Genomic DNA, 56,232 nt, shown 5'->3' on the forward strand with positions numbered 1-56,232 from the left:
CGAGCATCAGCGCGCGTCCGGCGCCGGCGGCGATGCGGGTCATGCGCACCGAAGCAACGATGATGTCGCCATTCATGGCGACAAAGGATAGCGAGCGCTCGTGGCCGCCGGTCTCGCGAATCTTGTAGGCGGCCAGCACGAAACGGCCGGGGCCAAAGGCTTCGTCGTTGATGGCTTCGATTTCGGGATCATGCGCCGGAGTTTCCGGCAGGTATTTCACGTCGGCAAGGCTCATGGTCTTCGCGGTCCGATAAAGAGGAAAGGTTGCTGCAAGCGGCAGCGTTCGCCAGTCAGCGCTTTCTAAGCGCGGGCGCCCTTTCGTCGTCGGTCAAACCGGATCAAGCCAAGATCGAACATGCGGAGTGTCCGCTAGCATCAATTTCCGGCGGCTGCAATCGGCTGTTTTCATCCGGCGTTTCATACGAGTGACGCTCTGTTCAGCAGATGACGGCTTCGACATTGCCGCCTTGCGACTACATTGGCCAAGGCACGCAAGGAGATTTCGTATGGGATTGCTGGTCGAAGGCAAATGGCAGGACCGTCCGGCCAATGTCGATAGCAGCGGCAGGTTCATCCGCGCCGAGACGCAGTGGCGTGACTGGATCACGCGCGACGGCGCGTCGGCGCAAGGTCGTACGCGCGGCTTCAAGGCCGAGCCCGGACGCTACCATCTTTATGTCTCGCTCGCCTGTCCGTGGGCGCACCGCACGCTGATCTTTCGCGCGCTGAAGAAGCTAGAAGACATCATCCCGGTTTCAGTCGTGCATCATTTCCTCGGTGCTGAGGGCTGGACGTTTTTGGCCGAGGATGGCGCCACCGGCGACACGCTCTACGGCCTCGACTTCCTGCACCAAATCTACACCAAGGCCGATCCAGCCTATTCGGGCCGGGTTTCGGTGCCGGTGCTGTGGGACAAGAAGGAAGAGACCATCGTCTCCAACGAATCCGCCGAAATCATCCGCATGCTCAATTCGGCCTTCGACGAGTGGGGCGATGCCGCTCTCGATTCCTATCCGCCAGGCCTGCGCGGCGAGATCGACAAGGTCAATGCGCTGGTCTTTCCCGCCGTCAACAACGGCGTCTACCGCGCCGGCTTTGCCACCACGCAAGCGGCCTATGAAGAGGCGTTCGGCGAGCTGTTCGCGGCGCTCGACACGCTGGAGGGCCGACTGTCAAAACAGCGCTATCTCACTGGCGAGCGTGTCACCGAGGCCGATTGGCGGCTGTTCACCACGCTGGTGCGTTTCGACCCGGTCTATTTCAGCCATTTCAAATGCAATCTGCGCCGTATAGCCGACTATCCGAACCTTTCGAACTATCTGCGTGACCTCTACCAGGTGCCTGGTATCGCCGGCACGGTGAACCTGCACCACATCAAAATGCACTATTACGGCAGCCACGAGAGCATCAACCCGACGCGCATCGTGCCGGTCGGGCCTGGGCTCGACTATGGCGCGCCGCACGACCGGGCGCGGTTCAGGCAGGCGGCGTGAGCATCGGATTGACAGCCTACCAGTACGGCGATACCGGCTGGCCTTCAAAAACCTCGGCAAGCCGCCGCAGCGTCGCCGGCGTCGTGCCATGCGGCAAGCGGTCGAGCGGAAAGAAGCCTGCTTCGGCGATCTCGTGGTCCGGCAGTTTCGGCGCGGTCTGGTTGAAGGTTTCGATGAGATAGAGGCCGACATGGTCGCGGCGGCTGGAGCGGCGGTTGAAATGCATCGATTTCAGCACCGGCTGGGCTGTCAGCGCGATGTTGCCTTCCTCGGCCAGTTCGCGCACCAGCGCCTCACCGAGCGTCTCGCCGACTTCGACGCCCCCGCCCGGCAATTGCCAGCCGGGAACGTAGGTGTGGCGGATGAGGAAGACGGTGTTCGAGGCGTGATCGTGGATCAGGCCGCGCACGCCCAGCGTCATCGGCCGCCGCAGAAGGAAATAGAGATGGAACAGCCTTGCCCTGAGGCCTGCCCAGCCGGTCTGGCGAAACGCCTGCTCCGGGTCCGATATAGCCATGACTAGCGAAACCGTGGATGGGCAGGAAACAGTGAGTGGAAAGCGGGGAGCGCGTCGCCTATGAAGGAAGGATGTTCAGGCTCGCGCATATTTCCGATGTCCATCTGGGGCCGCTTCCCGGTGTAACCTATCGCGAACTCGCGTCCAAGCGCGTCGTCGGCTACGTCAACTGGCAGCGCAACCGCCGCCGCCATATGCACGATGCCGTCATCGACACCATCGTCGCCGACATGAAGGCGAGTACACCCGACCACCTCACCGTTACCGGCGATCTGGTCAATCTGGCGCTCGACGGCGAGATCGAGATGGCCAAGCACTGGCTTGAGACGCTGGGTTCGCCGGAGGATGTCTCGGTGGTGCCGGGCAACCACGACGCCTATGTGCCGGGCGCCTTCGACAAGGTCTGCCGCTCCTGGGCGGCGTGGATGAGCGGCGACGGCGTGACTGCGCCGATCGACCGCAACGCTTTTCCCTATCTGCGCGTACGCGGCAATGTCGCGCTGATCGGCGTTTCGACGGCGCGCGCCACGGCGCCGTTCATGGCCAACGGCTTCTTCCTCGAAGGTCAGGCGCAAAGGCTGGCGACAGTGCTCGACGCAACGAACAAACGCGGCCTGTTGCGGGTGATCATGATCCATCATCCGCCGGTGCGCGGCGCCGTCGCCCAGCAAAAGCGCCTGTTCGGCATCTCCCGCTTCCACAAGACCGTTCATAGGCATGGCGCCGAACTCGTGCTGCACGGCCATTCGCATCTGCCGTCGCTGTTCTTCATCGGCGGGCGCGGCGCCAGGATTCCGGTCGTCGGCGTCGCCGCCGCCGGGCAGTCGCCAGGCAGCAAGAACCCGGCGGCGCAGTACAATCTGCTCGATATTGACGGGGAGAAGGGCAATTGGCTGATTCGCCTGACGCGGCGCGGCCTGACCGGGCCGGCCTTGCCGCCATCGGACCTGCAGGTCATTGAACTCGGCGCGCAGACACCGAGGCCTCCAGATCGTTGATCAGAAGCTGATCTTCATCGCCATCAGGCGATCCCAAAACAGCGCGGCCGCCACCGCCAGGCCAACAAGCGCGCCGGCGGCGACCAAGCCGAGACCGGAAAGGAACGTCGACCACCCCCTGCGGGGCACGGCTGCTTGCAAGGGCGGCTCAGCTTCCGGCACGGCGGCGCGTTTCAGGTCGGCGACGGCCGGCTCGACACCGCCCTCCATCATGCGCTGGCGCTCGACGATACGCTCAGCCACATAGCGCGTGACCTGATCGGCGACCGGTTTCATATCGGTCGATTCGGCGAGCACGACGCGGCCGATGCGGGTATCCCTGAGAAAGCGGTAGGTGCGGCGGTCGCGCCCCATGGCGACATGGCTGACGGCGTCGATCCACAGGCGGGGCTGCAGGCCGGAGGAGACGACGAAGTCGAAATTGTCCATGTCGGCGGGCACGTCGGCAAAGACCGGGGCGAGCTCGGCGGCGAGCAGATCAAGCCGCATCCGGTGTGCCTCGCGCATATCGACCACGACATCGTCGCGATCGGCGAAGGCATTTTTCACATCGCGAACGGCGTCGGACAGTTTGCGGGAGGTGTCGATGGGGGTGATGTTTTCGCCAGTGTCCTTCATCGGCGTCGCCTCGCTGATATGGTTAATTGCGAGTTAACACAGGCGGCGGCAAAATGCACTGGCGAGATGCGGGGCGCAAGTAAGTTAGCTCGCCGCGGCCTCGAATGCCGGACGCAGGCGCCTGCCGCGGCGTGCCATGTTTCGGCGCACGGCCTGGGCGACCACATCAGGCACTTCCTCGACCAGCATATGGCCGGCATCGAGCACGTGATGAATATGAAAATGCGCCGGCAGACAATCAGCCTGGGTAAAGGGCAGCACCGGATCGTCCGTTCCCCAAACCACCATCACCGGCATGTCGAGCGTGTCCAGCTGTTCGCGGGGGATGACGCCCTGCCGCTCGTTCCTGGTCATGACGGCTGATATCTCAACCAGCTTGCGCAACTGGCCGGGGCGACGGCGTACGTCCGCCAGGACGCCGACGATGCGTTCGGGCGGCGGGCTTTGCGGTCCCGACATGGCGGCAAGGCAGGCGCGGATTTCCCGTCTGTCGGCGGCCGCGGCGTAGCGGCGCAACAGCGGTCCGTTGATCTCGGGGCCAACACCGCCCGGCGCCAGAAGCATCAGCGAGCCTATCCTTTCAGGCTCGGCAAGCGCCATCAGGGAGGCGACCGCGCCGCCCAGCGAATGACCGGCGACATGCACCCTTGCTATCCCGCGTGCGGCGATATCGGCGAGAACCGCTCGCGCCGCTGTTTTGGCCGGGCCGCTGCCAGGAAATTCGAGAGACAGTCCGTGTCCCGGAAGATCGTAGGCCAAGGTCCTGACATCGGGCCCTAGCGACGCGGTCACCTCGCGCCAGATATCATGGCAACCACCGAAGCCATGCAGCAGGACGACCGTCTTCGGCCCGGCGCCACGCTCGGCAACATAGAGGGATGAGACCATGAAAATGTGCGATTATTGCAAGACCGGAGAGGAAATTCGAATCGAGGCTGGATTGCTCCCAGTCCTGACCGATGGCCAGTAAAGTTTTCGCGATCCGGAAAGACTAGCTGGCGTTGCCGAGGCCCGCGGCGCGCAGCGCCTCAACCAGCCGGTCGGTCAGATCGGCGGGATATTTGCGCTCGGCGAAGGCCGCGCGCGGATCGGCGGCGAATTTCGGGAATTTGGTGGTCAGCTCATCCAGAAGCTTGGCTGCCAGCTGTTCGCGGCCGGCAGCCTTGGCGCCGATCAGCCGCGCCGCCAGATAATGCGATTTCATCGCCGTCGTGCGCAGCGACTCGCTGGCTATCGCGGCCTTGTTCATGTCGCCCAGCATGAATTGCCCGGCGAAGAGCCCAAAATCCCACCATGTCGGATGGCCGCTGAACGTCTCGACGGCATGGGTCAGGATGGGTGTTCCCTCGGCATATTTGCCGGCAAAGATCAGGCCATAGCCGTAAGCGGCAGCCATGCCGAGGTCGTAGGGGTTGAGCTCATAGGCCTTGCGCATCCAGCGGATCGATTCCTCGGTGTTGCCGAGGCGCGAATTGAGGTAGCCATAGGCGCGGTGCGCATAGGGGCTGGTCGGTCCCATCTGGATGGCGCGATGGGCGAAAGACATTGCCTGTTCGACCGTCGCGCCAGGCGGATAGGCGTAATGATCGGTGGCGGCCTCAAGGGTCAGGGAGGCCAGTTCCGAATAGACCAAGGACGATTTCGCACCCTGGCCGGCGAGCTTGTCCAGGCAGCGATAGGCAGCCTCGTGCGTCCTGGTGCTCTGGTCGAGATAGTATCTGTCGTTGAGGATCAGGCAGCTCGTCAGCCCGGTCTGAATGCCGTTCTGTTCGATGTAGCTGTAGAGCGGGCCGGAGGCGGGAATGGTCGAGCTGAGGATGGCGGCGATACGATCCTCGACGGTGCCAGGTGCGCTGTCGGCGGCCGTCAGACTGCGGGACAAAAGCACGCGGCCGGTCGCCACGCTCTGCAGTTCGAGCGTCACGTCACCTGCCATTGGTCCCGGCAGGACATCGAAAACGAAGCTGGTCGGGTCGGTGCTTGGGTCGCGCTTGCTGTCGGCGTCGCGGCCGATGAAGTCGATGGTGTCGAAACCGGCAAGGCCGGCGCGCAGCGAAGCGGCGACGCGGCCGGCCTCGGGGCCGGTGGCCTTCACGGCGATGTAGACGAGGGGCAGGGCCTCCATCGACGGCGATGCGATGCTGCTCGTTACGCCAGCGGTCTCGACCACCGAGGTCGGATCACTGCTGGCAAGCAATGCGCCGCTGCCCTGGCGCAGGATGAGCACGCCCAGCATGAGGATGACCAGCGTCATGGCGACCCAGAAGAACTGGAGATGGCGCGCCAGCGAAGGCCCAGGTTCTGTAACCCCCGCGGCCGTCGCGCCAGCGGGAACGGCGTCAAGAGCCGTCTGGTCGGGCGATCCGGGCAAGGCGGCTACCGCCGCCGCAAGCGGCTCCTGCCCAACCGGCAGGCGTATGGCGTTGAGCTCATAGGACGGCACGTAGCCGCCGCGCGGAATGGCAATGCGAACCGGTTCGGCTATGCCTTCATTGGCGAAATAATGCTGGAGAAGTTCGCGTAGCCGGCCTGCCTGCACCCGGACAACGGCGTCGGTCGACGAATCGAAATCGCCGTCCTTGCCGAAGACGTCCATGGCGATGGAGAAACCCTTGAGCCTGTCGGCTTCGCCGGCCTGCTCGCGCTCAACAAGATAGCGCAGCAACTTGCGCGCGCGCTCGGAACGTCCGAACGTTTCGCTGGCGAGCAGTCGCTCCAGTGTCTCGCGCACTGCGGGGGCGGCAGGCGTGGCATGCTGCAAGTGTCGATCCTCTCGAAGTCGGCACAGGTTGAGGCGCAATCATATAGAGCCTGCACTTCCATACAAGCATGCTTATGTTATGCGATCGCGTAACACACCGGATAGTTGCCGGTGGTTGACACAAAAGACCGGAATTTCCCTCGGCAAATGGGGGATTTCCGGGCGCCGCGGACATTCGGCGCCCGGGAAAATATCAGCCGGCCTTGCGGCCGATTATCCGGTTGGCGGCCGAAACAACGGCTTCCAGCGAGGCGGCGACGATGTTGGTGTTGATGCCGGCGCCGAACAGCTTGCCGCCGGGATATTCCATCTCGACATAGGAAATCGCCGAGGCGTTCGAGCCGCGCTGGAGCGAATGTTCGGAATAATCAAGCACCGACATGTCGACGCCAACATGACGCGACAGCGCATCGACGAAGCCGTCGATCGGGCCGGTGCCGGAGCCGGCGATTGTCGTCTCCTTGCCGTTGTCGAGGATCACCGCCTCGACCACGCGCCGGCCCTTTTTCTCGGTATCGGGATAGGTGTGATGGTCGAGGAACTTCAGTCGTGCGCCGGGCTGGTCGACATAGGTTTCGATAAAGCGGTCATGGATGCGTTTTGCCGGCACTTCCTTGCCTTCGGCGTCGGTGATCGCCTGGATCTCCTGGCTGAACTCGATCTGCAGGTTGCGCGGCAGATTGAGGCCGTAATCGGCCTGCAGCACATAGGCGATGCCGCCTTTGCCCGACTGCGAGTTGATGCGGATGATCGCCTCGTAGCTGCGTCCGACATCGGCCGGATCGATCGGCAGATAGGGCACTTCCCAGACCGGCGTGTTGGCCTTCTTCAAGGCCTTCATGCCCTTGTTGATGGCGTCCTGGTGCGAGCCGGAAAAGGCGGTGTAGACGAGTTCGCCGACATAGGGATGGCGCTCGGAGATCTTCAGCTGGTTGGAATATTCGTAGACGTCCTTCATCCGGTTGATGTCGGAGCAATCCAGATGGGGATCGACGCCTTGCGTGTACATGTTGAGCGCCAGCGTCACGATGTCGACATTTCCGGTGCGCTCGCCATTGCCGAACAGCGTGCCTTCGACGCGGTCCGCACCCGCCATCAGGCCGAGCTCGGTGGTGGCGATGCCGGTGCCGCGATCGTTGTGGGGGTGCAGCGAGATCAGCAGGTTCTCGCGGTCGTCCAGGTTGCGGCACATCCATTCGATCCGGTCGGCATAGATGTTGGGCGTCGACATCTCGACCGTCGACGGCAGGTTGATGATCAGTCTGTTGTCGGCTGTCGGCTTCACGATCTCGGTGACGGCGTTGCATATCTCCAGCGCGACTTCGAGCTCGGTGCCGGTAAAGCTTTCGGGCGAATATTCGAAGCGATAACCGCCGCCGGCCTTGGCCGCCATGTCGGTGATCATCTTGGCCGCGTCGGTGGCGATGCGCTTGATACCGCCGACATCCTTCTCGAAGACGACGCGACGCTGCAACTCGCTGGTCGAATTGTAGAAATGCACGATCGGGTTGGTGGCGCCCTTCAGAGATTCGAAGGTGCGGGTGATGAGTTCGGGACGGCACTGCACCAGCACCTGTAGCGAAACATCAGCCGGCACATTGCCTTCCTCGATGCACCAGCGGGCGAAATCGAAATCGGTCTGCGAGGCCGAGGGGAAACCGATCTCGATCTCCTTGAAACCCATGTCGAGCAGCAGGGCGAACATGCGCGCCTTGCGCTCGTGACCCATCGGATCGATCAGCGCCTGGTTGCCGTCGCGCAAATCGACCGAGCACCAGACCGGTGCCTTGTCGATGACCTTGTTGGGCCAGGTGCGGTCGGTGAGACCGACCGTCGGATAGGGCTGGTATTTTCGGGCCGCGCCCGGCATGTGGCCGGCCGCGCGTTTTACGCTTTCGGCTTCGCCGGCGCGGATGTCTTCTCGTGCGTCCATCGTCTTGTTCTCCCGGCGGCTCGCGGATCGGTCTTCGGACGGATTCCAGGGCGAGCAGCGCCTTATCAGATTTTCGTTCGCTTGATGTGAATTGCCAATTTCTGAACTGGCCAAGGAGCGTGCGCGTAAGCGGCGGTTCGACCGCCGGGCGCTCCTTCAGCGAACCCGGCGATCGCCGATAAGGCCGAGAAGAAGCAGGGTCGATGCCAGCGCGCGCACCGTCTCGCCGGCAAAGCCGGTCGGACGGGAAGCGACGGAGGAGACGCGCGTGTTCATGGCGGGTTCATACAGGAGCCGCCATGGACAGGCAAGTGGGCTGCCATTCCACCACTCGCGAGCACTCTTCCCCATGCGCGGCAAATGCGCCAGACTTGCGTGTAGCCGAGGCCGCAATGCTTCGCCGTCGGAGGGGTCATCCGTGAATTTTGTTTTCTTCTCGCCGCATTTTCCCGCCAACGGCGCCGATTTCTGCGACCGGCTGAAGAAGGCCGGCGCCACGGTGCTGGGCATTGGCGATGCGCCTTATGAGGCGCTGGACGGCAAGCTGAAGGTGGCCCTGTCGGAATATTACCGCATCGCCGACATGGAGGACTACGATCCTGTGTTCCGGGCGATGGGTCATTTCATCCACAAATGGGGCCGGATCGAGCGCTTCGAGTCGCTCAACGAGCATTGGCTGGAGTTGGAAGCCAACATCCGCACCGACTTCAACATCTACGGAACCAAGCTCGATTTCGTGAAGAATTTGAAGCGCAAGAGCCGCATGCGTGCATTCTTTCGCAAGAGCGGCGTCGACACCATCGCCCAGCGCAAATGCTCCGACCGGGCCGGTGCCATGACCTTCATCCGCCGCGTCGGCTATCCCGTGGTGGTGAAGCCCGATTCCGGTTCCGGCGCCTCGAACACCTTCAAGATTTCCAACGCCAGGGAACTTGACCAGTTCTTCAGAGACAAGCCCGAGGACGTGACCTTCGTCATGGAGCAGTTCATCGAGGGGCTGGTGGTGACCTTCGATGGGCTGGTCAACCGTGACGGCGAGGTGGTGCTGGCGGCCAGCCACCGCTACGACCAGAGCATCATGGAAGTGGTCAACAAGGACCGCCACATGAGCTACACCTGCTTTCCCAAGGTCCGACCGGCGATCGAAGAGGCCGGCCGCAAGATCCTCAAGGCGTTCGACGTGCGCGAGCGCTTCTTCCACATCGAGCTGTTCGAAACCAAGGACGACCGCGTCATCGCGCTTGAGGTCAACATGCGGCCGCCCGGCGCCTGGATGACCGATGCGATCAACTACACGTTCGACATCGACGTCTACGCGGCCTGGGCCGACATGGTGGTGAAGGATGCCGCCGGTGGTCCTTATGAGGGCAAGTATTTCACCGTCTACGCGAGCCGCAAGCAGCACCTGCACTATTTGCACAGCCATGAGGACGTGCTAGCCGCGCATCGCGACAAGATCGTCCATCATCAGCCGATAGAAAAGGTTTTCAGCCGCGCTATGGGAAATTACGCCTACCAGATGCGCTCGAAGGACGAGAGAGAGCTGCGCGCGGCCGTCGCCTACATCCACGCGGAAAAGGCTTAGACGCGATGGACATCTCCTATCACAAGGGTTTCTCCGGCAATCTCGGCCGCGACATGGAATACAAGCGCTACGGCCATGCCGGCCGGCCGGTGGTGGTGTTCCCGACGTCGCAGGGGCGGTTCTACCAGTTCGAGGATTCCGGGGGGGTTGGAGCGCTGGCCGAATTCATCGATACCGGCCGCATCCAGCTGTTTGCGGCCGACGGCATCGATTCGGAATCGTTCTTCAACAAGCATGCCGGCGCCGCGCACCGCATCGGCCGCCATGAGGCTTATTTCCGATATGTGCGCGAGGAGGCGCTGCCGGAGTTTCTGGCGACCGCTGAGCAAGCCAATGGCGGGCGCAAATTAAAGCCGCTGTTCACCGGCTGTTCGATGGGCGGTTATCATTCCACGAATTTCGTCTTTCGCTTTCCCGAACTCGCCAGCGGCGTCATCGCGCTGTCGGGCGTCTATTCGGCGGGCGACTTCTTCGGCAAGGCGCTGGAAGGCGATATCTTCTACAATTCGCCGCTCGACTATCTGCCCGGCATCGTAGACCCAAAACTGCTTGCCCGGCTGAAGGCGCTGAGGATGATCTTCTGCTGCGGGCAGGGCGCCTGGGAAGAGCGGATGCTGGTCGAGACGCGCAGGCTGGAACAGATCCTGCGCGACAAATCCATTCCCGCCTGGGTCGACTATTGGGGCGGCGATGTCAGTCATGACTGGCCATGGTGGCACAAGCAACTGGTCTATTTCTTCGGCCGCTGGCTGGATGACGATCTGATGCACCGGCTCGATTGATGACCACACCCGAGCCCATCCGCCGCTTTATCGAGGCCACAAATGCGGGTGATAGCGAAGCCTTTCTCGACACGTTCACAGCCGACGCGTCCCTGACCGACTGGGGGCGGTCCTTCCAAGGCCGCCAGCAGATCGCGCGCTGGAACCAGTCGGACAATATCGGCGTGAAGTCCAATCTTCGCATTGTCCGCATCGCCGAGGTCGAGGGCAGCTACCGCGTCCACATTGCGGTGAAAGGCAATGGCTTCAACGGCGAGGGTGACATGACCTTCGTGCTGGACGGCCACCGCATAGCGAGCCTCGTCATCTCCTGACGCGGCTCAGCTACCCTTCCTGGCAAACCGGCAGAGCAATGGTCTCGTGTTCCACCGCCGATCCACGGCGCAAGCCGAGAAAGACGACAAGGGCGGTGACGATGGTGATTGCCGCCAGCACGATCAGCAGCCTGTCGAACGCGATCTCATAGGCCTGGACCAGGACCGTGGCTCCGGCACCCGGCAAGCGGGCTGCCGCTTCGCCGATGTTGCCGGTCACCAGCAGCTGCGCGGCGGCGGTTGCATCCAGGGAAGACGCCGTTCCCTGAGCCGCCAGTTGGGCTGCCGTGAAACCCGACAGGACTGCCATGACGATCGCCAGCGCCACGCCTTCGCAAGCGACGCGGGTGGTGTTGAAGATGCCGACCGCCATGCCGGCACGCTCTTTCGGCACGACGCCGACGGCAAGTCCGTCCATCAGCCCCCAGGGCAAGGCGATGCCGACGCCGATGAGGATCAGCGGCGCCACCAGCGCTGCGACGACAGGCGGTGTCAGGCTCAGCCAGACAAGGCCGCCGGCGGCCACAAGCAGGCCGACACCGCAGATCGTTGCCGGAGCGATCCAGCGCGCTACCTGGCCGGCGAGCAGTGGCAGGATCAACAGCGGTCCCGACAGGCAGATCATCAACTGCCCCGCCTTGATCTCGCTCATCCCCTCGATGCCGATGAAGCGGATAGGCAACAGCACCAGCAGGACGACGAAGCCATAGGCGGGAGCGGCCGCCAGGAACTGGACGCCGACGAAGCGGGGAAAGCGGAACAGCGAGAGATCGAGCATCGGCCGGCGCACGCGCCGCTCGACGACGACGAAAGCGGCAAAGCAAAGGGCGGCCGCCACGAGAAGCCCGATCACCAGGGGATCGGTCCAGCCGCTCTGCGGCGCTTGCAGCACGCCGTAGGTCAGCGATGCCAGCGCGATCGTAAAGGTGCCGGCTCCCGCCCAGTCGAGGCCGGTCGCATCCGGATCGCGCGATTCCCTGATGGTGCGCAGGCCGAGCAAAGCGGCTGCAATCGCGAGCACTGCCACCAAGACGAAGATCGATCGCCAGCCGAAAGCATCTATGAGCAGGCCCGACGCGATCGGCCCAAAAGCGAGGCCGATGCCGAAACTGGTGCCGAGGAAGGAGAAGGCGCGCAGCCGCAATGGCCCATCGAATTCCTGGGCAAGAGCGGAGGCGCCGCCGGCAAAGGCGGCGGCACTGCCGAGCCCTTGCGCAGCCCTGAGCACATCGAACCAGACGATATCAGGGGCAAACATCGATCCCAGCGATGCCAGCACATAGGTGGCGAGGCCAACAAGGAAGAGCCGCTTGCGGCCATGATTGTCGGCCAGCGCGCCTGATGCCATCAAGGTGGCGGCGAAGGTCAGCATGAAGGCGTTGGTCACCCAGTTGAGCGCGATCGGGCTGCCGCCGAGGTCGGCCGCAATGCGGGAAAGCGCGACGGCCGGGCCGGTGAAGGTCAAGGGCATTGTCATGGCGGCAAGGCATACCGACAACAGGACAAGCCATGGCGCGACCGCGCCGTTTGTGGTCTTCGAGGTCATGGATTTCCTATCTGAACCAGGATCCGCCGGCCTGCCGCAAGCTTGCTGCGCCGGTCGTAACGGGAAGATAGGCTCGCGACACTTCGAGAAAAATAGTGTTAAATCTCCAGATATACCGGACTGAAACGCTCGAATGGAGAGATGCGATGGAACGCCTCAATGGGCTCCTGGCCTTTGCCCGCACGGCTGAGTTCGGCAGCTTCATCGCTGCGGGCCGCACGCTCGGCATCTCGGCATCGGCCGTCGGCAAGAGCGTCGCCAGGCTCGAGCAGGATCTCGGCGTCAGGTTGCTTCAGCGCAGCACGCGCCGCATCGGCCTGACCGAAGAGGGCAAGCTGTTCAACGAGCGGGTGCGGCGCATCCTCGACGACATCGACGATGCCGAGGCGATGCTGTCGCGGAGCCGCGAAACACCGCATGGGCGGCTGCGCGTTTCGACGCCGATCGTGACCTATCATTTGCTGTTCCCGGTGCTGTCCGAGTTCATGGCGCGCTATCCCGAAATCGAACTCGACATCGACTTTAACGACCGCATCGTCGACCTCATCGACGAAGGCGTCGACATCGCGATCCGCAGCGGCGACCTGCCGGATTCGCGCCTGGTGGCGCGGCCGCTTGCACCCTTCCGGCTGCTGTTGTGTGCGGCACCCTCCTATATCGAGCAGCACGGCAACCCGAGCCGCCCGGACGATCTCGTGAACCATTACGGCATCCGCTTCCGCTTTCCCAACAGCGGCAAGCTGCAAGGCTGGCCGTTCATCGGCGGCAGCGCCGAGCCGCAGGTCCGCTCGATGCTGACCTGCAACAACACGGAGGCGCTGAAGGGCGCCACGATGGCCGGGCTCGGCATCAGCTCGATGCCCGATTTCCTGGTCCGCGAGGCGCTGCGTGACGGCCTGCTGCGCACGGTGCTGGACGATCATGTCGACGGCCGCGGCCAGTTCCGGTTGCTTTGGCCGTCCAATCGCCATTTGTCGCCAAAGGTTCGCGCCTTCGTCGACTTTCTTCCCGACCGGCTTGCCGCGACGCTGAGCGGCTCTTGAATTAGTCCTTCGCGGCCGACAGCGACGGCGACAGCAAGGAACAGCGGCGCTTCTCAGTAGGTGGCGCGGCCGCCGGAGAGATCGAACGTTGCGCCGGTGGTGAAGGAATTTTCGTCCGATAGCATGAAGGCGATCATCGCAGCCGCCTCTTCGACTTCGACGAACCGGCCTCGCGGCACCTTGCCCAGCATGTAGGCGACCTGGGCCTCAGTGAGCTGTTCGAGGATGCGGGTGCGGGCGGGCGATGGGGTCAGCGCGTTGACGGCGATGTCGTGGCCAGCCAACTCCTTACCGAGCGATTTTGTCAGCGCGAGCACGCCGGCCTTGGCGGCGGAATAGGCGGCGGCATTCGGATTGCCTTCCTTGCCTGCGACCGAGGCGATGTTGACGATGCGGCCGTAGCTGCGCGCGATCATGCCGGGCACCAGGCGCTTGCAGCAGTAGAAGACGCCGTTGAGGTCGATGTCGATTATCTGGCGCCAGGCGGCAGGATCATAATCCGCCACCGTCGCTGCCGGTCCGGCGATGCCGGCATTGTTTACCAGCAGATCGACCGGACCAAGCGAGCGCTCGGTTTCGGTCGCGGCGCTGTCGACGGCCTCCATCAGCGATTGATCGCACAGCAAACCCTCGACCCGGCCGAGCGGGGCGAGTTCGGAAACGGCCTTCGCCATGGCGGTCTCGTCCACATCCCAGATGGCGACGCTGGCACCCGATGACAGCAGTCGCCGGGCGACGGCAAGGCCGATGCCTTGCGCGCCGCCGGTCACCACGGCGACCCGGCCTGAGAGATCGACGGCATTCACACGACGTTTCATGGGCACTTTTCCTCTTCCCTGGATATTTGAATCTCAGTCCCTGACGGCTCTCGCCACCAGCCGCGCTATGCTCGGCCCGGCGATGAGCACGACCAGGAAGCGGGTCGACTGCAAGGCCATGACGAAGGATATGTCGACGTTCTGCGCGGCGGCGGCAATGATGGCGACGCTGTCCATGCCGCCGGGGCTGGTCGCGAGATAGGCGGTCAGCGGATCGATACCAAGGACGTGGCTGATCAGCCAGGCTAGCCCGCCGCAAAAGGCGATCAGCACGACGATAGAGCCGACGATCTGCGGCAGCGCCCGTGTCGCATGACGCAGGATCGCCCGGGTAAAATTCAGCCCTATCGACCAGCCGACCATCGCATAGGAGAGCGCCAGCAGCCATGGCGGCAATTGCATCGCCACGCCGAAGCCGAGATGGACGATGGTGCCGATGATGAAGGTGCCGAGGAAGAAGGGTGACGGCAGCCGGCACAACCGGCCGAGCAGGCCGCCGACCAGCGCCACGCCGAGCGTGGCGGCAAAGGCTGCCGGTTCGATCGGCGGGAACCAGACGATGGCTGGTACCTCGATGCCGGAAGTGTCGACCCACATCTTGGCGACGAGTGCTGCCGTCATCGAGACGAAGATGACGCGCAGATACTGCATGAAGGCGACGAGGCGCTGATCGGCGCCGAAGGCACCGGCCATCAGCACCATGGCAGTGGCAGCACCCGGCGACGAGCCCCAGACCGCGGTGGTGCCGGGCAGGATGCGCCAGCGGCTGATCAACCAGCCAAGCAGGCTGGACGCCGCAAGGGTCGCCAGCACCACGACAAGGACCAGCGGCCATTCCTTGTAGAACACCGAAAAAATGTCGGTGGAGATCGACGCCGCGACCAGACAGCCGACCAAGGCCTGGGCGGCGGCGAACAGCGGCCGCGGCACGCGCACCGTGGCGCCATTGGTGCCGGCAAGGATCGCCGCCAGCATCGGGCCGATCAGCAGCGCCGCCGGCAGTGCGGCGTATTCCAGCGCGCCGGCGAACAGCAGCGAGACGATCAGCAGCACCAGCCACTGCCGAACCGGACGCATGCGCGCCATGCGTTCGACGGCCGGTTGGTCTGGCGAAGAGTCCATGTTTGGGTCTTAGACCTGGAAGAGAAAAATGCGAACGCTGTCTCGGACGAAATTCACGACCCCGACCCCGCGTTGGGATGTCACTCGTTCTTGATGGCGGGCAGGCCGAAACCGCCGGCCGGATGGGTCTCGACCTGGAATTCGAAGCCGGCGATGATCGGCCGGGCCTTGGCGATCGCTGCCTGGACCTCCGGCAGCTGCAGCGAAGCCTTGTGGCTTGCGGCGTCGGTCCACACTTCGGTCACCCAGATCGCGTCGGCATCGGCCGGGTCGCGGGCGATGACATAACTCAGGCAACCCGGCATGGCGCCGGTCGAGGCGAGCAGCACATCCATGATCGCGTCGCGCTGGCCGCGCGCCGCCCGCATCTTTCCGATCAATCCGTACATTGCCTCTCCCCTTTCTTCCAACCTCAGCAAACGTGCGCACGACATGCATGGTTGCGAGACGCAGTATGCAATTGCCGGCTCACGGCATCAACTGGCCACCGTTCACCTCGATGACCTGACCGGTGATGTAGCCGCTCAAAAGATCGGAGGACAGAAACAGATAAGCGCCGACGCAGTCTTCGGCCGTGCCGGCACGCCCTTGAGGAATGGTGGCGACCATGCCCTTCATCTGCTCGTCGGTGGAATAGCGCTCATGGAAGGGTGTCGCGATGGTGCCCGGCGCCACCGCGTTGACGCGGATGCCGAAGCCGATCAGTTCCTTGGCCATGCCGCGCGTCACATTGGAGACAAAGGCCTTGGCCGAACCGTACAGCCCGGCGCCGCCGCCAGCGCCATTGCGCGCCGCGATCGACGAGGTGTTGACGATGAAGCCGCCCTGCTTCTTCAGCCATGGCATCGCCTTGCGCGACGCCGTCAGCACCGAGCGGGCGTTGAGATCCATCACCGCGTCGTAATGCGCCTCGGTCTGCTCGGCATAAGGTACACGGCCAAGCATGCCGCCGGCATTGTTGACCAGCCCGTCGAGCCGGCCGAAATGTTGCGCGCTCTCCTCGACTACCCGCTCGACATCGGCGGCCTGTGAGAAGTCGCCCTGTGTCAGGAACACCTCACCGCCGCCGTCGCGGATGGTCTTGGCCAGCGTTTCGGCCGCTTCGCGGCTCGAATTGTAGTGCAGGGCGACCCGGCATTTCTGGCCGGCGTAGGCCAGTGCAAGGGCGGCACCGATGCCGGTCGAAGCGCCGGTGACCAGCACCGCCTTGCCGGCAAGATCGGGGATGACGAGGGTGGTCGCGGTCATGAGCACTTTCCTTCGGGCTGTTTGGCCACCCTTCGTAGGCTCTCATGGCCTTCACGTTCAAGCCCGTGGCGGCTCAGGGCCGGAGATAGGCGTAGCCCTGGCGCTGCAGTTCGGCGAGCTTGACGACGCCGCCCTTGTCGGCGGCGTGGAAGCCCTCGAGCAGGTCGGCAAGCGTGATCTCCATGCCTTGCATGGTGTTGCCGCAGGCATGCGGCTCAAGGCCCTGCTGGACAAGGCCGGCAAAGCGTCCCGAGATCGCCGCCGATATGCCTTTCGACTTGAAGCCGGCGAGGGCCGGACCATGCACGACCAACACGATGTCGACATTGCCGCCGGTGCCTTCATAGTGGTTCTTGATGTTGCCGAGCACGAAGTTGACCTTATCGAGGTCGCTGAGGTGATAGGCGACCTTCGGTCTGTCTTCAGCGGCGGCGGCCCGGCTCAGCCCGAACAGGCCGGCGGCACCGGCAAGGCTGGCCCGGAACATGTCGCGTCGACGCATGGCATCCTCTCGGCTTGGCGCTCCCCGCAAATTGCGTGGCTGCGGCCATGATACTAGCATAAATTCACGTTACGTCCTGTCGATGCGAGGAGGGGGTCACATGGCGTTCAGGAAGTGGAAGGTTGTTGCCAGCGCTGGATTTGGCGCCGTGCTGCTCGGCGCGCTTGCGGGTTCGGCCGCGGCCGACGATGTGCTTAAATTACCCGAACTCAGCCCGAATGGCGCCGATGCCTGTTTCGGCCGCGTCTATGATGCGGCGCACCTCAAGGCGCATCCAAAGCAGAAGGTGGCGCGGATCGTCTTCCTCTATGGCCATGATCCGGTGAGCCATCCGAACGAGGAGCCGATGGCAAACGCCGACACCTCCTACAACGGTTTTCTCACCACCGTGGTGCGCGGCGCCAAGGCGCCGCAATGGGCCGGCGGCTGGTGCAATCACGAGTCCGAGGACGGCAAGTCAGGTCCGATCCGCTGCGGCATGGACTGCGACCGCACCATGGCGTCGCTGAAGCTCGACGACAAAGGCCGCCTGATCCTCACCGACGTCTCGTCCGATCTCTATCTCGACGCCGGATCGGAAGACGAACTGGGCGAAGCCGAATATGACCGGCAGGCTCTGGGCTCGGAGGACAATAATTTCCGCCTCGACCCGATGCCGGCCGCAACCTGCCAGGCTGAATTCGCCAAGATCGACCCGATCGATCCGGCGCTTGGGGCTCCCTTGCGCGAGCGACTGAAGCCGGACCAGCCTTTCTGTTTCGGGCGAGACTACGATGCCGCGCATCTCTCCTCGCATCCCGACCAGGTGACGCAGTCGATCCGGGTCTTCCGCGGGCCGGTCGAACTCGCCTCCTTTGCCTCAGGCGATGTCGCCAACTGGCCCGACGGCTCCGATGTCGCCGTTTCGGTGACCACCAGGAAGAACGGGACGAAGGTCACGCAGACCTATTCCTGCCAGGGTGAAGCGGATCAATGGCGCTGCGCGGCCAGTTCGAAGATGAGCAACTTTTCCTGCGATATCGCGCAAAAGGAAATCTTCCTCAAGCGCGGCGCCAACGGCACCCTCATGCTGGCCAACCCCAATAGCAGCCTGGCGATTGTCGATCTGTGCTCGGCGGATGGCAAGACCAAGTCCGATGACAAGGTCTACCGGTTGGAGGCTATGCCGCAGTCGGCCTGCACTCGTTGAGTTCGATCTTGTCTATGACGCTACCATGGTATATATCTTTGCTATATCTCATTTGAGGATGCACATGGACAAGGCAAAGGTGTTCTGGTCAGGCCGGTCACAAGCTGTGCGCTTGCCTAAGGAGTTTCGGTTCGAGGCAGACGAGGTTTCGATCCGTCGTCATGGGCAAACTGTCATCTTGGAGCCGCTTGCGCAGGATTGGGCATGGCTCGACCAGGTCATCGGACCGGTTGACGACGATTTCGCCCAGGGAGCGCTGGAGCGTCAGGATGGTCAGGATCGACCTGCTTTGGATGACCTCTTTAAGTGACCTACCTGCTCGACACCAATGCCGTCATAGCGGTCATCGCGGGCGACGAGGGTCTGCTGGCTTTGCTCAAACGGCATGCACCACAAGACTTTGCTCTCTCGGCGGTCGTTTTGCATGAGCTGTACTACGGCGCTGAAAAGAGCCAGCGAAAGGTCCAAAATCTGGCGCGCATCGACGCCTTGCAGTTCCCGGTACTTGAATTCGACCGAGACGACGCGAGACATGCCGGTGAGATTCGTGCTGGGCTTGCGGCACTGGGAACCCCGATTGGTCCCTACGATGCGCTGATTGGCGGGCAGGCACGTGCTCGGGACCTCACGCTGATAACCCGCAATATCCGGGAATTCGAGCGGATCAAAGATCTCACTATCGAAACGTGGTAACTCGTCTCACGCGAACGGCACCGCCGTCGTGCCTTTCGGCAGCTTCGCCTCGTCGTCCGGTTCGACATGGATGGTGACGCGCACCGAGGGGATTTCGGCCTTCAGCGCGTCCTCGATGCGGTCGCAAATGACGTGGCTGGCGCCGACCGTCATGTCGGCGTCGACGACCAGGTGGAACTCGATGAACGTGGCGCGGCCGGCGATGCGGGTCTTGAGGTCATGAACCTCCAGCGCGCCCTTGCAATTGGCCGAGATGATGTCGCGAATGTGCATGTGTTCGGTCGTGTCCACTGCGCGGTCCATCAGCCCGTTCATCGACGAGCCGATGACGTGCCAGCCCTGCCACAGGATGTTGAGCGCGACGATGACGGCAAGCGCCGGATCAAGGATCTGCCAACCGGTCAGGATAGCGCCGACGAGGCCGCCGAAGACGCCGACCGAGGTCACGACATCGGTCATGATGTGCCGGCCGTCGGCGACCAGCGCCGGTGATTTTGCGCTGCGCCCGGCGCGGATCAGCGTCCAGGCCCAGAAGGCGTTGATGACGGTGGCGACGCCGTTGATCGCCAAGCCCTCCCAGGGTTGTTCGAGCGGGGTCGGCGTCTGCCAGGAGCGCCAGACCTCGTTGAGGATCAAAAGCGCGGCGAGCACGATCAGCACGCCTTCCAGCACCGCCGAAAAATACTCGGCCTTGTGGTGGCCGAACGGATGGTCCTGGTCGGCCGGCTTGTAGCTGACCAGGACCGCCCAATAGGCGGCGGCCGAGGCTATGACGTTGACGATCGACTCCAGCGCATCCGAATAGAGCGCAACGGAGCCGGTGACGTACCATGCGGCAAGCTTGAGCGCGAGCACCACGCAGGCGATGACAATCGACCAGAAGGCAAGGCTGGCGATCCTTTGCCTGGCCGCTGCCTTCGCTGCGATCGCCGCCATGTTGTCCGTCGCCGCCATCGTTTCTAAGCGGCCTTTTCCTTGGCCTTGCGCGGCAGATGCGCAACGATGTTTTCGATGATGCGCATGCCGGCATTGTGGCCGAGCGTCATGATCGATTCCGGATGGAACTGGACGGCGGCGATCGGCTCCTTGCGGTGTTCGAAGGCCATGATGATGCCATCCTCGGTCTCGGCGGTGACTATGAAATCGTCGGGCAGCCGCACCGGATCGGCAAAGATCGAGTGGTAGCGGCCGACGGTCACTTCCTTGGGCAGGCCGGAGAAGATGATTCCGGGCTTGGAGACGCGGATGCGCGACGGCTTGCCGTGCATCGGCACGTGCAACTGCCTGAGTTCGCCGCCATAGGCCTCGGCCAGCGCCTGCAGGCCAAGGCAGACGCCGAAGATCGGCAGGTCGCGGGCGCGGGCGTTCTTGATGGTCGCGGCGCAGTCGAAATCCTTCGGCGTGCCCGGTCCGGGCGACAGCACGACGAGATCGGGCTTCAGCCGTTCGAAGACTTCTTCCGGCACCGGCGAACGCACGGTCGAGACATTGGCACCGGTCTGGCGGAAATAGTTGGCCAGTGTGTGGACAAAGGAGTCCTCGTGGTCGACGAGCAGGATGTTGACGCCGTCGCCGACGCGCGCGGTGGTGCGTTCGGCGCCTGCGGCATTGCCCAATTTGGCGTCGCGAATGGCGGAGAGCATGGCGGATGCCTTCAGTTCGGTTTCGGCTTCTTCTTCCTCGGGGATGCTGTCGAAGAGCAATGTGGCGCCGGCTCGCACCTCGGCAATGCCGTCCTTGATGCGGATGGTGCGGAGCGTCAGGCCGGTGTTCATGTCGCCGTTGAAATTGACCATGCCGATGGCGCCGCCATACCAGGCACGCGGGCTCTTTTCGTTCTGCTCGATGAAGCGCATCGCCCACAGTTTCGGCGCACCGGTGACGGTGACCGCCCAGGCATGCGACAGGAAGGCGTCGAAGGCATCCATGCCTTCGCGCAGGCGCCCTTCGATGTGATCGACGGTGTGGATCAGGCGTGAATACATTTCGATCTGGCGGCGGCCGATGACGCGCACCGAGCCCGGATCGCAGACCCTGGACTTGTCGTTGCGGTCGACGTCCGAGCACATTGTCAGCTCGGATTCATCCTTCTTGGAGTTGAGCAGCTTCAGGATCTGCTCGCTGTCGGAAATGGCGTCGTCGCCGCGCTTGATGGTGCCGGAGATCGGGCAGGTCTCTACGCGGCGGCCGTTGACGCGCACGAACATTTCGGGCGAGGCGCCGATCAGATACTCGTTTTCGCCGAGATTGATGAAGAAGGAATAGGGCGACGGGTTGATCGACTTCAGCTTGCGCGAGATTTCGGAAGGCTGCGTCTCGCAGCGTTCGTAGAACATCTGCCCGGGCACGACCTCGAACAGGTCGCCGCGCTTGAAACTGTCCATCGCCTTGCGCACCAGATTGGCATATTCGCCCGGCTCATGGTCGCCGCGCGGCGGGATGCGGTCGGCGGTCTTGAACGGTTCGGCAATTTCGTCCCGCGGCAGCCCCTCGGTTGAAAAACCGTCGCCGGAATAGTCGTAGCGGTCGGTCCAGGCCTTGGTCGAATAATGGTCGACGACCAGGATCTCGTCAGGCAGGAACAGCACGAGATCGCGCTGGCTCTGTTTGCGCTCGAGCTTGTAGTCGACCGGATCGAACTGGAAGGCGAGGTCGTAACCGAAGGCGCCGTAAAGGCCGAGATTGGCGTCTTCATCGGTCTTGAACAAAGCGGTGATGGCGCGCAGCACAGTAAACACAGAGGGGACGCGGCTGCGCTCTTCCTCGGTGAAGACGCGGCCGGGCTTGGCGACATCGAGGCGGATCAGCTTTTTCGAGGTTTCAGCAATCGTCACCTCGGCAATGCCGGCCAGCGTCTTGCCGATCACCGGCAGCAGCACTTCGCCACGGCCATTCAGCGCCTCGATGCGCATGGCGCGGCCACGCGCGGAAATCACCAGCGGCGGATCGATGATGGCCGTATCCCAGCGTGTGTAGCGGCCCGGATATTCGTAATTCGAGGAAAACACCGCACCACGGCGCGAGTTCAAGCCGTCGACATAAGCATCGATCGCACCGGCGTAAGGCTTGTCGTGGCGTTCGCGGGTGATGGTGACACCACCTGCGGTCACGAAGCTTTCCGCGCCGTTTTCCAGAGCCGTCATCGTCATTGCCGTCTCCATATGGCTTGTTGGGGCAACGGACCCGGGAATGGCTTTGAAAAAACAAATGGCCGCCCGGACATTCCGTTGCGGCCACCCTCTATTTTCACGCGCACGCGTTCGAACAGGCCGCTGTCAGCGAGCCCACCACCAAATGGTCTTGATCGAGCGCATGTTCATGGGCGAAATCCATAGCGGCGAAAAGCCGGATGCGCAACAGGTTTGAAAGGCCTGTTTGTGGCCGCCGCTTCTGCAGCCCATGGCACATCGCCAAGGCTTGGGGTCCTGCCTAGACTGTTCGTCCAACATCGGAAAGACGGGAAGACAGCAATGACCGAGCAGATCGAGCGCGCACGCACGTTCCATGCCCTTCATGTCAAGGGCAACCCGATCGTTCTCTACAATGCCTGGGATCCGGGCTCGGCCAAGATCGTCGAGAGGGCGGGCGCCAAGGCGATCGCCACCGGAAGCTGGCCGGTCGCGGCTGCTTTTGGTTATGCCGATGGCGAGAAAATTCCGCTGGAGCTAGCGCTGGACAACATCAGGCGCATCGTGGCGGCAGTCGACCTGCCGGTGACCATGGACCTCGAAGGCGGCTACGGCGTCGAGCCGGAGACTGTCGCCCAGACGGTGACACGTGCCCTGCAGGCCGGCGCCATCGGTTTCAATTTCGAGGACCAGATCGTCGGCGGCGCCGGTCTGCACGACATCGCGGTACAGGTGAAGCGGATCGAGGCGGCAGCGGCGGCGGTGAAGGCTTCCGGCATTCCCGCCTACATCAACGCCCGTACCGACATTTTCCTCAAGGCCAAGCCGGATGCGCATGACAGCGTGCTGCTCGACCAGGCCATCGAGCGGGCGCACGCTTATGAAAAGGCAGGAGCTAGCGGCTTCTTTGCGCCGGGGCTCGGCGACGAGGGTCTGATCGAGGCGCTGTGCAAGGCCACCGTGCTGCCGGTCAACATCATCGCGCTGGCGCATGTGCCGCCGCGCCAGCGCCTGGCCGAGCTTGGTGTCGCCCGTGTCAGCCACGGCCCGGTGCCGTACCGGCAGATGGCCGAATGGCTCGAGGCCAAGGCGCGGCTGGCGATTTCGGGTTAGCTCAGTCCTCCAGCGTGCCTGACCTCGCGTCGGCGCTCTTCTTGTCGCCGACCAGCTTCAAGAGATCCTCGCCGGCGCGGATGATGCGGCGCGAGCGGCGGGTCAGGATGACGCCGTCCTGCGGCGCCAGCACCTCGGTGCGGCCGCCGGCCTCGCCCGGTGTGTGGACGATGGTGGCGAGGCGCGCGCCCTTGGCGACGCGGTCGCCGGGCTTGACGTCGTAGAGGATGGCGCCGGCCCGGGGCGCCGGCATCATGTCGATGTTCTCCAGCGGCGCGACGAGGCCCTTGAACGCGCCGGGTGCGGGAAGGGCGGTATCGGCGATGACGCCGCGCGCCGCCATAAGCCGGTAAAGGCCTTCGGCATCGGAACTTGCCAGCGCGCCGTCGACATCCAGCATGCCACGGTATTCTACCGTGGTGGCAACGCGGCGGTCGAGCTTCGCCACGTTGGCGGGGACGTTCTGGTAGGGCATGATCGTGGCGCCCTCGAAGGTGCCGTCCGTGTCCTCGCTCCACAACACCACGGCGTCGATACCCATGGCGGCGGCGCAATCGGCCATCGCCGGCCACAGGCTGGCGTGGACGTAGAGATAGGCAAGGCCCTCGTCGTCGCAATGCAGGTCGAGCACGATGTCGTGGCCGAGCGACAGCTGCACCAGACGGGTCTTCAATCGCTGGTCGGGGGTGCCAAGCGTGGTGTCGGGCAAAAGCTTGGCGTCCGGTGCTGCGAGCAACGGAAAGCCGCGGTTGAAATTGTTGCGGGTGCCGAGATGAAAGCGGCCCTGGTGCTCGCCGAAATGATATTGCGCGCGGCCGATCGGATTGGCCCAGGGCACGACCGTGATGTTGCCCTTGATGCGGCCTTCGGCTTCGGCCTTGTTCAGCGCCGGCATCAAGGCGTCGATGGCGACGACACCAGGCAATTCACCGGCGTGGAGTGCTGCCTGCAGATAGGCCGAAGGTGCTGCCTTGTCGGCGCCGTCGAAGCGGAACACCGGGAATTCGTAGGAAACGCCTTCGGTATCGCCGGCGATGCGTTCGATCGATTTCTGCATGGGATGCCTCCAGGATAAGAGGCAGAACACATGCACTTTTGCCGAAGGGCTGTCGATTGGTCCAGTTCGCGCCGCCATGGGCGCAATGGAATTATTCGGCGGCGGCCGGAACCGTCGTTATCGGCGCCGATCCTTCGATCGCCTGCGAGACGACGGCTACGCTGACCGCCAGCAGGGCCAGCACCGCGCCGACCAGCGGCAAATGAGCATAGGAAACGCCGGCCGACAGAGCCACGCCGCCGATCCAGGCGCCGCTGGCATTGCCGACATTGAATGCGCCCTGGTTGAGCGTGGCGGCGAGGTTCGGCCCTTCCGAAGCCGCTTCGACGACGCGGATCTGCAGCGGCGGCACGACGACGAAGATCAGCAGTCCCCACAGGAAGACGACGCCGATGGCGACGCTGGCGATAGCGCCGAACTGCATGAAGCCGACAAACAGAACCGCCATCAAAAGCAGCGTGCCGATCACCGTCGGCATCAATTTCCAGTCGGCCAGCCGGCCGCCGATGATGTTGCCTATGGTCATGCCGGCGCCGAACAGCAGCAGGACCCAGGTGACCGCGGAGGTCGACAGGCCGGAGACATCGGTAAGGTAGGGCTTGATGTAGGTGAAGACGGCAAACAGGCTGGCCGAGGCCAGCGAGGCGATCAGCATGGCGAGCCAGACCTGCAGCTTCCCCAGCACGCGCAGTTCGCTGCGCAGGCCGCCGCCGCTCGGTTCGACGACATTGGATGGCACCAGCCAGGCGATGGCGGCAACAGAGATCAGGCCGATGCCGGCGACGGCGAAGAAGGTGGAGCGCCAGCCGAAGGCTTCGCCAAGCGCGGTGCGGCAGGAACGCCGAGAATGTTGGGGAGCGTCAATCCCGCGAACATCATCGCCATGGCGCTGGCGCGCTTGTTGCGCGGCACCAGGCTGGCGGCAACGACGGAACCAATGCCGAAAAAGGCGCCATGACCGAACGCGGTGAAGACGCGCGCGGCCATCAGAAGCCAGTAATTGGGCGCAATGGCGCAGAGCAGATTGCCGACGACGAACATCGCCGTCAGCGCGACCAGCACCGGCTTGCGCGGCAGATGCGCGGTGGCCATGGCGACGATGGGTGCGCCGAAGACGACGCCCAGCGCATAGCCGGTGACCAGCAGGCCGGCCGAGGGGATCGACACGCCGAGATCGGCCGCAACCTCCGGCAACAGGCCCATGATGACGAATTCGGTGGTGCCGATGCAAAAGGACGCAATGGCAAGCGCAAGGATCGGCAAAGGCATGGAAAATCCAGACTGAATCGGTTCAATTCAGACTGAACGAGAAGCCTTGCCGCGCGCAATGCACATTGCTGCAACGCACCAATGCAGAAAGCGCTGAGCTTGACGCGGAGCTATGTCAGGCGAGCGGCTTCAGCTCCTGGGCGATGGTTGGCAACAGCTCCGAGACGTTGGGGTGGATATGCACGGCGCGCGCCAGCGTATCGACCGACGCCTTGGCGTACATCAGGTCGAGCACGCAGTGCACCGCCTCGTCGCCGCCGGGGCCGAGCACGGAGCAGCCGAGGATTTGCCTGGTGTCGGCATCGACCAGGATCTTCATGAAACCTTGCGTCTCGCCCTTTTCGATGGCGCGGCCGACGCGGGTCATCGGCCGCTGGCCGACCAGCGCCTTGCGCCCGGATTTCTTCACCGCCGCCTCGGTCATGCCGCAGCGGCCGAGCGGCGGATCGATGTAGAGCGCATAGGCCTCGATGCGGTCGCTGACCTTGCGCGGATCGTCGTCGAGCAGATTGGCGGCGACGATCTCATAATCGTTGTAGGAGGTGTGGGTGAAGGCGCCCTTGCCGTTGCAGTCGCCCATTGCCCAGATGCCGGGCACGCTGGTGCGCAGCTGGTCGTCGACGGTGACGAAGCCGCGCAGATCGACCGCGACGCCGGCCTTATCGAGGCCGAGATCGTCGGTGTTGGGGGTGCGGCCGAGTGCCAGAAGCACATGCGAGCCGACCGCCGGCGGCTTGCCGGATGAGAAGGTCACGGCGATGTCCTTGCCCTGTCTGGCAAAGCGGATGTCGTCGGCGCCGACATGGACTTCTATGGCTTCGTTTTCGAGGATCGACAGGATGGCCGCCGACACGTCCTCGTCCTCGCGGCCGGTCAGGCGCGAACTCTTCTCGATGACGGTGACTTCAGAGCCGAAGCGGCGAAACATCTGCGCGAATTCAAGAGAGATGTAGCTGCCGCCGACGACGATAAGATGGCGCGGCAAAACATCGAGATCCATCATCGAGGAGTTGGTGAGGTAGTCGACGTCGTTGACGCCCGGCAGGTCGGGCACCGAGGCGCGGCCGCCGGTGTTGAGGAAGATCTTTTCGGCGGTCAGAAGGTCGCCGCCGACACGCACGGTGTTGGCGGATTCGAAGCGGGCGTGGCCGCGATAAAGCGTGCAGCCCTTCATGCCGGCGATCCACGTCTCCAGATTGCTGCGGGAGTCGTTTGTGACCTTGTCCTTGCGCGCCTTGATCCTCTTGTAGTCCACGCCGACAGGGCCTGAGAACGTCACGCCGTAGTCCGCGGCACGCCGCGCCAGATGCGCGGCATAGGCGCTGGCGACCATGGTCTTGGTCGGCATGCAGCCGGTGTTGACGCAGGTGCCGCCGACCAGCTTGCGCTCGATCAGCGCCACGCTCATGCCGGCTGACGTCAGCCGGCCGGCGAGAGGAGGGCCGGCCTGTCCGGCGCCGATGATGATGGCGTCGTATGTCTTGGCGTCTGAGGCTTGGGCAGTCATACCACCGCCGCCACGATCAGCAGGCCGCCGATGATCGCCACCGCGTCCTCGATGAGGGCGGCAGGCAAATCCTTGCCGAAGGCGGCGGCCAACCGGCCGCGCGCTTCGGCGCCGCCATAGGTGCCGATGACAGCACCGATGGCGCCGGCAATCAGGCCGCCAATGGTGGAACCGGCAGTGGCGCCGATCACCGCGCCGCTGAAGGCGCCAAGCAGGATGCGGGCGCCGAATTGCTGCGGCACCTTGCGGCTCGGCGTCGAGGGCAGCTGGTCGGTGACCAGTTCGACGATGGCGAGGATGGTGAAGATACCGACGGCGGCCCAATGGCCCATGAAACTTGCCCAGGTGCCGGCCACCGGCAGCCAGCCGAGATAGGCGCCCCAGGCGATCGCGCCCGGCGCGGTCATGGCGCGAAGACCGGCAATGACGCCGATCAGAAGTGCAAGCAAATAGAGCATGTCGATCCCCTCGAAAGCAGGCCCGGGACTGGCCCACGAGGGCAAGCTAGCATAGGTCCTACGTTTGACGAGAGTAGGCGATGGTGCTTCTTCCATCAGTGAGCATTGTACTTTGGTAACCAGTCGAACATGACGAAGGGACGGAGTCGCTGTGATGGCCGGAAGCGAACGCACAAGGATGATTGCAGGCGAATGGTACATCTGCATCGACGACGAACTGGAGGCGCTGCGGGCGATCGCGCGCGATGCGGTGTTCGAGCATAATACGATACCGCCCCAGCAACGCGGCAATATCGGTCCAGCGCTATCGGTGCTGCTCGGCAGCACGGGCGAGGGCGGCCGCATCGAGGCGCCGTTCCACTGCGCCTACGGTTTCAACATCCATCTCGGCGACGGCGCCTTCCTCAATGCCGGCTGCACCATCCTCGACACCGCGCCGGTGCGTATCGGCAGGCGGACGCTTCTCGGCCCCAATGTGCAGATCTACTGCGCCGAGCACCACAAGGAGGCCGCTGGCCGTCAGTCGGGACTGGAGATTGCCAGGCCGGTCACCATCGGCGATGACGCCTGGATCGGCGGCAGCGCCATCATCCTCGGCGGCATCAGCATCGGCGATGGCGCCATAGTCGGCGCCGGCGCGGTGGTGACGCGCGACGTCCCTGACAACACCACGGTGGTCGGCAATCCGGCGCGGGCGGTCAAGCGGGGCTGAACTCGTCGTGGGCGGTCAGTATGAAGCCGTGCGTGCCATGCGCTCGTCCGGACCGGCTCGTCGCGAGAATTCACGCCGGTATTGGGCCGGTGACGTCTTGAGCCGTGCGGCGAAATGCTGGCGCAGCGAGGTGGCGCTGCCGAAGCCGGCTTCGAAGGCCACCATGTCCATCGATTTTTCCGTCGCCTCCAGCAGCCGTTGCGCCAGTTCGATGCGTTGGCCGGCCAACCATTCGCCAAAGCTGGTGCCGATCGATTTCTGGAAACGGCGGGTGAAAGTGCGCCGGGTCAGGCCCGCGGCCTCCGCGACGCGGTCGAGGTTGTGCGTTTGTCCGAGCGTTGCCCGCACCGTGTCGAGCGCCAGGGTGAAGCGGTCGGTGGCCGGGGTTTTCGCCAGCGGGCGCTCGATGAACTGCGCTTGCCCACCCTGCCGGTGCGGCGACAGCACGATGTGCCTGGCCAGCCGCAGCGCTACCTCTGCGCCATAGCGGGCGCGCACAATGTGCAGGCAGCAATCGAGCCCGGCGGCGACGCCGGCCGAGGTGACGATGTCGCCGTCGTCGACATAGAGCACGTCGGCGTCGACTTCGATGTCCGGGTATAATGTTTGCAGCCGGTCGGTGGAGGCCCAATGTGTCGTCGCACGCCGGCCCGCAAGCAGCCCGGCGGCGGCAATGGCGAAGGTGCCGAGACAGAGGCCGACGATCACCGCACCGCGCCGGTGCGCGTGGGTGAGCGCTGCCAGGAGCGGCGGCGGAAGTGGGGCCTCGAGATCCTTCCAGCTCGGAATGATGACGATGTCGGCATCGTCGAATGCGGAAAGGCCATACGGCACCGCGATGGTCAGCCCGGCATCGGTGTGGATCGCTCCATCGTCGAGCGCGCAGACGCGAAAGTCGAAACGCGGCAAGCCAAGCTTGGTGCGGTCGGTGCCGAACACCACGCACGGCACGGAGAGGTGGAACGGGCTGATGCCGTCAAAGGCGAGAACGGCAATGATCGGGTCGGCCATGCGTGTTTCCAGCAAGCGAAAAGCGAATTGTCCTAATTCTTTCGAATGATGTCAATCGGGCCACTTTTGGCAGTCGGGCGATCCGCCTATTTTCGACCTATCCCATTCAAGCCCGAAGGAGAACACCATGTCCGCCAATATCACGCCGCGCCGCGCGCTCATCGTCATCGATGTCCAGAACGATTATGATGGCGGCAACCTCGCCATCCAGTATCCGCCGTTCCGCGACAGCGTCGTCAATGTCGCGCGCGCTATGGATGCCGCCGCTGCGGCCGGCGTGAAGGTGGTGGTCGTCAAGCAGATGGCGCCCGAGACCTCGCCAGTCTTCGCCAAGGGCAGCCATGGCGGCGAACTGCATCCCGAGATCGCCCGGCGAAGCCGCGACCACTATGTCGAGAAGTCACTGCCTAGCGCCTTTGCCGGCACCGACCTCGAGGCGTGGCTGCGCGCCAATACCATCGATACGATAACGGTGATCGGCTACATGACGCATAATTGCGACCTGTCGAGCATCATCCACGCCGCGCATGTCGGCTTTGCGGTCGAGTTCCTGTCCGACGCCACCGGTTCGCTGCCTTACGCCAACAGCGCCGGCTACGCCTCGGCCGAGGAGATCCACCGCGTGGTGTCCATCATCCTGCAGTCGCGCTTTGCGGCCGTGCTCAAGACCGCCGAATGGATCGATTGCCTGAAGACCGGTGCTTTGCCCGAACGCGACACGCCCTATGCGTCCAACCAGCGCGCGCTGGCGCGCAACGCTGCATAGGCAAATTGCCGCGAAGGAACAGGGGCGCCGCAGTCTGCGGCGCCCTTTGGCGTTCCTGATCACGAACACCGGGGCGTGGCCTCGTTTGGAAGTCTTTTCGGCTGGGCCCATTCACTTTCGGGATGATGAGCCGGCTAAACGCAAGAAACTCAGATCGGGCTCTATCTCAGGATGGGGAACTGGAGAACAGAGTGAAGTCTTTCACAGACGAAGGCCTCTCTCCGAGGAACGGTATATCTGGATCAAGGGGTGGGACTGGGTAGACTTCCCCGGGAGAAACAAGTGAAAGCGCGAATTGCACGAACTACAGTCGTTCTCGCCTTGGCTGGTGCCGCGGCACTCTTGCCATGGCCCGCTTTCGCCCAGGTCCCTTCGCACGCGCCGGGGACGATCTGCTTCACTCAATCCTTCTGGTGCTGGGCGCAGCCGCCCGGCCCGCCCGGATATCCGTGCGGGTGCCCGTCGCAATACGGCTATGTGCCGGGCTATCTAGGGTAGTCGTCAGGCGGGGGGATTTCACGATGACGACGACACCGGCCGACCCTCTCGTTCTGGACTCATCGCGGACGCCAAGCTGGTCGCCAACTACGGCCGCTACGGTGTGTTCAAGGACAGTTCCCTGTTTGCGGCCATCGGCAATGCCGAAAAGCTCGACGATGCGACGGCCAGCCAGCCTGAGGTCGTCAATCTTCAGACGGTTTTCAACGATTGTTCCGGCACCGTGCCATTTGCCACCCTGGCGGCACTGCGATCGGGCTGGTCGCCCGGTGACATGTCGCGCAAGACCGCGCTGGCGACGTACTTTCTCGTGGCTCTTTCCGTGCTTTTCATGGTTGTAACCGGAAGATTGACGTACATTTACAACAAGGGAGTCGCGATAAACTCCGAACTCATAGAAATCGACAACAATGATTTCAGCGCACGGTTCGGACAGGCGATACGCCAGGTTTGGGCGACGAAGAAACAACTGAGCTCGGCATCGTCCGAGCAGGCTTCGACCACGGATCTGACGCTTCTGAAGGACGCCTATTACAATTCGGAAGATAGCCTTCACGCTCTCGACCAGCGCTTTTCCTCCCTGGTGAGAAGAGCGCAAGGGTTCATGACTGAGGACGCGCAATTCCCGATCTGGGGAATGCAATGGATGTACTGCAAATTTTATTCAACCTCCACGGCAGATGGCGTAGCGGCGGGCCAGGCTCAGTATTCCCAGCAAGGTGCCATAGACCAGTTCTGTGACCAGCCGCTGGGGGTGAGTAAATCCACGCCTCCAGACAAGCTCAAGGAGCTCCCCAATCAGCCGGATGCCTATTGCGCGCAGATAAACACCGAAAAGAAAAACCCGAACAATCTTGAAGGTACGTCTTCGGAAAAAGTGACGGACGTGAATGCCGATTTCGACGAGGCAACGCGCAGCCTGCAGTGCGACGGAGTGATCACGATCGCGCCGAACTCGATCTACACGCTGACCGCGCAGATAAAGACGCTGGACGAGGTTCTCAGCCCATATGCCTTGTGGATACTCCCGGCCTTCTACGGCGCGCTCGGAGCCATCATGTTTCACATGCGGATGATCCTCAATCCGCTGCTGCCCAATCCACCGCTGTCGCGGCTGATCCACAGGATCGCACTGGGGGCGCTGGCCGGCATGGTGCTTGCCTGGTTTGTAGCACCGGGCACCAAGCTTGGAGAGGAGGCTTCGGGAATAGGCTTCAGCCTCTTCACCTTCTCCTTCCTGTTTGGGTTCAGTCTGGATATCTTCTTCACCATTCTCGACCAGTTCGTCAGCATGTCGGTCGCCGGGATCAAGAAGTTCGGGTCCTCGACAGTGGCGTGAGAAGCCCGGCAAGCAAAAGGGCGCCGCATGGCTGCGGCGCCCTTGGTTGTCGAGACAAATCTCAGAACAGGCCTTCGATCTGGCCGGCCTCGTTGAGGAAGATTTTTTCCGAGGACGGCGCCTTGGGCAGGCCGGGCATGGTCATGACCTCGCCGCAGATGACGACGACGAAGCCGGCGCCCGCCGAAAGCCTGACCTCGCGCACCGGCACGGTGTGCCCGGTCGGCGCGCCGCGCAGGTTCGGGTCGGTCGAGAAGGAATATTGGGTCTTGGCCATGCAGACCGGCAGGTGCCCGTAGCCGGCCTGCTCCCAGGCATGCAGCTGGTCGCGCACCGACTTGTCGGCGATCGCCTCGTCGCCGCGATAGATGCGCTGGACGATGGTGTTGATCTTCTCGAACAGCGGCATTGCGTCGGGATAGAGCGGCGCGAACTGCGAGGCGCCGGATTCGGCGATCTCGACGACCTTGCGCGCCAACTCCTCAATGCCGGCAGAGCCATTGGCCCAATGCTTGCACAGGATCGCCTCGGCGCCGAGCGAGGCGACGAAATCCTTCATCGCCTGGATTTCCACCTCGGTATCGGTGGTGAAATGATTGATCGCCACGATCGCAGGCACGCCGAACTGTTTCACATTCTCGATGTGGCGGCCCAGATTGAGGCAGCCCTTCTTGACTGCCTCGATGTTTTCCTTGCCGAGGTCTTCCTTCTTGACGCCGCCATTCATCTTCATGGCGCGCACGGTGGCGACGATGACGGCAGCCGCCGGTTTCAAACCCGCCTTGCGGCACTTGATGTCGAAGAATTTTTCGGCTCCGAGGTCGGCGCCGAAGCCGGCTTCGGTGACGACGTAGTCGGCGAGCTTCAGCGCCGTGGTGGTGGCGACCACCGAGTTGCAGCCATGCGCGATGTTGGCGAACGGGCCGCCATGCACGAAGGCAGGGTTGTTCTCCAGCGTCTGCACCAGGTTTGGCTGCATGGCGTCCTTCAGCAGCACCGCCATGGCGCCGTCGGCCTTGAGGTCGCGGGCATAGACCGGCGTCTTGTCGCGGCGGTAGGCGACGATGATGTCGCCGAGGCGCTTTTCCAGATCCTTGAGGTCGGTGGACAGGCACAGGATAGCCATCACTTCAGAGGCGACGGTGATGTCGAAGCCTGCCTCGCGCGGATAACCGTTGGCGACGCCGCCGAGCGAGCAGATGATTTCGCGCAGCGCCCGGTCGTTCATGTCCATGACGCGGCGCCAGGCGACGCGGCGGGTGTCGATGCCGAGCTCATTGCCCCAGTAGATGTGGTTGTCGATCAGCGCCGACAGAAGATTGTGCGCCGTGGTGATGGCGTGGAAGTCGCCGGTGAAGTGGAGGTTCATGTCCTCCATCGGCACGACCTGCGCGTAGCCGCCGCCGGCGGCACCGCCCTTGACGCCGAAATTCGGGCCGAGCGAAGCCTCGCGGATGCAGACGATCGCCTTCTTGCCGATGCGGTTGAGGCCATCACCGAGGCCGACGGTGGTGGTCGTCTTGCCTTCGCCGGCCGGCGTCGGGTTGATGGCGGTGACGAGGATCAGCTTGCCGTCCTTGTTGCCCTTCACCGATTTGATGAATTCGGCCGAAATCTTCGCCTTGTCGTGGCCGTAGGGCAAAAGGTGCTCGGTCGGGATGCCGATCTTGGCGCCGATCTCCTGGATCTGCTTTTTCTTGGCGCCGCGCGCGATCTCGATGTCGGACTTCACTTCGGCCATGACGGCTTTCCTTCGGATTGGACGGTGGAGGGGACGGGTTTGATCTCACTCGCAGGCATGTTGAACCCGGGCGCGGGCATGTTCTAACCCTGTCGCTCCCGCGGCGTCAACTTGCATGCAACTATGTTTCCTATGAAGAAAGTGTCTCCGCGGCCGGCCGACCTGTCGCCGGTTCTTCCTGGCTCCGTTGCCGCGCCGTATAGAAGCCAGAGGACGCGACGTTCCGCCGTCTCAAAACAGCCGCCCAATGCACGGAATGCGACAGAGGCGACGGCGCAAATTCGCCATCGCTCGCCGGGAAAGCTGTGGACGCTACTGAGTCAGGACGTTGCTGATCTCGACCATGTTGGAGCGCACGCGAAGCACGTAGAAACCCATCGTCGTCAGGTGCGTCGGCATGATCCAGCCAGCCTCGCGGCCATTGGCGATGATGAAGGGCTGGATGCGCAGGGCCGAGACGAATTGCGCATCCATCGTGTCCCACAGATTGCCGAGATGCTTTTCCTTGATGACGTCCTCGAAGTCGGCCTGGGCGCCTTTCATCAGGCCGTAATAGGCATAGAGCTGGCCATAGGCGAACCAGAAGCGGTCATCGGCGCGGAAGTCGAACCAGCCATTGTTGTGGTTTTCGGCGCGCTCCTTGAGGATCGCGGAGGTGGAACCGATGTCGGAGGAGATGCGGTCGATATACTGCTTCAGATTGTCGGCGCGGGCATCGAACGTCGCCTGGCAGCTGCCGAGGCGGGCGTTGAAGGAGCGCAGCTTGGTGACAGCATCGCGATAATAGCTCGGCGTCGGCGTCTTGGGGCCGAACGGGTTGATGCCGAAATACCAGGTCTCCTCGTCGAACTGCAGATTGCCGCGCGCATCCTGCAGGTCGCCGTCGATCTGCGATGTGGTGCGAACACGCCCGAGATTGTCGGCAAGCTCGGTGGCGGTGCGCCGCACCGCCTGGTTGATGCCGCGCTGGAACGAGGCCTTGTTGTCCATGAACGGCGTGTTGTCCCAGTCGATGCCGAACAGGCCGAGTTTGTAGAGGATCATCGACGAGATCCAGGCATTCTGGTTGACGTTGAAGTCCGTCAGGTCGGCCGCCACCTGGGCGATGCCCGAATTGCCGCAGGTCTTGGCGGTGTCGGTGCCGGCGCCGGCGGCGACCTGTTCGCCGGCGGAAATGTTGCGGTTCTCGAAGGTGTATTTGTCGACGTAGTTGGGATCGAACTTGTTCCACCACTGGGTGGCGTAGAAGAAATTGGCGTAGAGGCCGATCAACACCAGAAGCGCGAGGCCGACCACAGCCTTCAGGATCCAGCCGCGCTGCGTATACCAGCGCCCAGCCCAGAGGAACGGCCACAGGATCGCGCCGATGACGAGGCCGATGCCGCGGCCTATCCATTGGAAGATGCGGGTGAAGAAATTCACGATCGGATCAAGCATGGCTCTCGTTCACCCCTCAGTCAGTCAGGCCGTAAAGGCGCGTGCGAAACGCCACTTTGTCTTTCAAATATGTGGTTTTCAGAACGTCCACAACATGCGACCGCCAGGCGTCGCTGTAGCCGTCATAGTCCTTGTAGAAGCCCGGCTTGTTGAAGACGTAACGCGAGACAAAGTCCTGCGGCACGAAATCCGAGATCAGTTGGTTGGTCAGCCAGGCGTCGGGATGGTCGGGCTTGCCACGCACGACCAGGAAGCGCTGTTGCGGAAACACATCCTCGATCTTGAGATGGCCGAGCTGGGCGATCTCACGCTTGGCGGCGTTGAGAAAGGGGAAATTGCCGTCCTTGGTGATCAGATCGGCATGGCCATGGATCCAGGTCTGCAGCCAGACCTTGTCGACCTCGGTCAAATTGCGGTTCGGCTCTGTGTCGCGGATGAGAGAGCGCACCACCATCTCGGCGCGATGCTCGAGATAGCCCGAGCTTTCGACCCATGACGCGCGGGGCAGTTCGATGCGGCCGGTGCTGGCCAGGAACTTGAACACCTTGTCGGCATCGTTGATCGAGAGATAGCTGACCTGCCAGGGCCGCGAACGGCGAAAGCCGGGGGCGGCCGGGTCGCCGATGACGGTAGTCATATCAGGATCGACGAAGACGTAGACGCCGCCGAAATGGCTGGTCCAGTAGGCGTTGTGGCGGAAGATCACCTGGTCGGGCACCAGCGCATTCTCACGGATATCGCCGCAGACCTTCGCCAGCTCCACCATACGGCTCAGCATGGTGTTGTCGCGCCAGGCATCGGGCTCCTGCTTCAGCCGGTCGACCAGCTTGCCGAGTTCGGCGGCCTTGCCCAGCACGTCCTCGGCCGAAAGCACCCTGAACTCGACCTGGCTGATCGACAGCAGATCCTCGATGTCGTTGACCAGGGGAACGGAATCCTCGATCTCGCCGTAGATGACATCCTTGATGGTCAGCGCATCGATGGCGCGCTGGTTCTTGGACATGAACTCGAACATCAGCTGCGAGGTGTTGGAAAAGGCGGTGTGCACCACCGGCAGATCGATCTGCGACGGCGTCAGGATGATGAAGCGGCGGTTGACCTCATTGGGGTCGAGATAATCGTAATCGCCGCATTCCTCGGCCACTTCGGGCGAGAAGCCGGTGCGGTCGATCTGGAAGCTCTTCAGCTTGGTGGGCTTGAGGCCGAAGGCAACAAGCGCCTTGTTGTAGCGCTGGATGAGGTGCGACTCGTCGACGGTGAGCAAGCGACCGTAGATCAGCTCATTGTCGCGGAGAAGGTCGGGCTTTTTGGCGTGGCTCATGCAGAACGTTCCGAGTGGCGTTGCCTGTTGTGGCGAAGCGCCAACGCTGACGCCTCCCTCTCCCCGTTCTTCAGGGGGAGAGGGTAAGGGTGAGGGGCAGCGCTAGCATTCAATGACATGTCTCCCCATGGCCTTTGGCGTCAATAAATCGAAGATCATTGGTCCGGATGTGCCGATCGAGGCGCTGTTCGATAGCTGCCAGTATGGTCGTAGCGATCTCTGGTCCACGCATGCGCCGCCCCTCACCCTTACCCTCTCCCCGTGAAGGACGGGGAGAGGGGGGCGTCAGCGTTAGCGCCAAGCCTTTCAGCACCCGCGGGCAGCGAAGGAAGCTCACGCATTCCAGAGCCCCTTCTTCTTCATCTCCTCCATCTCGCGCCCCGCCCGTTCGCGCAGGCGTGCGTCGCGCAGCAGCTTCTCCACCGCGGCGTCATCGGATTTGTCGGAATAGCGGAACTCTGAGTCGGCGTAGCGGTTGATCTCCTGCATGACCATGTCCATCGAGAACGGCCCACGCAGTTCCTCGATCATGGCTTTCTTTTCGTTGTAACCCTTGTGCATGAAGGCTTCCGGCTTCTCGAACCAGTCGTCGGGCAGCTCGATGTCCATGGCGCGCATCTTGATGGCGTCGGTGACGTTCTTGATGGCTCGGCCGGTGAAGCGCGGCTCGGCATCCTTGATCAGGTGCAGATAAGTGCCGATGTCGGCCATCGATTTCGGCGCGCCATTCTCCTTCATGTAGCGCTCATAGACCTTCATCAGCCCGTCTTCCTGAGGCTTCTCATGCTCCTCATAGGCTTCGGTCACCGCGCGCTGGATCTCCTGCGCGGCGTAGAGCTTGTGGTCGCCGAGTGGGATCTTGTGGTTCTTGCCGGCAAGCAGCACGAAGATGTCGATATAGTCGTCGCGGCTCTGCGGGCCGTCGACCAGCCAGCGGGCGCCGGCGCGCTGGCGCAGCGCATCGTCGACATTTTCGGGATAGTTGGAAAACATGCCGAACGAGCAATTGCCGCGCACCACCGTGCCGGCGCCGGCAAAGGCGTCCATCAAGACGCCGGTGATTTCCTGTTGGCCGGCCGAGGCGCGGTCGTCGGAGCGGCGGGCCGCCACCTGGTCGATGTCGTCGACGGTGCCGAAACCGATGACGCGTGGGTTCAAGACGTTGTTGATGAACTGGCGGCAATTCTGGCCGGATTTGCCCTGGTAGGACGAGATCTGGTCGACGCCGAAATTCTCATAGGCGAAGGGATAGCCGGCAACCTGGCAATAATTGTTGACGAGGCCGGCGATCATCTGGATCAGCGTCGTCTTGCCGGTGCCCGGCGCGCCATCGCCGATGAAGGTGAAGAGGAAGCCGCCGAGCTCGACGAACGGGTTCAGCTCGCGCTCGAAATCATAGGCCATCAGCATCTTGGCGAGCTTGACCGACTGGTATTTGGCGATGTGGTTGCCGACGACCTCTTCGGGCTTCTTGAAGGTCATCACCAGCGGTTTCGAACGCTTGCCGGGCGCGACGTCGAAGCCGTCGAGGGTGAAATCGTCGGCGTCGATGCGGATATGGGCGTTCTCGAACGGACCGATGCCGTCGAAGCGGCCTTTGCGGGCCAGCAGCCCATCAATGGCGACCCGTGCAAAAGCTCGCGCGCGCGTCGTCAGGTCGCCATCGTCCTTGGAGCCTGCAATCGCCTTGTCCAACCCGGCGACGATCGACTTCACCGCGTCCTGCGGCGTGTCGAACAGGAAGTCCGGTTCGGGGATATCGTTGGGAGCCTCGCCGTCGCTGTCGATCAGCTGGAACAGGTAAGAGGCGAGGCTGAAGGCTGAAACGTAAGCCGAGGCTGACAGAAGCTTCTTGAAGGTCGCCGCCTCATCGCCCTCAAGAGGCGCGCGGGTGTTCTTGGCCTGGAGGCTTTCGAGGTCGGAGCCCTCGGCGAAGACGTCGGAGATGGCGAGCGCAATCGCCAGGCCGCGGCGGGCGCGGAACAACATCGTGTGCTGGGGGATGCTCATCAGCTGGTCGTCGGGATGGATTGCGGCCACGGTCTTGGTCAGCTCGACCTCGCGTGTGCGGCGCACCGAGCCGACCGAGACGGTGGAGACGAAGCGGCGGTTGGTGCCGGCAAGCGCGGTGCCGGATTCGCGTGAAGGATCCTCCAGCACGACGACGCGAGTGATGAAGCTTTGCGCGGTTGCGCGGTGCTTTTCGATAGCCGCTTCCGGAATGGTGGTCAGGCCGGTGTCCATGAAGGATGCTCCGCGATGTGACGGTCAGACATCTGAAATCACCTGCCCATTTGACAGGATGTGAACCTTGTAACCGGAAAAGATCTTTTGAGCTTCGCCGGCGGCGTAGAGTGCTTGATAGGCTTCGTGCGGGATCAGGGCGTGGTTCTCGTAGCTCGACACACCCTGGCGCGCGGCTTCGAGATCGTCGGTGTTGATAAAGAATTCCTGCGTCGTCTTCTCGCTCGAAAACAGCCCCTTGCGGCCGGGTTTCTCGCCCTTGGAGTAGACCTCCTGGATGGTCCAGGTGAGCAGCCAGGCATTTTCCGGTTTGCGCACCTTGGCCAGCACCTCGGTCACGGTCGAATTGTTGTCCGTAATGCCTGCGGAATAAAAGGGGCCGAGCACGACGCGGCGCAGCTGCTTAGGGTGCAGCGGCTCGAAATCCTTGTCGAGATTGACCGCAATCGTTGCGGGCGAAAGCGTGTAGGCGGAATTCTTCTCGGTGAAATCGTCGAAGCGATGGGCGAGTTCGGGGTTGAGCAGGCCGTCCACCGGCAGCGAGATGTCGACCCGTTCATTGAGCTTGCCGCTGCTGTCAACGAGCTGCCGGATCATGCTTTCGGAGGAATCCTCCACCGTCACCATGTAGACCAGCGGCAGGTTGGCGCTGCCGTCGAAGCTCGCCCAGTGCACGAGGTAATAGGGACGCCCGGTCTTTGGATTGACCGAGACCTTGGCCGTCTGCGCCAGCGAGAACGGGCCAAAAGTCTGTTCGCTCTTGACGTCCTCGAGATAGAGCCGCTCGGCCATCGACTTCTGCAGCGCTTCGGGGAATTCCTTGTGGCGCAGGATGAAGTCGGCCATTTCCTCGCGCAATTCGCCGGCCAGCGGAATGTTGGCCAGCCGCGCCTCGGCCTGGCGGCGGTCGTTTTCCAGCTCGAGCAGGTTCTGGAAGACGGGATAGCCGCTGTCGGCGCGCGAAATGCGGAACGTGTCCATGAAGCCGAGCCGGTTGCGCCAGCAGGAAAACGATTTGTCCAGCCGGGCAATGTATTCGGCGACGATCTTGGCGACGATGCCGTGCCGGTAAAGCGGCGAGCGGTCGTCGCGCATGAACACTTCAAGGCCGCTGAGTGCCGCCGTGATGGCGGAAAAATAGCGCGCCGCCGCTTCGTTTTCGGGAGTCATGCCGGTGTGCCCGCGTGCAGCCGCTCCTTACGACTGCACGTAGTTGGCCGAATTGTGCTTCTTCATCACGTCGTCGAAACGGCGGGCGAAGGCGTCGTCGGCGAGCTTCTTGCGGCGCTGGATGTCGGAGCTGGCGACCATGTTCTTCTCGTGCATTTCGAGGAGATCGCCGATGTGCTTTTGCGAGGCGGCGCCAATGCCGGCCATGGTCTCTTCGGCGGTGTTGTCGACCTGGCTGCCCAGCGTGTTGATCTTGTGGGCGACATCCTGCTGGGCGGCGGTCTTCAAGGAATCTTCCAGTGCCTTGTAGAGCACGATGCGCTGCTCCGTATCGATGGTCAGCTTGTTGATAAGCGTCGACTGGGCTGCGATCTGATTGTTGAGCGAATCGACGAAGGTCTGGAACATCGAGGTGTAGCGTTCCAGCGTCTGGCTCTCGGCCAGAAGCTCCTGCTCCTTGGCTTGCTTTTCATTGTATTCGGTCGCCAGTTTCGAGCGCTCGCCCTCAAGCTGCGTGCGCTCCTTCTGACTGGTAGAAGCGGCGATCTTGTTTTCGATGTCGAGCAGCAGCGGATTGACTTCCTCGATGCGCTTCTGCACCGCCTCGAGGTTGGTCATGGTGACCTTGCGGCGCTCGATCACCTGCGACAGGCTGTTTTCCGAGGTCTTGTAGCGCTGGTCGAGGACCTCTTTCTGCGCTTTCAGGATGCCGACGATGGTGTCGGACTTGACCAGAAGCTCCTGCAGATTGCCGGCCAGCGACATGTTGCGGACGCGGTCGGTGCGCATGCGCTGCTTGCGTTGCGCCGAGAAGACGCCGACGAAGCTTTCCCAGCCGGTGTAGTTCTTCATGCTCTCGAATTCGGTGCCGAAGACGTTGGTGGCGTCTTCCAGCCCGATGATCAGGTCGGCAATGTTGCCTTCCATCACCTTCTGCTGCTTCAGCACGTCCTCGATGCGGGCATTCTCGATGTCGAAATTGGCGTCGCCGATCTTCTTGTCGGCGGTGGCCAGCGTATCAAGCACCGTGCCCGACTGCTCGATCTTGGAGCGCATGTCCTGCACGACCTGCCTGGTCTTGGCAATTTCGGCATCGAAATTCTGCAATGTCGCCATAGGGGCCTCCCGCTTCGGCTTCCGGTCGCTGGCTGCGAACAGCGGCGAATATATGTGGGGTATCAGGGGATTGAAAGACGCAAGACAAGACCCGCCCCGAAAACAAAAAAATGCCTGGTCGTCTTGAAAGGCAATGAAGGCGGGGTCATGGCGTGATTAACCAGCCGGCCAAGTATTGTTCAATTGTCATTGAACTTTGACGGCTGCGAAGAAGTCGATCTCGGACAGTGTGGGTGTGCTGAATTCGACAGAGGGCTCAATGAGTTGCAAGCGCGAGACAGCTGGCGGAAGCCGTCGCCATCACGCTACGCATCGCGCTGTTCAAGGCTTCGGATCGGCCTTCAGATAGGCGATGACGTTGGCGATGTCCTCGTCGCTGCTCAGGCCGGAGAAGCCCATCCTGTTGCCGGGTACTTTCAGCTTGGGAGCGCCGAGATAGGCTTTGAGGTTGGCTTCGTCCCAAACGAGGCCGGCCGCGCCGGCGTCCTTCATGGCCTGCGAATAGTTGAAGTTCTGGGCGGTGCCGGCGGTGCGGCCGACGATACCGAGGAGATGCGGGCCGACCTTGTCGCGGTCGCTTGCCGCCTCGTGACAGGCCATGCAGCGGTAGAACACTTTCTTGCCAAGTGCTGCATCGCCGTCGGCCAGCGCGGCGAGGATACCGGCCAAGTAAATGACAAGGCCTGATGAAATGGCTCGAAGCATGGCGGTTCCCGGCTGGCTCTGGCTGAGGGCAAAATAGGCTGCAGGCCTTAACAAACGCCGTATGCCGGTGGATAGCAGCCGGGCTCAATCCGTGCGCGGGATCGCCGCGACCGCCTGCTTGACCTGCTTTTCAATCGCCGCCGACGAATGATTGTCGCGCACGAAAGCGCGGCCGATCTCCGCCATCTCGGCGGCCGCTTGCGGGCGTGTCGCGAGATCGATGATTTTCAATGCCAACTTGCCGGCATCGTCGCTGGACAGGAAATGCCTGCCCGCCTGCAGGCCAAGCCCTTCGACGGCCTTTTCGGTGGCGGCGACGACAAGGCCCGCCGCCATCGCCTCCAGCACCTTGATGCGGGTTCCGCCGCCGAAGCGCAGCGGGATCGGCGCATAGCCGGCACGCCCAAGCAATTCCGGCAGATGCGGTGGGTTCTCGATCAACCGCAGACCATGCCTGGTGCATAGACCGCGCACGACATCGCGCGGGTTTCTGCCGGCGACGGTGATCGACCAGGGCCGGCCGGAGGCGGCGAGGCGCGGCGCCATCGCGCGGCCGATCTGCTTGACGGCGTCGATGTTTGGGAAGTAGCCGAGATGCCCGATGAAGCACAGGCTGAGCTCACTGAAGCGCTCGGCAGCAATCGGCAGGGAAAGCACGCTCTCGTCTGGAATGGGGTTGGCGACGAACCTGACGTCGTTGACGGGGCCGAGAGCGGACAGAAGCGCTTCGTCGGCCCGCGAACAAACCCAGACCTGGTCGGCCAGGGCAGCCGCACACCTGTCGGCTTCGCGCGCCTCTGCCTTCCTTCGCCTGTTTTGGCGCCAGTCTCGAATTTGCTGCCACAGCGTCAGGCCGGCGATCCGGTCGGACACCGTCCGGGAATCAATGTTGTGCTGGTCAAGGACGGTGCGCGCGCGATGCTTCGGCGCCAGCGTCAGCAGCTGCGAAAGCACGATCTCCTCGATCACCACGAGATCGGGCGCGAATTCCCTCCAGATGGCGTCGGCTTCGGCCAGCTCGTCGTCCGGCATCATATGCACGGTCGGGTGCGGGCTGCGCCTGCCCCAGGGCGCCCTGCCGCGCGCTGCCTCGATGATCCGGTGACGGATGTTCGGCGGTGTGGAGGGTGCCGGGGCGCCAGTCAGGCTTACCGTCAGGACCTCGCCCATCGATGCCAGGGCGCGTGCATTGGCGGCGTTCCGGATCTCTCCGCCGGAGACCGGCGGAAACGGGCAATCAACTGTGAACTGCAGAATTTTCATGTTGTCCCGGCCGTTCAGCCTCTGGTGAAGCCAATGAAATCGTCGGGCGCGGCGCGGCCCATTTCCTCTTCCCAGTGGCGGCGGCAGAGCGAGATATAGACGTCCTTGCCAATCGCCACCTGTTCGCCTTGTCTGGCCACCTTGCCGTCAGCGCCGAGACGCACGACCATCGTCGCCTTGCGGCCGCAGCGGCAGATGGTGCGCACTTCGCGCAGATCGTCTGCGATGGCCAGAAGCGCTCGCGAACCGGAAAACAGATTGCCCTGGAAATCGGTGCGCAGGCCGTAGCACATCACCGGGATGTTCAGCCGGTCGGCGATACGGGCGAGCTGCCAGACCTGCTCTTCCTCGAGAAATTGCGCCTCGTCGACAAAGATGCAATGCACCGTCGTATGTTCGTGATGCTCGGCGACGCGAGCGTAGAGATCGTCGCCGTCGCGGAACATCTCGGCCTCCGTCTCCAGGCCGATGCGCGACGAGATCAGCCCGGTATCGCCCTTTCCGTAGTGGCCGGCGACGAACAGCATCGTCGTCATACCGCGTTCGCGATAATTGTAGGACGCCTGCAGCAGCATTGTCGTTTTGCCGGCATTCATCGTCGCATAGTGGAAGTAGAGCTTGGCCATGCCGTCCTTTTAAGCCGAGTTGGCGCGGCGCGGGGAGAGGGCACCGCTGCATTTCATGGGAAAAGCCGTCTGCAATCGAAAAAGCGGCGGGCGTGTCGCTGTTTGGCCAGTCCGCGCCGTTGATCGTGATTGTCTTAGCGCTTGAAACCACACCAGAATGGTGTTTGGCTGACGAAACAAGGCGGGCAGAGAAACCGTAACTACGCTTCGCCAAAGAATCACAATGGGAGACTGCCAATGTCGCGTATGAACACCTTCGTCGCCGGCCTCGGCCTGGCGACTTTTCTGTCCACGAGCGCTGCACTTGCCGGCGATCCGGAGAGCTGCAAGGCGGTGCGCCTTTCCGATGTCGGCTGGACCGACATCCAGGCAACCACCGGCGTCGCTTCGGTGCTGCTCACCGCGCTCGGCTACGAGCCGCAGACGATCCAGCTATCGGTACCGGTGACCATGGCGTCGCTGAAAAACAAGGATCTCGACGTCTTCCTCGGCAATTGGATGCCGTCGATGACCAACGACATCAAGGACTACACCGCCGATGGTTCGGTCGAGACGATCGGCACCAACCTGACCGGCGCCGGCTACGGCATCGTCGTACCGACCTATGTCGCGGAGGCCGGCGTCAAGTCGCTGACCGACATCGGCAAGTTCAAGGACAAGTTCAACGGCAAGATTTACGGCATCGAGGCGGGCAATGACGGCAACCGCATCATCCTCGACATGATCAAGAACCCGAAGGACAATCTCGAAGGCTTCGAGCTGGTCGAGTCCTCGGAAGCCGGCATGCTGACGCAGGCCGAGCAGTCGATCAAGAACAATGAGTGGATCGCGTTCCTCGGCTGGACGCCGCATCCGGTGATGGGCGCCATGAAGCTCACCTATCTCGACGGCATGGGCGACAGCGGCTTCGGCGCCGCCACCGTCTACACCAATGTGCGCAAGGGCTACACCACCGAATGCCCGAATGCCGGCAAGTTCATCGCCAACCTGAAGTTCAACCTGGACATGGAAGGCGAGATGATGGACGCGATCCTGAAGGGCGGCGACGCCAACACGGTCGCAGCCGACTGGCTGAAGAAGCACCCTGACGCGGTTGCGCCGTGGATTGCCGGCGTCACCACCTTCGATGGCGGCGATGCGGCAGCGGCGGTCAAGACCGCGCTCGGAAGCTGAGCCGACTAATTCGGCAAAGCCGAACCAGGAAGGGCAGCCAATCTAGAAAAGGCTGCCCTTTTTCATATCCTGTGAGAAGATGACCTAACGACAGCGGAGGCCGGAAGCAGGCGGTCTCTCGCATGAGAGGGGCGATATGGATCCGATTTCGAAATTCATGGTCGATCACAAGATACCGATCGGCGCCTGGGGAAAGGCGTTCTTCGGTTTCCTCACCGACAATTTCGACACCGTGTTCAGGGCCTTCTCGAATGGCCTCAATTTCTTGCTCGACGGGCTGGTTGGCATCCTTTTGATGGTGCCGCCGGTGCTGCTGGCGCTGATCATCGCCATCATCGCCTGGCTGCTGCAGCGCTCGCGCCCGCTGGCCATAGGCGTCTTTCTCGGCCTGATCTTCATCATCAACCAGAACCTCTGGAAGCAGACGGTGCAGACGCTGGTGCTGGTCGTGGCCGCCGCCGCCATGGCGATGGCCATCGGCGTGCCGCTCGGCATCTGGGCCGCGCACAAGCCGAAGGTCTACCGCATCATGCTGCCGGTGCTCGACCTGATGCAGACGCTGCCGACCTTCGTCTACCTGATCCCGGTCCTGACCCTGTTCGGTCTCGGCAACGCGCCCGGCCTCATCGTCACCATCATCTTCGTCATCCCGACCGCGGTCCGGCTCACCCATCTCGGCGTCGTCTCGGTGCCGAAGTCGATCATCGAGGCCGGCGAGGCGTTTGGCGCCACCAAGCAGCAGCTGCTGTGGAAGGTCGAATTGCCCTCAGCGCTGCCGACCATCATGGCCGGGCTGACGCAATCGATCATGCTGTCGCTGTCGATGGTGGTGTTTGCAGCACTCATCGGCGCCGGCGGCCTCGGCACTGAAATCAACCGCGCGCTCGGCTCGCGCCGCATCGATCTCGGGCTCGAGGCGGGCCTGGCGATTGTCGTACTCGCCATCGTGCTCGACCGGATGACGCGTATCGGCGTTGGAGGCAAGAAATGACCGTCGCCGTCGATTTCAAAAATGTCGATATCGTCTTCGGGTCCGACCAGGCCGGTTCGCTGGCGCTGATCGATGGCGGCGCCACGCGCGCCGAAATCCTTGAAAAGACCGGCAATGTGCTGGGTTGCGCCGGCGCCAGCCTGACCGTGCATGAGGGCGAAATCTCGGTGCTGATGGGCCTGTCCGGCTCGGGCAAGTCGACGCTGCTGCGGGCGGTCAACCGGCTCAACGTGGTGTCGCGCGGCCAGGTGCTGGTCAAGGACGGCGACAATATCGTCGATGTCGTGACCTGCGATCAGGCTACGCTGCGGCGGCTGCGCCAGAAGCAGGTGGCGATGGTGTTCCAGCAGTTCGGCCTGCTGCCCTGGCGTACGGTGGAGGAGAATGTCGGCCTCGGCCTCGAACTCGCCGGCGTGCCGGAGCAAGAGCGCAAGGAGCGCGTGCAACGCCAGCTGAAACTGGTCAATCTCGACCAGTGGTCGAAGAAATACGCGCATGAGCTGTCCGGCGGCATGCAGCAGCGCGTCGGCCTGGCCCGTGCCTTCGCCACCGAGGCGCCGATCCTGCTGATGGACGAGCCGTTCTCGGCGCTCGATCCGCTGATCCGCACCAAGCTGCAGGACGAATTGCTGCAGCTGCAGGCGGAGCTGAAGAAGACCATCATCTTCGTCAGCCATGATCTGGAAGAGGCGCTGAAGATCGGCACCCACATCACCATCATGGAGGGCGGTCGCATCGTGCAGACCGGGGCGCCGGAAGACATCGTGCTCAAGCCCGCCAATGACTATGTCCGCGACTTCATCGCCAATGTGAATCCGTTGTCCGTGCTGACCGCCTGGAACGTCATGCGCGACAGCCGCGACCTCGAGCACGGCGATAATGGCTGGGTGTGGCTCGACCGGCGCAAGACGACGCGCTTTAAGATCGACGAGCACGGGCTGGTGGCGGCGGCGGAACGCGACGGCAAACCGGCGGTATGGGTTTCATGCGCCGATGTCGAGGCGCAGCCGGAGGAGACGGCGCAGGTGTTCTGGGCCAACCCCGGCACGTCGCTGAAGACGGTGATGCTGGCCATGCACCGCTCGCAGACGGCACCCGTGGCGCTGTTCGACGACCAGTCGCGCTTTGTCGGCGCGATCGGGATACGCGATGTGCTGAGCGCGGTGTTGCGGCGCTAGATCATGATGAGATTTGGTTGAAATCTCATCATGATCTAACCCTTTGTTGGAGCATGATCTTTTCCAAAAACCGGTACCCACTTTTTGGGATCATGCTCTAAGCCAGCCCGATGCGCGTGGCGCCGAGCTTGAACAGGGCTGTGGCATCCCGGTCGAAGCGGAAGGTGTCGATGAAGTCGTCGGCTCGGTAATCCGGAAGCGTCTTGCGGATGGCGGCGGCGAAGTTTTTCGCCTCGTCCAGCCGCCCAGCCAACGCCAGGCAGTGGGCGGCGATCGACAGGATGATGACATGTGCGTTGGGGCGGGCGGCCGCCTTCAGCGCCCATTCGGCCGCCTCGTCGAACTGGCCGAGGCGGACATGCGCCATGGCGCGTGCGCCCAGCATGCCGAACAGCATCGGGTCGAACGGCGACAGATGGCGCGAATGATCCGACGATCCGATCGCCGCGTGCGGGTCGCCCGACTGCGAATGCACGAAGGACAGCGCATAGTGGCCAAGCGCGAAGTTCGGGCTGAGGTCGACGGCTCTTTGCAGTTCTAGCACGGACGCATCACCCTCGCCGCGCAGCCACAGCGCCCGGCCCATCGCCCAGTGCGCGGCGGGATTATGATCGTCGACCAAAACGCTCTGGCCGGCCGCCTCAAAGGCAAGCGCGCTGTCCTGGTCGCGGTCGCCCCAGCGCTGGAAGGCGCTCTGCCAATGGGTGAAGGACAGGCCGGCATAGGCGCGGGTAAAGGTCGGATCCTGCTGCAGTGCGATGCCGAAGAAATGCCTGGCCTGCTCGTTTTCGCTGCGGGTGAAGCGATACATATGCCAGAGTCCTCGATGGTAGGCCTCCCAGGCATTGAGCGAATTGGGCGCCTTCAGCATGGCGCGGTTGCGCTCGACCATCTCTATCTCGGATGAGACAGAGGCCACGATGCTGTTGCCGATATCGTCGAGGACAATGAAGATGTCCTCGGCCTTGCGCTCGAAGGTCTCGGCCCAGACGATCCTGGCCGTGCGAACCTCGACAAGCTCGACAGTGACGATCAGGCGACCCGTCGCGCTGCGCACCGTGCCGGTGGCGACATAGTCGACATTCAGCCTTCGGCCGGCATCTTCCGGCGCGATGTTCCTTTCCGCCAGCGCAAAGACCGAGCCCCGGGCGATGACAAAGAAGTCCCTGAGCTTGGCGAGGCGGGTAATGATGTCGTGGGTCAAGCCATCGGCCAGCCCGCCACGAACGCCGCTACCGGCGTCTTCGGCAAATGGCATCACGGCCAGCGAAGCCTTGTGCGGCGTCGCGGCTTCTGAACCGGCAAGCATGACTGACGCCTGGTTCGGCCCGGGCGGAGCTGCCGGTTGTGCCGGCAAAATCGCGCAGGGCCGTTCGCTGCGGATGGACAGCCACGCCTCGCGCACCGGGCCGAAATCCAGCTCTTCCGACTGGAACAACTGCGCCGCAGCGGCAAGATGGTCTTCGCAGGCGCCGAACTGGCCGCGCCGCGCCAGCCTCACCAGGAGTGCGACATGGGCGCTGCTGTCGAACGGGGTCAGTTCCAGCCATTTTTCGAGATGGGCGGAGACGGCTTCGGAATCGGCCGGCAGCGTCTTGACCAAATGTTCCAGTATAGCAGCTTGGCAGGAACCGAAACGGCGGCGCTGCGCGGTCAGCCAGCTGTTGAAGAGAGGGCTGCGGTCGATCTCCAGCCCTTCGAGGAAGTCGCCGACGAACAGGTCGGAGAGCAACTGCAGTCGCGTCGGCTCGAGCGTTTCGATGCCTGCGGCAGCCGCCGCCGCGACATCCAGAACGTCGACTGAGATGCCGTCGAGATCGAGCGCGATCGTATCGCCCGATGTTTCGATCCTGCGGCGGCCCGGTTCGTCGAGCGCGGCCCGCAGCTTGCTCAGGCACCAGCGCAGCTCACCCCTGGGATCATTTGGAACATCCCACAGCAACTCGCAGAGCTTGCCACGTCCGACCGGATGGGGCGCCAGCGCCAGATAGGCCAGCAGCGCGCGCAGCTTGCGCGATGCCGGCAAGACCACCGGGACGCCGTCGCGCGCAATTGTCGGCGGCCCAAACAGGCGCACGACAACACCTTGATGGCTGCTCGCCAGGCTCGATTCCACGCCAGATACCACGCCTGCTCCCACGCTGACCTGCCGGCCCCTGCTTTACCACCGAGCACGACAAAGTGCACCCGGCTGGCAAAATTTGTGCGCCGAATGTGGTGTTTACCACACTGCCGCACGTCAAGGACCTGTAGTGCGGCAAGGTGTCGAAATCTCGCCGCTCAAACCGCCGGTGTGTAACCGGCCCGTGAGCAAGAACCAGGAGTCTACCATGTTGCATCAGCAGAAAATCAGAACCACGGCCGGCCGCGGCCGCCTGTTCGACAGCATTCTCGACACCATCGGCGACACGCCGGTCATCCGCGTCAATAATCTCGGACCGGCGCACGCCACCATCTACGTCAAGGCCGAGTTCTTCAATCCGGCTGCGTCGGTGAAGGACCGGCTGGCGCTCAACATCATCGAGGAAGGTGAACGCACCGGCGCGCTCAAGCCGGGACAGACCATCGTCGAGGCGACCAGCGGCAACACGGGCATCGGTCTTGCCATGGTCTGTGCGCAGAAGGGCTACAAGCTGGTGGTGACGATGGCCGACAGTTTCTCGGTCGAGCGCCGCAAGCTGATGCGGATGCTGGGCGCCAAGGTGGTGCTGACGCCGCGCGCCGAGAAAGGCTTCGGCATGTACAAGAAGGCGGTGGAACTGGCCGAAGCCAATGGCTGGTTCCTGGCCCGCCAGTTCGAGACCAAGGCCAACGCCGACATCCATGAAGCAACCACGGGACGCGAGATCGTCAACGATTTCGCCGGCTCGCGGCTCGACTATTTCGTCACCGGCTACGGCACCGGCGGCACCGTCGCCGGCGTGGCGCGGGTGCTGCGCCGCGAGCGGCCTGAGACCCGGATCGTGCTCACCGAACCGGCCAACGCGCAGCTTGTCGGCAGCGGCAAGCCGCAGATGCGTGGCGCCGGCGGAGCGCCGGCCGCCAGCCATCCGGCTTTCGAACCGCACCCGATCCAGGGCTGGACGCCGGATTTCATCCCGCACGTCCTGCAGGAGGCCATCGATGGCAACTTCTATGACGAGGTGATGCCGATCGCCGGGCCGGAGGGCATGAAATGGGCCAAGGCGCTGGCGCAGCAGGAAGGCATCTTCACCGGCATTTCCGGCGGTTCGGCTTTTGCCGTGGCGCGCCAGATCGCCGGCACGGCACCGGCCGGATCGGTGATCCTGTGCATGCTTCCCGATACCGGTGAACGCTACATGACCACGCCTTTGTTCGACGGCATCGAGGCCGAGATGAATGCGGAAGAGCTTGCTCTCTCGCGCTCGACGCCCGGTTGCCAGTTCCCGGCATGATGACGCGGGAGCAAATTGCATGGACGCGATGCCTGTCACCTCGGCTGCCGAGGAAACGCTTGACCCCTCGGACTGGGCCGATGTGCAAAGCCTGTCGCATCGGATCGTTGACGATGCCGTCGCTTACCTGCGCGATGTCAGGCAACGGCCGGTGTGGCAGGAGATGCCTGGAGATGTGAGGCATTTCTTCACCGCCTCGCTGCCGCAATCGCCGACCCCGCTTGCCGACATCTATGGCGATGTCGTGGACAAGGTGATGCTCTATCCAATGGGCAACATCCATCCGCGCTTCTGGTCCTGGTATATGGGGTCGAGCAATTTTACCGGCGCGATCGGCGATTTCCTGGCGGCAATCCAGGGCTCCAATCTCGGCGGCGGCAACCATGCCGCCGCCGAGATGGACGGCCAGGTGGTCGACTGGTGCAAGCAGATGATGGGCATGCCGGCTTCGGCCAGCGGCACGCTGGTCAGCGGCGGTTCGATGGCCAACATCATCGGGCTGACCGTGGCGCGCAACACCAAGGCCGGCATCGACGTGCGCGAGCACGGCGTTGGAGCAATCGAAAAGCCGTTGCGTTTCTATGGCTCGGACCAGGTCCATTCCTGTCACCGCAAGGGGATGGAAGCGCTCGGCCTCGGCAACAAGGCGCTGCGGCGCATTGCCAGCGACGCCGGACTTCGCATCGACATCGAAGCTTTGCGGGCGGCGATATCGGAAGATCGCGCGGCCGGGTTCAAGCCGGCCTGCATCATCGGCAATGCCGGCACTGTCAACACCGGCGCCATCGACGATCTGCAGGCGCTGGCCAAGCTGGCGCATGAGGAGGATCTCTGGTTCCATGTCGACGGCTGCATCGGCGCGCTGATCGCGATCGCGCCCGAGAATGCGCGTCGTGTCGCCGGCATCGAATGGGCCGATTCCATCGCGCTCGACCCCCACAAATGGCTGCACGCTCCGTTCGAGGCAGGCTGCGCGCTGGTCAGGGATGCCTCGGCGCATCGCAAGACCTTCGCGGTGACGCCGGAATATCTGGAATCGACACCGCGCGGCCTCGCCTCCGGCCAATGGCTGCACGATTACGGCCTGCAGACGTCACGCGGCTTCAAGGCACTCAAAGTGTGGATGGCATTGCGAGAACACGGCGTCGAAAAATTCGGCCGCCTGATCGACCAGAACATTGCGCAGGGGCAGTATCTCTCAGGGCTGATCGCGGCCGAACCAGCGCTCGAACTGACGGCGCCGACCAGCATCAACATCGTCTGCTTCCGCTATCGCGCGGATGGTCTCGATGGCGAGCGCGCGAAAGCGCTCAACACCGAGATCATGCTGAGGCTTCAGGAAGACGGAACCGCCGCCATTTCCGATACCACGGTGCAAGGCCGGCATTGCCTCAGGGTGGCGATCAACAACCACCGGACCCGGCGCGAGGATCTCGACCTTCTCGTCGCCGAAACGGTCCGCCTGGGCAACGAGATCGCTTCTGCCTGACCGGCCATGGGGTAGAGCAAGCGGCTCTCAGCCGCTGGCGGCCTCCTGGAAATCGCCCTTCGTCACGGGGAACGCCAGGCCGGGAAGGTAAAATGTGATCGGCCGGATTTCGTAGACTGCCGAGGGATTCACGCGGCGCAAGTCGCGCGCGGCTGCAATCGCCGCCTCCTGCGTGGCGCAGTCGAGGACATAAAGACCCAGCAATTGTTCCTTGGTCTCGGCAAACGGCCCGTCGATGACGATGCCTTCGCCCGGACCGCGCAGCGTCACGGCGTCGGCGGTCGCGCCCAGTCTTGCCGCCGGCCCGAGCTTGCCTTCGCGGGTCAGCCTGGCGTTGACTTCGAGCAGGTCGTGCATCAGCGCCGCATCCTGCTGCGGCGTCAGGGACTGGATGGTCTGTTCGACGTGATAGGCCAGGATGGCGTAAAACATGCGGCGATCTCCTCCTGTTCGAGCGGCTGCACTATTGCAAGGTTGGGTTGGCTGATCCACCCCCGGTGCCCATCGAGACGCTAGTCTGCTGCCTCATGCCGCCAGCGGCAGGCTGAGCTCCGTCAGCAGGCCGCCGCAGGGACGGTTGGACAGGTTGACATCGCCGCCGGCGGCACGCGCAATGTTGCGGGCAATGGTCAGGCCGAGGCCGAGACCGCCGGTCTGGCGGTTGCGCGATTGCTCCAGCCGCACGAAGGAACCGAACACCTGGTCGAGCTGCGCCTGCGGTATGCCCGGCCCCTCGTCGCGGATGACCAGCGTGACCGTGCCGTCCGACTGCCGCAGGCTGACATGGGCTTTCTTGCCGTAGGTCACGGCATTCTGGACCAGATTGTTGACGCAGCGCTTCAGCGCCACCGGTCGCGCGATGCAGATCATGCCACGCGGCCTGGCGCCGTCATGGTCGAACGTGACGTCCTCGAAACTGTCGGCGATCGATTCCACCAGCGACCAGAAATCGATCCGCTCGCTCTTCTCCTCGGTGACTTCGAAGGTGGCGAAGTCGATGACGGAGCTGGCGATGCTCTCGATGTCGGCGAGGTCGTGGGCCAGCGCCTCGCGCGCGGTCGATCTGCGCAACAGTTCGAGGCGCAGCCGCATGCGGGTCAGCGGCGTGCGCAGATCGTGGGCGAGCGCGGCGGCCAGATGTTCGCGGTCCTCGACATAGTCGCGCAGCCGGACCTGCATGGCGTTGACGGCTTTGGCCGCGGCGCGGATTTCGCGGCTGCCGGTCTCGGCGATCGGCGGGCTCTTCAGATCCGTGCCGATCCGGTTGACCGCGGTTTCCATCATCCGATAGGGCGCCGTCAGCCGGCGCAGCGACCAGATCGACATGATCACCACCAGGGCCGCGATCAGCGAATAGAGCGGCAGGCTGTCGAAGCTCAATATCGGTCCGACCGGCGTGTTGGGCTCGGTGAAATTCAGCCATTGGCCGTCGGCGAAGCGGACAGAGGCCGTCAGCTTGTCGCTTTGGGCGAAGCTGGCCGCCAGCGATAACAGGTCACGCTCCACCGCGCCCACATCCTTGGTCACGGCCACACCGCCAGGCGCGTTGGCTGCCTGGGTTGCCGGATCGCGCCGGACGCGGGCGTCGGTGATGCCGAATTTCGACAGCCGCCCGACCAGGATGTCCTCGAGTTCGGCCAGTTCGTCGTCGCCGGCGATCGACGAGGTGACCGCGGGCGTGTCCGAAACGGTGAGCGCATAGGTGGCGTTGAACAGACCGGAGGCCGTCAGCTTGCGCTGCTCCGGCGTGTCGTCATGCATCAGCTGCACCAGCGAATAGGCGCGGTCGTTAAGCCGGTAGAGATCGACCTCGTCATTGGCGACGGCACGATCGCGCGAGACGATGTAGAGCGTGGCGACCTGGCTGATCAGCAGGCCGGCAATGACGATGAGCAAAACCCAGACCGGCAGGGTTTGCGGCAGGAAACGTCTCATTCGGAGGTGGTCTCGGGCAGGAACTGGTAGCCGCCGCTGCGCACAGTCAGGATCAGTTTCGGCGTCTTGGGGTCGTCTTCCATCTTGCGCCTGAGACGGCTGACCAGGATGTCGATGCTGCGGTCGAAGGAATAGTCGCTGTCACCGCCGGAAAGCTCGATGAGCTGGTCACGGGTGAGGACGCGCTGCGCGCTTTTGACGAAGGTCTGCAACAGGTTGAACTCCGCCATCGTCAGTTCGACCCTGACGTCGCCCGGCGCCATCAGCCGGCGGCGCGAGCAGTCCATCGTCCAGCCGGCAAAATGATAGATCTGCTTGGTGGTGGCCCGCTTCGGCTCGGCAGCACCATTGCGCCTCAAAACGGCGCGGATACGGGCCAGCAGCTCGCGCGGATCGAAGGGTTTGGGCACATAATCGTCGGCGCCCATTTCCAGGCCGACGACGCGGTCGGTGGTCTCGGTGACCGCCGTCAGCATGATGATCGGCGTCGAGTAGCTGGCGCGCAGGTCGCGGCAGAGCTCCAGCCCGCTCTTTCCCGGCAGCATCACATCAAGCACGATCAGGTCTACCTGCGTGCGGCGCAGTATGTCTTCCATCTCGACGCCGTCGGCGGCAACCGTGGTGCGCAGGCCGCGCTTCTGGAAGAATTCCTGAAGCAGGTCGCGAATGCCCTTGTCGTCGTCGACGATCAGTATGTGCGCATCGGATTTCACGGCGATCCTGTCATTGCTGGCGGCCGGTCGGCGGCTGCCTTCTGAGTCTGCTTCTGTGGCGTCACCCACACGATAGAATTCTGGCCACATGTTGGCCAGCGGCGATGATCGCCCGCAAAGCCGATTTGCCAGAAACAATTCAGAAACAAAATTCTATAGTCCGGAAAAACTCCCGAAAAAAATCAAGGGCATAAAGGGTGCCGTGGCGGTCAGGACATCGGCTGCGACGCGAAGTCTCCGGAGTAACGGACATCACCAATGCACAGGTTCACGATCAGCTTGATGGGTGCGCTGCTCAGCATTCCGCTCGTCACAGCCGCGGTCGGAGCCACAACCGCAAAGGTGACGCCGATCACAAGGAGCGAGCGCTGCATCGATCTCAATCGCCAGGTAGACGAAGCCCTTGAAACCCATGCCGCGGCAACGCAGGTCACCGCGGCGAAAGCACTGCAAAGAAAGGGAAACCGGTTCTGCGCCAACAAGAAACAGGCACAGGGTATCCGGATGCTCGCGAACGCTTTGAAGCTGCTTGGAGTGACACCGATCGACCCGGTTCAGTGACACTCGAAACACGACCCGCACAAAGAAGGAAATGAAGCCATGAAAAAGTCCATCCTCTCCGCCACCGGTCTCGCCGTCGCTCTCGCTTTCGCAATGCCGGCTCTGGGCAATGCCGCTGCCACCACGACCGCTGCTCCGGCTGCTTCCACGACCACCGCTCCGGCGACCACGACCGCCAAGCCCCCGGTGAAGAAGGTCGTCGCCAAGAAGCCCGTCAAGAAGCACAAGAAGGCGAAGAAGGTCGTCAAGACGGACGCCCCGAAGGCCTGATCCAGACAGCCAACAGGCTTGTCTGTAACAAGGCCGCTCCAGCACCCCCCCGGCTGGAGCGGCCTTGTCGTGTGAGCATGATTACCCGTTGATGGGTGCCGGCCACCCAGGACTTTAACCCGTTTGCAATGCCGGTCCGGTAGGATAGCCCGCATGAAGAAGCGGCTTTCATCCATTCTGCGCTCGATGGCCATCGGCGGCCTTGTGGCCTCGGCAATGGTCAGGGTGCTGATCCAGTTCACCGCCAGCCCGGTGCCCGATCCGGTGAGCGGGCGCACAGAGCCGTCGCTGTTTGCACCGGCAATCTCCAGCAGCTGGCAATACATCACACCATGGCAAAGCCTGCTGCTTACCGTGATCACCGGCGCGGCGCTGGCCTGCTTCTTCGGCTGGCTCGCGGTCGCCTGGGTCGAATACAAGGCGGCCGGATCAAGGCCGGATGCGGCATCCAGCGCACGGCAATTCCAGGCTCGTCGCGTCGCCAATCGCCAGGGCCGTTGAACCGCAGCATACACTTCCTAAATTTGTGAACGGCAGCACTTCCGGGAAGCCGGTTTGGCGCGCCGATCAAAATGGACGACGGCTTTCCCCCATGACAAAGTGAGAGCGACCCCTCGCGCGATACCGGTTCCCGATGCCTGAAATCAGTTCCAAACCCCGCACCAAGACCAAGCCGCGGACCGAGCGGCCGAAGCTCTACAAGGTCATCCTCATCAATGACGATTTTACGCCGCGCGAATTCGTGGTGACGGTGCTGAAGGGCGAGTTCAAGCTCAGCGAAGACCAGGCTAACCGGGTGATGATCACCGCGCACCGGCTCGGCGTTTGCGTCGTTGCCGTCTTCACCAGGGATGTCGCCGAGA

Annotated in this window: 54 protein-coding genes and 1 pseudogene (2 of these 55 only partly in view); 23 read left to right on the forward strand and 32 right to left on the reverse strand. The window is 63.1% G+C overall.

What is annotated here, in order from left to right; all coding sequences use genetic code 11:
- Positions 1-235: the beginning of a GNAT family N-acetyltransferase gene (locus NKJ58_RS10495; protein ID WP_352853079.1), read on the reverse strand. It extends 302 nt beyond the left edge of the window; the window shows 235 of its 537 coding nt (coding positions 1-235); its start codon is at positions 233-235; its stop codon lies beyond the left edge, outside the window.
- 271 nt (positions 236-506) lie between these two features.
- Between NKJ58_RS10495 and NKJ58_RS10500 the strand changes: the two genes are divergently transcribed.
- Positions 507-1,493 carry a glutathione S-transferase family protein gene (locus NKJ58_RS10500; protein WP_352518323.1) on the forward strand — a complete coding sequence of 329 codons (987 nt, stop codon included), beginning with the start codon at positions 507-509 and terminating at the stop codon, positions 1,491-1,493.
- A 16-nt stretch (positions 1,494-1,509) separates the two neighbouring features.
- Here NKJ58_RS10500 and NKJ58_RS10505 read toward each other — a convergent pair whose 3' ends face one another.
- Positions 1,510-2,010 carry an NUDIX domain-containing protein gene (locus NKJ58_RS10505; protein WP_352518322.1) on the reverse strand — a complete coding sequence of 167 codons (501 nt, stop codon included), beginning with the start codon at positions 2,008-2,010 and terminating at the stop codon, positions 1,510-1,512.
- 71 nt (positions 2,011-2,081) lie between these two features.
- On the opposite strand from NKJ58_RS10505, the gene NKJ58_RS10510 reads away from it, so the two are divergent.
- Positions 2,082-3,008, forward strand: a complete 927-nt coding sequence (locus NKJ58_RS10510) for a metallophosphoesterase family protein (RefSeq protein WP_023683636.1) — start codon at positions 2,082-2,084, stop codon at positions 3,006-3,008.
- On the opposite strand, the gene NKJ58_RS10515 is transcribed toward NKJ58_RS10510, so the two are convergent.
- From NKJ58_RS10515 to leuA, 4 genes are all read right to left on the reverse strand, one after another.
- Positions 3,009-3,626, reverse strand: a complete 618-nt coding sequence (locus NKJ58_RS10515; RefSeq protein WP_023733389.1) for a hypothetical protein — start codon at positions 3,624-3,626, stop codon at positions 3,009-3,011.
- Positions 3,627-3,710: 84 nt separating this feature from the next.
- Positions 3,711-4,514: an alpha/beta fold hydrolase gene (locus NKJ58_RS10520; RefSeq protein ID WP_352518321.1), complete on the reverse strand. Its 804-nt coding sequence runs from the start codon at positions 4,512-4,514 to the stop codon at positions 3,711-3,713.
- 103 nt (positions 4,515-4,617) lie between these two features.
- Positions 4,618-6,387: a tetratricopeptide repeat protein gene (locus NKJ58_RS10525; protein ID WP_023737772.1), complete on the reverse strand. Its 1,770-nt coding sequence runs from the start codon at positions 6,385-6,387 to the stop codon at positions 4,618-4,620.
- Positions 6,388-6,580: 193 nt separating this feature from the next.
- Entirely contained in the window at positions 6,581-8,257 is a 1,677-nt protein-coding gene (leuA, locus tag NKJ58_RS10530; RefSeq protein WP_023683640.1) for a 2-isopropylmalate synthase, read from the reverse strand.
- A gap of 481 nt (positions 8,258-8,738) precedes the next feature.
- Between leuA and NKJ58_RS10535 the strand changes: the two genes are divergently transcribed.
- Genes NKJ58_RS10535 through NKJ58_RS10545 form a run of 3 tightly spaced genes read left to right on the forward strand, consistent with a single transcriptional unit; the run spans position 8,739 to position 11,001 of the window.
- Positions 8,739-9,905 carry an ATP-grasp domain-containing protein gene (locus tag NKJ58_RS10535; RefSeq protein ID WP_352518319.1) on the forward strand — a complete coding sequence of 389 codons (1,167 nt, stop codon included), beginning with the start codon at positions 8,739-8,741 and terminating at the stop codon, positions 9,903-9,905.
- A 5-nt stretch (positions 9,906-9,910) separates the two neighbouring features.
- Entirely contained in the window at positions 9,911-10,687 is a 777-nt protein-coding gene (locus tag NKJ58_RS10540) for an esterase family protein (protein WP_352518318.1), read from the forward strand.
- A complete protein-coding gene (locus NKJ58_RS10545; RefSeq protein WP_352518317.1) occupies positions 10,687-11,001 on the forward strand; it encodes a nuclear transport factor 2 family protein in 315 nt (104 codons plus the stop codon). Before NKJ58_RS10540 ends, NKJ58_RS10545 begins: the two co-directional genes overlap by 1 nt.
- A 10-nt stretch (positions 11,002-11,011) precedes the next feature.
- Here NKJ58_RS10545 and NKJ58_RS10550 read toward each other — a convergent pair whose 3' ends face one another.
- A complete protein-coding gene (locus tag NKJ58_RS10550; protein WP_023686183.1) occupies positions 11,012-12,547 on the reverse strand; it encodes an MFS transporter in 1,536 nt (511 codons plus the stop codon).
- Between the two features lie 146 nt (positions 12,548-12,693).
- On the opposite strand from NKJ58_RS10550, the gene NKJ58_RS10555 reads away from it, so the two are divergent.
- Positions 12,694-13,590, forward strand: a complete 897-nt coding sequence (locus tag NKJ58_RS10555; protein ID WP_023669967.1) for a LysR family transcriptional regulator — start codon at positions 12,694-12,696, stop codon at positions 13,588-13,590.
- A 53-nt stretch (positions 13,591-13,643) separates the two neighbouring features.
- Here NKJ58_RS10555 and NKJ58_RS10560 read toward each other — a convergent pair whose 3' ends face one another.
- From NKJ58_RS10560 to NKJ58_RS10580, 5 genes are all read right to left on the reverse strand, one after another.
- On the reverse strand, positions 13,644-14,396 hold the full coding sequence (locus NKJ58_RS10560) for an SDR family NAD(P)-dependent oxidoreductase (protein ID WP_023669968.1): 753 nt from the start codon (positions 14,394-14,396) through the stop codon (positions 13,644-13,646).
- A gap of 45 nt (positions 14,397-14,441) precedes the next feature.
- Positions 14,442-15,530, reverse strand: a complete 1,089-nt coding sequence (locus NKJ58_RS10565) for an AbrB family transcriptional regulator (protein ID WP_023711109.1) — start codon at positions 15,528-15,530, stop codon at positions 14,442-14,444.
- Positions 15,531-15,610: 80 nt separating this feature from the next.
- On the reverse strand, positions 15,611-15,919 hold the full coding sequence (locus tag NKJ58_RS10570) for a putative quinol monooxygenase (RefSeq protein WP_023691624.1): 309 nt from the start codon (positions 15,917-15,919) through the stop codon (positions 15,611-15,613).
- Positions 15,920-15,998: 79 nt separating this feature from the next.
- Positions 15,999-16,778, reverse strand: coding sequence for an SDR family NAD(P)-dependent oxidoreductase (locus tag NKJ58_RS10575; protein WP_352560633.1), 780 nt, complete (start codon positions 16,776-16,778; stop codon positions 15,999-16,001).
- Between the two features lie 73 nt (positions 16,779-16,851).
- Complete coding sequence (locus NKJ58_RS10580; RefSeq protein WP_023686179.1) at positions 16,852-17,280, reverse strand: DsrE family protein; 429 nt, start codon at positions 17,278-17,280, stop codon at positions 16,852-16,854.
- A gap of 100 nt (positions 17,281-17,380) precedes the next feature.
- On the opposite strand from NKJ58_RS10580, the gene NKJ58_RS10585 reads away from it, so the two are divergent.
- From NKJ58_RS10585 to NKJ58_RS10595, 3 genes are all read left to right on the forward strand, one after another.
- On the forward strand, positions 17,381-18,469 hold the full coding sequence (locus tag NKJ58_RS10585) for a hypothetical protein (protein ID WP_352853083.1): 1,089 nt from the start codon (positions 17,381-17,383) through the stop codon (positions 18,467-18,469).
- A 64-nt stretch (positions 18,470-18,533) separates the two neighbouring features.
- A complete protein-coding gene (locus tag NKJ58_RS10590; protein WP_023711113.1) occupies positions 18,534-18,779 on the forward strand; it encodes an antitoxin in 246 nt (81 codons plus the stop codon).
- Positions 18,776-19,162 (forward strand): type II toxin-antitoxin system VapC family toxin, encoded by a 387-nt coding sequence (locus tag NKJ58_RS10595; RefSeq protein WP_023711114.1) that lies wholly within the window; start codon positions 18,776-18,778, stop codon positions 19,160-19,162. The genes NKJ58_RS10590 and NKJ58_RS10595 overlap by 4 nt, the downstream gene beginning before the upstream one ends.
- Positions 19,163-19,168: 6 nt before the next feature.
- Here NKJ58_RS10595 and NKJ58_RS10600 read toward each other — a convergent pair whose 3' ends face one another.
- On the reverse strand, positions 19,169-20,098 hold the full coding sequence (locus tag NKJ58_RS10600; protein ID WP_196813681.1) for a cation diffusion facilitator family transporter: 930 nt from the start codon (positions 20,096-20,098) through the stop codon (positions 19,169-19,171).
- A gap of 23 nt (positions 20,099-20,121) precedes the next feature.
- Entirely contained in the window at positions 20,122-22,311 is a 2,190-nt protein-coding gene (locus NKJ58_RS10605; RefSeq protein WP_352518312.1) for an anthranilate synthase, read from the reverse strand.
- Between the two features lie 321 nt (positions 22,312-22,632).
- Here NKJ58_RS10605 and NKJ58_RS10610 point away from each other — a divergent pair, with 321 nt between their 5' ends.
- Entirely contained in the window at positions 22,633-23,403 is a 771-nt protein-coding gene (locus NKJ58_RS10610) for an isocitrate lyase/PEP mutase family protein (RefSeq protein WP_023686174.1), read from the forward strand.
- Position 23,404: 1 nt separating this feature from the next.
- On the opposite strand, the gene NKJ58_RS10615 is transcribed toward NKJ58_RS10610, so the two are convergent.
- The 4 genes and pseudogenes from NKJ58_RS10615 to NKJ58_RS10630 all read right to left on the reverse strand — a co-directional run bounded on the left by NKJ58_RS10615 (position 23,405) and on the right by NKJ58_RS10630 (position 27,694).
- Positions 23,405-24,460: a succinylglutamate desuccinylase/aspartoacylase family protein gene (locus tag NKJ58_RS10615; RefSeq protein ID WP_352518311.1), complete on the reverse strand. Its 1,056-nt coding sequence runs from the start codon at positions 24,458-24,460 to the stop codon at positions 23,405-23,407.
- 91 nt (positions 24,461-24,551) lie between these two features.
- A pseudogene (locus NKJ58_RS10620) lies at positions 24,552-25,729 on the reverse strand (MFS transporter).
- Between the two features lie 115 nt (positions 25,730-25,844).
- Entirely contained in the window at positions 25,845-27,236 is a 1,392-nt protein-coding gene (locus NKJ58_RS10625; protein WP_352853085.1) for an FAD-containing oxidoreductase, read from the reverse strand.
- A complete protein-coding gene (locus NKJ58_RS10630) occupies positions 27,233-27,694 on the reverse strand; it encodes a membrane protein (RefSeq protein ID WP_023669981.1) in 462 nt (153 codons plus the stop codon). The genes NKJ58_RS10625 and NKJ58_RS10630 overlap by 4 nt, the downstream gene beginning before the upstream one ends.
- Before the next feature lie 154 nt (positions 27,695-27,848).
- On the opposite strand from NKJ58_RS10630, the gene NKJ58_RS10635 reads away from it, so the two are divergent.
- On the forward strand, positions 27,849-28,406 hold the full coding sequence (locus tag NKJ58_RS10635; protein WP_352853087.1) for a sugar O-acetyltransferase: 558 nt from the start codon (positions 27,849-27,851) through the stop codon (positions 28,404-28,406).
- Positions 28,407-28,421: 15 nt separating this feature from the next.
- On the opposite strand, the gene NKJ58_RS10640 is transcribed toward NKJ58_RS10635, so the two are convergent.
- Positions 28,422-29,417, reverse strand: a complete 996-nt coding sequence (locus tag NKJ58_RS10640; RefSeq protein ID WP_023669983.1) for a GlxA family transcriptional regulator — start codon at positions 29,415-29,417, stop codon at positions 28,422-28,424.
- Positions 29,418-29,544: 127 nt separating this feature from the next.
- Here NKJ58_RS10640 and NKJ58_RS10645 point away from each other — a divergent pair, with 127 nt between their 5' ends.
- Complete coding sequence (locus tag NKJ58_RS10645) at positions 29,545-30,183, forward strand: isochorismatase family protein (RefSeq protein WP_023748141.1); 639 nt, start codon at positions 29,545-29,547, stop codon at positions 30,181-30,183.
- A gap of 601 nt (positions 30,184-30,784) precedes the next feature.
- Positions 30,785-32,020 carry a hypothetical protein gene (locus NKJ58_RS10650; protein ID WP_352518308.1) on the forward strand — a complete coding sequence of 412 codons (1,236 nt, stop codon included), beginning with the start codon at positions 30,785-30,787 and terminating at the stop codon, positions 32,018-32,020.
- 61 nt (positions 32,021-32,081) lie between these two features.
- Here NKJ58_RS10650 and NKJ58_RS10655 read toward each other — a convergent pair whose 3' ends face one another.
- The 3 genes from NKJ58_RS10655 to NKJ58_RS10665 form a co-directional block, all read right to left on the reverse strand.
- Entirely contained in the window at positions 32,082-33,761 is a 1,680-nt protein-coding gene (locus tag NKJ58_RS10655) for a formate--tetrahydrofolate ligase (protein ID WP_023683662.1), read from the reverse strand.
- A 312-nt stretch (positions 33,762-34,073) separates the two neighbouring features.
- A complete protein-coding gene (locus tag NKJ58_RS10660; RefSeq protein WP_352518307.1) occupies positions 34,074-35,198 on the reverse strand; it encodes a DUF2333 family protein in 1,125 nt (374 codons plus the stop codon).
- A 16-nt stretch (positions 35,199-35,214) separates the two neighbouring features.
- Entirely contained in the window at positions 35,215-36,519 is a 1,305-nt protein-coding gene (locus NKJ58_RS10665) for a DUF6638 family protein (protein WP_023683664.1), read from the reverse strand.
- A 127-nt stretch (positions 36,520-36,646) separates the two neighbouring features.
- Here NKJ58_RS10665 and NKJ58_RS10670 point away from each other — a divergent pair, with 127 nt between their 5' ends.
- On the forward strand, positions 36,647-36,784 hold the full coding sequence (locus tag NKJ58_RS10670) for a hypothetical protein (protein WP_023749803.1): 138 nt from the start codon (positions 36,647-36,649) through the stop codon (positions 36,782-36,784).
- Positions 36,785-36,852: 68 nt separating this feature from the next.
- Here NKJ58_RS10670 and NKJ58_RS10675 read toward each other — a convergent pair whose 3' ends face one another.
- The 6 genes from NKJ58_RS10675 to NKJ58_RS10700 all read right to left on the reverse strand — a co-directional run bounded on the left by NKJ58_RS10675 (position 36,853) and on the right by NKJ58_RS10700 (position 43,643).
- Positions 36,853-38,763: an ATP-binding protein gene (locus tag NKJ58_RS10675; protein WP_023713955.1), complete on the reverse strand. Its 1,911-nt coding sequence runs from the start codon at positions 38,761-38,763 to the stop codon at positions 36,853-36,855.
- A gap of 24 nt (positions 38,764-38,787) precedes the next feature.
- On the reverse strand, positions 38,788-39,933 hold the full coding sequence (locus NKJ58_RS10680; RefSeq protein ID WP_352853090.1) for a hypothetical protein: 1,146 nt from the start codon (positions 39,931-39,933) through the stop codon (positions 38,788-38,790).
- A gap of 27 nt (positions 39,934-39,960) precedes the next feature.
- On the reverse strand, positions 39,961-41,049 hold the full coding sequence (locus tag NKJ58_RS10685; RefSeq protein ID WP_023669990.1) for a hypothetical protein: 1,089 nt from the start codon (positions 41,047-41,049) through the stop codon (positions 39,961-39,963).
- Positions 41,050-41,370: 321 nt separating this feature from the next.
- A complete protein-coding gene (locus tag NKJ58_RS10690; RefSeq protein ID WP_023669991.1) occupies positions 41,371-41,754 on the reverse strand; it encodes a c-type cytochrome in 384 nt (127 codons plus the stop codon).
- A gap of 84 nt (positions 41,755-41,838) precedes the next feature.
- Positions 41,839-43,017: a glycosyltransferase gene (locus NKJ58_RS10695; protein WP_023691608.1), complete on the reverse strand. Its 1,179-nt coding sequence runs from the start codon at positions 43,015-43,017 to the stop codon at positions 41,839-41,841.
- Between the two features lie 14 nt (positions 43,018-43,031).
- On the reverse strand, positions 43,032-43,643 hold the full coding sequence (locus NKJ58_RS10700; protein ID WP_023686158.1) for a thymidine kinase: 612 nt from the start codon (positions 43,641-43,643) through the stop codon (positions 43,032-43,034).
- 237 nt (positions 43,644-43,880) lie between these two features.
- Here NKJ58_RS10700 and NKJ58_RS10705 point away from each other — a divergent pair, with 237 nt between their 5' ends.
- The 3 genes from NKJ58_RS10705 (at position 43,881) to choV (ending at position 46,985) form a co-directional block, all read left to right on the forward strand.
- Complete coding sequence (locus tag NKJ58_RS10705; RefSeq protein ID WP_023686157.1) at positions 43,881-44,816, forward strand: choline ABC transporter substrate-binding protein; 936 nt, start codon at positions 43,881-43,883, stop codon at positions 44,814-44,816.
- Between the two features lie 136 nt (positions 44,817-44,952).
- The gene (gene choW / locus NKJ58_RS10710) at positions 44,953-45,807 is read left to right on the forward strand and encodes a choline ABC transporter permease subunit (RefSeq protein WP_023669995.1); all 855 of its coding nucleotides are present in this window, start codon (positions 44,953-44,955) and stop codon (positions 45,805-45,807) included.
- On the forward strand, positions 45,804-46,985 hold the full coding sequence (gene choV, locus NKJ58_RS10715; protein WP_023669996.1) for a choline ABC transporter ATP-binding protein: 1,182 nt from the start codon (positions 45,804-45,806) through the stop codon (positions 46,983-46,985). Before choW ends, choV begins: the two co-directional genes overlap by 4 nt.
- Before the next feature lie 97 nt (positions 46,986-47,082).
- Here the strand turns inward: choV and NKJ58_RS10720 are convergent, their stop codons facing one another.
- The gene (locus tag NKJ58_RS10720) at positions 47,083-49,113 is read right to left on the reverse strand and encodes a transcriptional regulator (RefSeq protein WP_050485815.1); all 2,031 of its coding nucleotides are present in this window, start codon (positions 49,111-49,113) and stop codon (positions 47,083-47,085) included.
- 202 nt (positions 49,114-49,315) lie between these two features.
- Between NKJ58_RS10720 and NKJ58_RS10725 the strand changes: the two genes are divergently transcribed.
- Complete coding sequence (locus NKJ58_RS10725; protein ID WP_023748149.1) at positions 49,316-50,401, forward strand: PLP-dependent cysteine synthase family protein; 1,086 nt, start codon at positions 49,316-49,318, stop codon at positions 50,399-50,401.
- Positions 50,402-50,420: 19 nt separating this feature from the next.
- On the forward strand, positions 50,421-51,890 hold the full coding sequence (locus NKJ58_RS10730; RefSeq protein WP_352853093.1) for a pyridoxal phosphate-dependent decarboxylase family protein: 1,470 nt from the start codon (positions 50,421-50,423) through the stop codon (positions 51,888-51,890).
- A 27-nt stretch (positions 51,891-51,917) separates the two neighbouring features.
- Here the strand turns inward: NKJ58_RS10730 and NKJ58_RS10735 are convergent, their stop codons facing one another.
- The 3 genes from NKJ58_RS10735 to NKJ58_RS10745 form a co-directional block, all read right to left on the reverse strand.
- The gene (locus NKJ58_RS10735) at positions 51,918-52,322 is read right to left on the reverse strand and encodes a YciI family protein (protein WP_023686152.1); all 405 of its coding nucleotides are present in this window, start codon (positions 52,320-52,322) and stop codon (positions 51,918-51,920) included.
- 93 nt (positions 52,323-52,415) lie between these two features.
- Complete coding sequence (locus NKJ58_RS10740; RefSeq protein ID WP_023686151.1) at positions 52,416-53,825, reverse strand: ATP-binding protein; 1,410 nt, start codon at positions 53,823-53,825, stop codon at positions 52,416-52,418.
- Positions 53,822-54,538 carry a response regulator gene (locus NKJ58_RS10745; RefSeq protein WP_023670002.1) on the reverse strand — a complete coding sequence of 239 codons (717 nt, stop codon included), beginning with the start codon at positions 54,536-54,538 and terminating at the stop codon, positions 53,822-53,824. The genes NKJ58_RS10740 and NKJ58_RS10745 overlap by 4 nt, the downstream gene beginning before the upstream one ends.
- Before the next feature lie 258 nt (positions 54,539-54,796).
- Here NKJ58_RS10745 and NKJ58_RS10750 point away from each other — a divergent pair, with 258 nt between their 5' ends.
- The 4 genes from NKJ58_RS10750 to clpS form a co-directional block, all read left to right on the forward strand.
- A complete protein-coding gene (locus tag NKJ58_RS10750) occupies positions 54,797-55,099 on the forward strand; it encodes a hypothetical protein (RefSeq protein WP_023683677.1) in 303 nt (100 codons plus the stop codon).
- A 39-nt stretch (positions 55,100-55,138) separates the two neighbouring features.
- Entirely contained in the window at positions 55,139-55,369 is a 231-nt protein-coding gene (locus NKJ58_RS10755) for a hypothetical protein (RefSeq protein ID WP_023670004.1), read from the forward strand.
- 153 nt (positions 55,370-55,522) lie between these two features.
- Complete coding sequence (locus NKJ58_RS10760; protein WP_023713954.1) at positions 55,523-55,870, forward strand: hypothetical protein; 348 nt, start codon at positions 55,523-55,525, stop codon at positions 55,868-55,870.
- A gap of 133 nt (positions 55,871-56,003) precedes the next feature.
- Positions 56,004-56,232, forward strand: partial view of an ATP-dependent Clp protease adapter ClpS gene (gene clpS, locus NKJ58_RS10765; RefSeq protein WP_023670006.1) — the 5' portion only. It continues 77 nt past the right edge of the window; only the first 229 of its 306 coding nucleotides appear in the window; the start codon lies at positions 56,004-56,006; its stop codon lies off the right edge, out of view.

Source organism: Mesorhizobium sp. M0139 (assembly GCF_040322455.1).
Lineage (GTDB): Bacteria > Pseudomonadota > Alphaproteobacteria > Rhizobiales > Rhizobiaceae > Mesorhizobium.

Coding starts and splice junctions, on each gene's coding strand:
- NKJ58_RS10695 (WP_023691608.1), bottom strand. CDS start 43,017: ATGAAAATTCTGCAGTTCACAGTTGATTGCCCGTTTCCGCCGGTCTCC.
- NKJ58_RS10600 (WP_196813681.1), bottom strand. CDS start 20,098: ATGGCGGCGATCGCAGCGAAGGCAGCGGCCAGGCAAAGGATCGCCAGC.
- NKJ58_RS10635 (WP_352853087.1), top strand. CDS start 27,849: ATGGCCGGAAGCGAACGCACAAGGATGATTGCAGGCGAATGGTACATC.
- NKJ58_RS10610 (WP_023686174.1), top strand. CDS start 22,633: ATGACCGAGCAGATCGAGCGCGCACGCACGTTCCATGCCCTTCATGTC.
- NKJ58_RS10680 (WP_352853090.1), bottom strand. CDS start 39,933: ATGACTCCCGAAAACGAAGCGGCGGCGCGCTATTTTTCCGCCATCACG.
- NKJ58_RS10590 (WP_023711113.1), top strand. CDS start 18,534: ATGGACAAGGCAAAGGTGTTCTGGTCAGGCCGGTCACAAGCTGTGCGC.
- NKJ58_RS10750 (WP_023683677.1), top strand. CDS start 54,797: ATGCACAGGTTCACGATCAGCTTGATGGGTGCGCTGCTCAGCATTCCG.
- NKJ58_RS10705 (WP_023686157.1), top strand. CDS start 43,881: ATGTCGCGTATGAACACCTTCGTCGCCGGCCTCGGCCTGGCGACTTTT.
- NKJ58_RS10575 (WP_352560633.1), bottom strand. CDS start 16,778: ATGACCGCGACCACCCTCGTCATCCCCGATCTTGCCGGCAAGGCGGTG.
- NKJ58_RS10700 (WP_023686158.1), bottom strand. CDS start 43,643: ATGGCCAAGCTCTACTTCCACTATGCGACGATGAATGCCGGCAAAACG.
- NKJ58_RS10660 (WP_352518307.1), bottom strand. CDS start 35,198: ATGCTTGATCCGATCGTGAATTTCTTCACCCGCATCTTCCAATGGATA.
- NKJ58_RS10685 (WP_023669990.1), bottom strand. CDS start 41,049: ATGGCGACATTGCAGAATTTCGATGCCGAAATTGCCAAGACCAGGCAG.
- choV (WP_023669996.1), top strand. CDS start 45,804: ATGACCGTCGCCGTCGATTTCAAAAATGTCGATATCGTCTTCGGGTCC.
- NKJ58_RS10555 (WP_023669967.1), top strand. CDS start 12,694: ATGGAACGCCTCAATGGGCTCCTGGCCTTTGCCCGCACGGCTGAGTTC.
- NKJ58_RS10655 (WP_023683662.1), bottom strand. CDS start 33,761: ATGGCCGAAGTGAAGTCCGACATCGAGATCGCGCGCGGCGCCAAGAAA.
- NKJ58_RS10565 (WP_023711109.1), bottom strand. CDS start 15,530: ATGGACTCTTCGCCAGACCAACCGGCCGTCGAACGCATGGCGCGCATG.
- NKJ58_RS10690 (WP_023669991.1), bottom strand. CDS start 41,754: ATGCTTCGAGCCATTTCATCAGGCCTTGTCATTTACTTGGCCGGTATC.
- NKJ58_RS10735 (WP_023686152.1), bottom strand. CDS start 52,322: ATGTTTTACGCCATCCTGGCCTATCACGTCGAACAGACCATCCAGTCC.
- NKJ58_RS10670 (WP_023749803.1), top strand. CDS start 36,647: ATGGCCTTTGGCGTCAATAAATCGAAGATCATTGGTCCGGATGTGCCG.
- NKJ58_RS10550 (WP_023686183.1), bottom strand. CDS start 12,547: ATGACCTCGAAGACCACAAACGGCGCGGTCGCGCCATGGCTTGTCCTG.
- NKJ58_RS10520 (WP_352518321.1), bottom strand. CDS start 4,514: ATGGTCTCATCCCTCTATGTTGCCGAGCGTGGCGCCGGGCCGAAGACG.
- leuA (WP_023683640.1), bottom strand. CDS start 8,257: ATGCCGGGCGCGGCCCGAAAATACCAGCCCTATCCGACGGTCGGTCTC.
- NKJ58_RS10585 (WP_352853083.1), top strand. CDS start 17,381: ATGGCGTTCAGGAAGTGGAAGGTTGTTGCCAGCGCTGGATTTGGCGCC.
- NKJ58_RS10625 (WP_352853085.1), bottom strand. CDS start 27,236: ATGACTGCCCAAGCCTCAGACGCCAAGACATACGACGCCATCATCATC.
- NKJ58_RS10605 (WP_352518312.1), bottom strand. CDS start 22,311: ATGACGATGACGGCTCTGGAAAACGGCGCGGAAAGCTTCGTGACCGCA.
- NKJ58_RS10675 (WP_023713955.1), bottom strand. CDS start 38,763: ATGGACACCGGCCTGACCACCATTCCGGAAGCGGCTATCGAAAAGCAC.
- NKJ58_RS10570 (WP_023691624.1), bottom strand. CDS start 15,919: ATGTACGGATTGATCGGAAAGATGCGGGCGGCGCGCGGCCAGCGCGAC.
- NKJ58_RS10740 (WP_023686151.1), bottom strand. CDS start 53,825: ATGAGACGTTTCCTGCCGCAAACCCTGCCGGTCTGGGTTTTGCTCATC.
- NKJ58_RS10730 (WP_352853093.1), top strand. CDS start 50,421: ATGGACGCGATGCCTGTCACCTCGGCTGCCGAGGAAACGCTTGACCCC.
- NKJ58_RS10760 (WP_023713954.1), top strand. CDS start 55,523: ATGAAGAAGCGGCTTTCATCCATTCTGCGCTCGATGGCCATCGGCGGC.
- NKJ58_RS10755 (WP_023670004.1), top strand. CDS start 55,139: ATGAAAAAGTCCATCCTCTCCGCCACCGGTCTCGCCGTCGCTCTCGCT.
- NKJ58_RS10615 (WP_352518311.1), bottom strand. CDS start 24,460: ATGCAGAAATCGATCGAACGCATCGCCGGCGATACCGAAGGCGTTTCC.
- NKJ58_RS10500 (WP_352518323.1), top strand. CDS start 507: ATGGGATTGCTGGTCGAAGGCAAATGGCAGGACCGTCCGGCCAATGTC.
- NKJ58_RS10640 (WP_023669983.1), bottom strand. CDS start 29,417: ATGGCCGACCCGATCATTGCCGTTCTCGCCTTTGACGGCATCAGCCCG.
- NKJ58_RS10540 (WP_352518318.1), top strand. CDS start 9,911: ATGGACATCTCCTATCACAAGGGTTTCTCCGGCAATCTCGGCCGCGAC.
- NKJ58_RS10515 (WP_023733389.1), bottom strand. CDS start 3,626: ATGAAGGACACTGGCGAAAACATCACCCCCATCGACACCTCCCGCAAA.
- NKJ58_RS10545 (WP_352518317.1), top strand. CDS start 10,687: ATGACCACACCCGAGCCCATCCGCCGCTTTATCGAGGCCACAAATGCG.
- NKJ58_RS10645 (WP_023748141.1), top strand. CDS start 29,545: ATGTCCGCCAATATCACGCCGCGCCGCGCGCTCATCGTCATCGATGTC.
- choW (WP_023669995.1), top strand. CDS start 44,953: ATGGATCCGATTTCGAAATTCATGGTCGATCACAAGATACCGATCGGC.
- NKJ58_RS10580 (WP_023686179.1), bottom strand. CDS start 17,280: ATGCGTCGACGCGACATGTTCCGGGCCAGCCTTGCCGGTGCCGCCGGC.
- NKJ58_RS10630 (WP_023669981.1), bottom strand. CDS start 27,694: ATGCTCTATTTGCTTGCACTTCTGATCGGCGTCATTGCCGGTCTTCGC.
- NKJ58_RS10510 (WP_023683636.1), top strand. CDS start 2,082: ATGTTCAGGCTCGCGCATATTTCCGATGTCCATCTGGGGCCGCTTCCC.
- NKJ58_RS10505 (WP_352518322.1), bottom strand. CDS start 2,010: ATGGCTATATCGGACCCGGAGCAGGCGTTTCGCCAGACCGGCTGGGCA.
- NKJ58_RS10725 (WP_023748149.1), top strand. CDS start 49,316: ATGTTGCATCAGCAGAAAATCAGAACCACGGCCGGCCGCGGCCGCCTG.
- NKJ58_RS10665 (WP_023683664.1), bottom strand. CDS start 36,519: ATGAGCCACGCCAAAAAGCCCGACCTTCTCCGCGACAATGAGCTGATC.